54 protein-coding genes and 1 pseudogene are annotated in these 56,407 nt (G+C 62.3%); 27 read left to right on the top strand and 28 right to left on the bottom strand.

What is annotated here, in order from left to right:
- The first annotated feature begins 49 nt into the window (after positions 1-49).
- Positions 50-1,342 carry an MFS transporter gene (locus tag AYJ54_RS42460; protein ID WP_063708432.1) on the top strand — a complete coding sequence of 431 codons (1,293 nt, stop codon included), beginning with the start codon at positions 50-52 and terminating at the stop codon, positions 1,340-1,342.
- A gap of 254 nt (positions 1,343-1,596) precedes the next feature.
- Here AYJ54_RS42460 and AYJ54_RS42455 read toward each other — a convergent pair whose 3' ends face one another.
- A complete protein-coding gene (locus tag AYJ54_RS42455) occupies positions 1,597-2,673 on the bottom strand; it encodes a lactonase family protein (protein ID WP_063708519.1) in 1,077 nt (358 codons plus the stop codon).
- A gap of 302 nt (positions 2,674-2,975) precedes the next feature.
- Between AYJ54_RS42455 and AYJ54_RS42450 the strand changes: the two genes are divergently transcribed.
- The 3 genes from AYJ54_RS42450 to acnA all read left to right on the top strand — a co-directional run bounded on the left by AYJ54_RS42450 (position 2,976) and on the right by acnA (position 7,931).
- A complete protein-coding gene (locus AYJ54_RS42450; RefSeq protein ID WP_063708431.1) occupies positions 2,976-3,857 on the top strand; it encodes a GntR family transcriptional regulator in 882 nt (293 codons plus the stop codon).
- A gap of 126 nt (positions 3,858-3,983) precedes the next feature.
- Positions 3,984-5,303: an MFS transporter gene (locus AYJ54_RS42445; RefSeq protein ID WP_063708430.1), complete on the top strand. Its 1,320-nt coding sequence runs from the start codon at positions 3,984-3,986 to the stop codon at positions 5,301-5,303.
- 21 nt (positions 5,304-5,324) lie between these two features.
- The gene (acnA, locus tag AYJ54_RS42440) at positions 5,325-7,931 is read left to right on the top strand and encodes an aconitate hydratase AcnA (protein ID WP_063708429.1); all 2,607 of its coding nucleotides are present in this window, start codon (positions 5,325-5,327) and stop codon (positions 7,929-7,931) included.
- 485 nt (positions 7,932-8,416) lie between these two features.
- Here the strand turns inward: acnA and chcB2 are convergent, their stop codons facing one another.
- The 5 genes from chcB2 to AYJ54_RS42415 form a co-directional block, all read right to left on the bottom strand.
- Positions 8,417-9,160 (bottom strand): cis-4-hydroxycyclohexanecarboxylate dehydrogenase, encoded by a 744-nt coding sequence (gene chcB2, locus AYJ54_RS42435; RefSeq protein ID WP_063708428.1) that lies wholly within the window; start codon positions 9,158-9,160, stop codon positions 8,417-8,419.
- Between the two features lie 42 nt (positions 9,161-9,202).
- Positions 9,203-9,997 (bottom strand): SDR family NAD(P)-dependent oxidoreductase, encoded by a 795-nt coding sequence (locus tag AYJ54_RS42430; RefSeq protein WP_063708427.1) that lies wholly within the window; start codon positions 9,995-9,997, stop codon positions 9,203-9,205.
- 36 nt (positions 9,998-10,033) lie between these two features.
- Entirely contained in the window at positions 10,034-10,372 is a 339-nt protein-coding gene (locus AYJ54_RS42425) for an NIPSNAP family protein (RefSeq protein WP_063708426.1), read from the bottom strand.
- 27 nt (positions 10,373-10,399) lie between these two features.
- Positions 10,400-11,632 carry an ABC transporter substrate-binding protein gene (locus tag AYJ54_RS42420; RefSeq protein ID WP_063708425.1) on the bottom strand — a complete coding sequence of 411 codons (1,233 nt, stop codon included), beginning with the start codon at positions 11,630-11,632 and terminating at the stop codon, positions 10,400-10,402.
- A 64-nt stretch (positions 11,633-11,696) separates the two neighbouring features.
- A complete protein-coding gene (locus AYJ54_RS42415; protein ID WP_063708518.1) occupies positions 11,697-13,400 on the bottom strand; it encodes an FAD-dependent oxidoreductase in 1,704 nt (567 codons plus the stop codon).
- 181 nt (positions 13,401-13,581) lie between these two features.
- On the opposite strand from AYJ54_RS42415, the gene AYJ54_RS42410 reads away from it, so the two are divergent.
- Positions 13,582-14,511 (top strand): helix-turn-helix domain-containing protein, encoded by a 930-nt coding sequence (locus AYJ54_RS42410; RefSeq protein ID WP_063708424.1) that lies wholly within the window; start codon positions 13,582-13,584, stop codon positions 14,509-14,511.
- Here the strand turns inward: AYJ54_RS42410 and AYJ54_RS42405 are convergent.
- From AYJ54_RS42405 to AYJ54_RS42390, 4 genes are read right to left on the bottom strand one after another with little or no spacing between them, the layout of a single operon-like run.
- Positions 14,495-15,325, bottom strand: a complete 831-nt coding sequence (locus AYJ54_RS42405; RefSeq protein ID WP_063708423.1) for a sugar phosphate isomerase/epimerase family protein — start codon at positions 15,323-15,325, stop codon at positions 14,495-14,497. The two genes, AYJ54_RS42410 and AYJ54_RS42405, sit on opposite strands and share 17 nt — an antisense overlap.
- The gene (locus tag AYJ54_RS42400) at positions 15,322-16,215 is read right to left on the bottom strand and encodes an NAD-dependent epimerase/dehydratase family protein (RefSeq protein WP_063708422.1); all 894 of its coding nucleotides are present in this window, start codon (positions 16,213-16,215) and stop codon (positions 15,322-15,324) included. The genes AYJ54_RS42405 and AYJ54_RS42400 overlap by 4 nt, the downstream gene beginning before the upstream one ends.
- A gap of 21 nt (positions 16,216-16,236) precedes the next feature.
- Positions 16,237-17,103, bottom strand: coding sequence for an IclR family transcriptional regulator (locus tag AYJ54_RS42395; protein WP_136624312.1), 867 nt, complete (start codon positions 17,101-17,103; stop codon positions 16,237-16,239).
- Positions 17,100-18,155: a Gfo/Idh/MocA family protein gene (locus tag AYJ54_RS42390; RefSeq protein ID WP_063708420.1), complete on the bottom strand. Its 1,056-nt coding sequence runs from the start codon at positions 18,153-18,155 to the stop codon at positions 17,100-17,102. The genes AYJ54_RS42395 and AYJ54_RS42390 overlap by 4 nt, the downstream gene beginning before the upstream one ends.
- Before the next feature lie 191 nt (positions 18,156-18,346).
- On the opposite strand from AYJ54_RS42390, the gene AYJ54_RS42385 reads away from it, so the two are divergent.
- The 10 genes from AYJ54_RS42385 (at position 18,347) to AYJ54_RS42345 (ending at position 29,568) form a co-directional block, all read left to right on the top strand.
- Positions 18,347-19,609, top strand: a complete 1,263-nt coding sequence (locus AYJ54_RS42385; RefSeq protein WP_063708419.1) for an ABC transporter substrate-binding protein — start codon at positions 18,347-18,349, stop codon at positions 19,607-19,609.
- 78 nt (positions 19,610-19,687) lie between these two features.
- Positions 19,688-19,849, top strand: a complete 162-nt coding sequence (locus tag AYJ54_RS53625) for an ABC transporter permease subunit (protein ID WP_283808769.1) — start codon at positions 19,688-19,690, stop codon at positions 19,847-19,849.
- Between the two features lie 29 nt (positions 19,850-19,878).
- On the top strand, positions 19,879-20,556 hold the full coding sequence (locus AYJ54_RS42380) for a branched-chain amino acid ABC transporter permease (RefSeq protein ID WP_283808768.1): 678 nt from the start codon (positions 19,879-19,881) through the stop codon (positions 20,554-20,556).
- Entirely contained in the window at positions 20,553-23,084 is a 2,532-nt protein-coding gene (locus AYJ54_RS42375) for a branched-chain amino acid ABC transporter ATP-binding protein/permease (RefSeq protein WP_082906112.1), read from the top strand. Before AYJ54_RS42380 ends, AYJ54_RS42375 begins: the two co-directional genes overlap by 4 nt.
- 17 nt (positions 23,085-23,101) lie before the next feature.
- A complete protein-coding gene (locus AYJ54_RS42370) occupies positions 23,102-23,911 on the top strand; it encodes a shikimate dehydrogenase family protein (RefSeq protein WP_063708417.1) in 810 nt (269 codons plus the stop codon).
- 5 nt (positions 23,912-23,916) lie between these two features.
- Positions 23,917-25,641 carry an FAD-dependent oxidoreductase gene (locus AYJ54_RS42365; protein ID WP_063708517.1) on the top strand — a complete coding sequence of 575 codons (1,725 nt, stop codon included), beginning with the start codon at positions 23,917-23,919 and terminating at the stop codon, positions 25,639-25,641.
- Between the two features lie 22 nt (positions 25,642-25,663).
- Complete coding sequence (locus AYJ54_RS42360; protein ID WP_063708516.1) at positions 25,664-27,391, top strand: FAD-dependent oxidoreductase; 1,728 nt, start codon at positions 25,664-25,666, stop codon at positions 27,389-27,391.
- 17 nt (positions 27,392-27,408) lie between these two features.
- Positions 27,409-28,023 (top strand): NIPSNAP family protein, encoded by a 615-nt coding sequence (locus AYJ54_RS42355; protein ID WP_063708515.1) that lies wholly within the window; start codon positions 27,409-27,411, stop codon positions 28,021-28,023.
- 10 nt (positions 28,024-28,033) lie between these two features.
- Positions 28,034-28,864 carry a sugar phosphate isomerase/epimerase family protein gene (locus AYJ54_RS42350; protein WP_063708416.1) on the top strand — a complete coding sequence of 277 codons (831 nt, stop codon included), beginning with the start codon at positions 28,034-28,036 and terminating at the stop codon, positions 28,862-28,864.
- Positions 28,861-29,568 carry an SDR family oxidoreductase gene (locus AYJ54_RS42345; protein WP_063708415.1) on the top strand — a complete coding sequence of 236 codons (708 nt, stop codon included), beginning with the start codon at positions 28,861-28,863 and terminating at the stop codon, positions 29,566-29,568. The genes AYJ54_RS42350 and AYJ54_RS42345 overlap by 4 nt, the downstream gene beginning before the upstream one ends.
- Positions 29,569-29,975: 407 nt before the next feature.
- Here the strand turns inward: AYJ54_RS42345 and AYJ54_RS42340 are convergent, their stop codons facing one another.
- From AYJ54_RS42340 to AYJ54_RS42320, 5 genes are all read right to left on the bottom strand, one after another.
- Positions 29,976-30,632 carry a hypothetical protein gene (locus AYJ54_RS42340; RefSeq protein ID WP_063708414.1) on the bottom strand — a complete coding sequence of 219 codons (657 nt, stop codon included), beginning with the start codon at positions 30,630-30,632 and terminating at the stop codon, positions 29,976-29,978.
- A 13-nt stretch (positions 30,633-30,645) separates the two neighbouring features.
- Complete coding sequence (locus AYJ54_RS42335; protein ID WP_063708413.1) at positions 30,646-31,140, bottom strand: type II 3-dehydroquinate dehydratase; 495 nt, start codon at positions 31,138-31,140, stop codon at positions 30,646-30,648.
- A gap of 31 nt (positions 31,141-31,171) precedes the next feature.
- Positions 31,172-32,452, bottom strand: a complete 1,281-nt coding sequence (locus AYJ54_RS42330; protein ID WP_063708412.1) for a TRAP transporter large permease — start codon at positions 32,450-32,452, stop codon at positions 31,172-31,174.
- A 55-nt stretch (positions 32,453-32,507) separates the two neighbouring features.
- Positions 32,508-33,017: a TRAP transporter small permease gene (locus tag AYJ54_RS42325; RefSeq protein WP_063708411.1), complete on the bottom strand. Its 510-nt coding sequence runs from the start codon at positions 33,015-33,017 to the stop codon at positions 32,508-32,510.
- 75 nt (positions 33,018-33,092) lie between these two features.
- Positions 33,093-34,112 (bottom strand): TRAP transporter substrate-binding protein, encoded by a 1,020-nt coding sequence (locus AYJ54_RS42320; RefSeq protein ID WP_063708410.1) that lies wholly within the window; start codon positions 34,110-34,112, stop codon positions 33,093-33,095.
- A gap of 225 nt (positions 34,113-34,337) precedes the next feature.
- On the opposite strand from AYJ54_RS42320, the gene AYJ54_RS42315 reads away from it, so the two are divergent.
- From AYJ54_RS42315 to AYJ54_RS42305, 3 genes are read left to right on the top strand one after another with little or no spacing between them, the layout of a single operon-like run.
- A complete protein-coding gene (locus AYJ54_RS42315; RefSeq protein WP_063708409.1) occupies positions 34,338-34,997 on the top strand; it encodes a GntR family transcriptional regulator in 660 nt (219 codons plus the stop codon).
- A 49-nt stretch (positions 34,998-35,046) separates the two neighbouring features.
- Positions 35,047-36,219 (top strand): M24 family metallopeptidase, encoded by a 1,173-nt coding sequence (locus tag AYJ54_RS42310; protein WP_063708408.1) that lies wholly within the window; start codon positions 35,047-35,049, stop codon positions 36,217-36,219.
- Positions 36,216-37,130 (top strand): SMP-30/gluconolactonase/LRE family protein, encoded by a 915-nt coding sequence (locus tag AYJ54_RS42305; RefSeq protein WP_063708407.1) that lies wholly within the window; start codon positions 36,216-36,218, stop codon positions 37,128-37,130. The genes AYJ54_RS42310 and AYJ54_RS42305 overlap by 4 nt, the downstream gene beginning before the upstream one ends.
- Before the next feature lie 841 nt (positions 37,131-37,971).
- Here the strand turns inward: AYJ54_RS42305 and AYJ54_RS48545 are convergent.
- A pseudogene (locus AYJ54_RS48545) lies at positions 37,972-38,079 on the bottom strand (transposase); the annotation flags it as partial.
- A 391-nt stretch (positions 38,080-38,470) separates the two neighbouring features.
- Positions 38,471-39,247, bottom strand: a complete 777-nt coding sequence (locus AYJ54_RS42295; RefSeq protein WP_063708406.1) for an SDR family NAD(P)-dependent oxidoreductase — start codon at positions 39,245-39,247, stop codon at positions 38,471-38,473.
- A gap of 743 nt (positions 39,248-39,990) precedes the next feature.
- Between AYJ54_RS42295 and AYJ54_RS42290 the strand changes: the two genes are divergently transcribed.
- Positions 39,991-40,836 (top strand): efflux RND transporter permease subunit, encoded by an 846-nt coding sequence (locus AYJ54_RS42290; RefSeq protein WP_063708405.1) that lies wholly within the window; start codon positions 39,991-39,993, stop codon positions 40,834-40,836.
- A gap of 363 nt (positions 40,837-41,199) precedes the next feature.
- On the opposite strand, the gene AYJ54_RS42285 is transcribed toward AYJ54_RS42290, so the two are convergent.
- Positions 41,200-41,862 (bottom strand): NADPH-dependent F420 reductase, encoded by a 663-nt coding sequence (locus tag AYJ54_RS42285; protein ID WP_283808767.1) that lies wholly within the window; start codon positions 41,860-41,862, stop codon positions 41,200-41,202.
- Between the two features lie 720 nt (positions 41,863-42,582).
- Between AYJ54_RS42285 and AYJ54_RS42280 the strand changes: the two genes are divergently transcribed.
- On the top strand, positions 42,583-42,804 hold the full coding sequence (locus tag AYJ54_RS42280) for a hypothetical protein (RefSeq protein WP_063708403.1): 222 nt from the start codon (positions 42,583-42,585) through the stop codon (positions 42,802-42,804).
- A 146-nt stretch (positions 42,805-42,950) separates the two neighbouring features.
- Positions 42,951-43,238: a hypothetical protein gene (locus AYJ54_RS42275; RefSeq protein ID WP_430641469.1), complete on the top strand. Its 288-nt coding sequence runs from the start codon at positions 42,951-42,953 to the stop codon at positions 43,236-43,238.
- Between the two features lie 299 nt (positions 43,239-43,537).
- On the opposite strand, the gene AYJ54_RS42270 is transcribed toward AYJ54_RS42275, so the two are convergent.
- From AYJ54_RS42270 to AYJ54_RS42255, 4 genes are all read right to left on the bottom strand, one after another.
- Positions 43,538-44,203: a protein-L-isoaspartate(D-aspartate) O-methyltransferase gene (locus tag AYJ54_RS42270; RefSeq protein ID WP_063708401.1), complete on the bottom strand. Its 666-nt coding sequence runs from the start codon at positions 44,201-44,203 to the stop codon at positions 43,538-43,540.
- Between the two features lie 137 nt (positions 44,204-44,340).
- Entirely contained in the window at positions 44,341-44,553 is a 213-nt protein-coding gene (locus tag AYJ54_RS42265) for a hypothetical protein (RefSeq protein WP_063708400.1), read from the bottom strand.
- A 102-nt stretch (positions 44,554-44,655) separates the two neighbouring features.
- Positions 44,656-44,889, bottom strand: coding sequence for a hypothetical protein (locus AYJ54_RS50305; RefSeq protein WP_136624311.1), 234 nt, complete (start codon positions 44,887-44,889; stop codon positions 44,656-44,658).
- A 243-nt stretch (positions 44,890-45,132) separates the two neighbouring features.
- Positions 45,133-45,966 carry a DUF1194 domain-containing protein gene (locus AYJ54_RS42255; RefSeq protein ID WP_063708514.1) on the bottom strand — a complete coding sequence of 278 codons (834 nt, stop codon included), beginning with the start codon at positions 45,964-45,966 and terminating at the stop codon, positions 45,133-45,135.
- Positions 45,967-46,688: 722 nt separating this feature from the next.
- On the opposite strand from AYJ54_RS42255, the gene AYJ54_RS42250 reads away from it, so the two are divergent.
- Together AYJ54_RS42250 and AYJ54_RS48535 are read left to right on the top strand one after the other, a co-directional pair.
- Positions 46,689-47,381, top strand: a complete 693-nt coding sequence (locus AYJ54_RS42250) for a C13 family peptidase (protein WP_245329297.1) — start codon at positions 46,689-46,691, stop codon at positions 47,379-47,381.
- 106 nt (positions 47,382-47,487) lie between these two features.
- Entirely contained in the window at positions 47,488-48,033 is a 546-nt protein-coding gene (locus AYJ54_RS48535) for a LysR substrate-binding domain-containing protein (protein ID WP_201724329.1), read from the top strand.
- Here the strand turns inward: AYJ54_RS48535 and AYJ54_RS42245 are convergent.
- From AYJ54_RS42245 to AYJ54_RS42225, 5 genes are all read right to left on the bottom strand, one after another.
- Positions 47,987-48,343 (bottom strand): cupin domain-containing protein, encoded by a 357-nt coding sequence (locus AYJ54_RS42245; protein WP_210184087.1) that lies wholly within the window; start codon positions 48,341-48,343, stop codon positions 47,987-47,989. The genes AYJ54_RS48535 and AYJ54_RS42245 overlap by 47 nt on opposite strands.
- Positions 48,344-48,525: 182 nt before the next feature.
- Positions 48,526-48,984, bottom strand: a complete 459-nt coding sequence (locus AYJ54_RS42240; protein WP_063708397.1) for a nuclear transport factor 2 family protein — start codon at positions 48,982-48,984, stop codon at positions 48,526-48,528.
- A gap of 62 nt (positions 48,985-49,046) precedes the next feature.
- Positions 49,047-49,913: an SDR family NAD(P)-dependent oxidoreductase gene (locus tag AYJ54_RS42235; protein WP_063708396.1), complete on the bottom strand. Its 867-nt coding sequence runs from the start codon at positions 49,911-49,913 to the stop codon at positions 49,047-49,049.
- A gap of 215 nt (positions 49,914-50,128) precedes the next feature.
- Entirely contained in the window at positions 50,129-50,533 is a 405-nt protein-coding gene (locus AYJ54_RS42230; protein WP_063708395.1) for a DoxX family protein, read from the bottom strand.
- Between the two features lie 76 nt (positions 50,534-50,609).
- The gene (locus AYJ54_RS42225; RefSeq protein WP_063708394.1) at positions 50,610-51,473 is read right to left on the bottom strand and encodes a pirin family protein; all 864 of its coding nucleotides are present in this window, start codon (positions 51,471-51,473) and stop codon (positions 50,610-50,612) included.
- Between the two features lie 94 nt (positions 51,474-51,567).
- Here AYJ54_RS42225 and AYJ54_RS42220 point away from each other — a divergent pair, with 94 nt between their 5' ends.
- The gene (locus tag AYJ54_RS42220; protein ID WP_063708393.1) at positions 51,568-52,458 is read left to right on the top strand and encodes a LysR family transcriptional regulator; all 891 of its coding nucleotides are present in this window, start codon (positions 51,568-51,570) and stop codon (positions 52,456-52,458) included.
- 247 nt (positions 52,459-52,705) lie between these two features.
- Here the strand turns inward: AYJ54_RS42220 and AYJ54_RS42215 are convergent, their stop codons facing one another.
- On the bottom strand, positions 52,706-53,608 hold the full coding sequence (locus tag AYJ54_RS42215; protein ID WP_063708392.1) for a helix-turn-helix domain-containing protein: 903 nt from the start codon (positions 53,606-53,608) through the stop codon (positions 52,706-52,708).
- Between the two features lie 360 nt (positions 53,609-53,968).
- On the opposite strand from AYJ54_RS42215, the gene AYJ54_RS42210 reads away from it, so the two are divergent.
- The 3 genes from AYJ54_RS42210 to AYJ54_RS48530 all read left to right on the top strand — a co-directional run bounded on the left by AYJ54_RS42210 (position 53,969) and on the right by AYJ54_RS48530 (position 56,394).
- Positions 53,969-54,793 carry an alpha/beta fold hydrolase gene (locus AYJ54_RS42210; RefSeq protein ID WP_063708391.1) on the top strand — a complete coding sequence of 275 codons (825 nt, stop codon included), beginning with the start codon at positions 53,969-53,971 and terminating at the stop codon, positions 54,791-54,793.
- A gap of 105 nt (positions 54,794-54,898) precedes the next feature.
- Positions 54,899-55,579 carry an NmrA family NAD(P)-binding protein gene (locus AYJ54_RS42205; RefSeq protein ID WP_245329296.1) on the top strand — a complete coding sequence of 227 codons (681 nt, stop codon included), beginning with the start codon at positions 54,899-54,901 and terminating at the stop codon, positions 55,577-55,579.
- A gap of 54 nt (positions 55,580-55,633) precedes the next feature.
- A protein-coding gene (locus tag AYJ54_RS48530) for an IS5 family transposase (RefSeq protein ID WP_430641395.1) occupies positions 55,634-56,394 on the top strand; the annotation gives its coding sequence in 2 pieces (ribosomal slippage) (positions 55,634-55,967 and positions 55,967-56,394; 762 coding nt in all).
- Positions 56,395-56,407: the final 13 nt, after the last annotated feature.

Below are 56,407 nucleotides of genomic sequence, written 5' to 3'. Positions count from 1 at the left end.
CAGAATGGGACGCCGCGGCTCCGCGATAGGAATCAGGAGGGGCGCGTTCATGAGTTCGGCCGTAGACGTTTCGCTTCAAGCTGCCGACAGGGAGGCCGAGGTCTTCCGCAAGGTTGCGTTCCGCGTTCTGCCGCTCATGGTGGCTGCGTTCGTCATCAGCTATATCGACCGGACGAACGTCGGCTTCGCAGCCCTGAACATGAACCGCGATATTGGTCTCACCGAGCTTACCTTCGGCTGGGGAGCCGGCATTCTCTTCTTCAGCTATTGCGCATTCGAAGTTCCGAGCAACATCGCCCTTTATCGTTTTGGCGCCAGACGCTGGATCGCCCGCATCATGATCACATGGGGGCTCGTCGCGGCCGCAACCGCATTCGTGGTCGGTCCCTACAGCTTTTATGCGCTGCGATTCCTTCTGGGTGTCGCCGAGGCCGGCTTCACGCCGGGCGTCATGTACTTCTTCGTCGCCTGGTTTCCAGCGCGTTATCGCACGCGTGCGCTGTCGGTGTTCCAGATGTCGGTTCCCCTAGCGTCCTTGGTCAGCGGACCACTGTCCAGCGCGATTCTGCAAATCGAGGGCGTCTGGGGTCTCGCCGGCTGGCAGTGGCTGTTCATCATCGAGGGCCTTCCTGCGGTCGTCATCGGCCTGCTCGTTTTGCGCTATCTGTCGGACACGCCTCAGCAGGCAACCTGGCTGTCCGAGGAGGAGCGCGAGATCGTGGTGAAGGCGATCGAGGCCGAAAAGCGCGAGCGTCCCGTCCACCGGTTGTGGAGCGCGCTTGCCGATCGGCGCGTGCTGATCCTGGCGGGCATCCAATTCGGCTTTACGATTGGATCCTATGCCGTCGGTATCTGGCTTCCGTTGATCCTGAAATCGCACGGACTGTCCAACACGGCCATCGGTTTGGTAGCCGCCCTCCCCTATCTGTTCGGCTGCATCGCCACCATGCTATGGTCCTGGCTGGTGGATAAGACGGGACGTAGAATTCTCAATCTCGCGCTGGCCTGCACCGTCGGTGCCATTGGCCTTTGCATTTCCGTCGTGTTCCAATCGCTCGAGCTCGGCCTTGTCGGTCTCTCTATCGCGCTGGTCGGCATTACCTCCGCGCGCGGCATCTTCTGGTCCATCCCCCCACGGTTCCTGACTGGATTGGGCGCTGCGGGTGGCCTCGCTTTCATCAATTCCATCGGCACGCTCGGTGGCTTCTTCGGGCCGGTCACCATGGGATGGCTGAAGCAGGCAACCGGCTCGTTCCAGGCTGGTCTCGGCGCCATGGCTGGCTTCCTGCTGCTATCAGCATTGCTGACGCAGCTGCTCCAGATGTCTATGCGTCAGGAGTAGTCTCTGAGGAAGGTCAGAAAGCAGACGGTCAGTGTCACCGTATTGCCACCGGCCTTCATGCAGCTTTATTCCGCGAGCATCCGTCACCCGTCACCGGCGATCCGATGCTCCACCTCCTACGATGCTGCGGCGAATTCGCCTTAAGGACGTGCAGTCGACAACGGCATCGGCCGACGTTTAAAACGCCGTAGGTCACGACCGATCCTTTGCCTGATCAGAGGCGTGAAGGAAGGAGCCTGTTTAGCGCCTGCGGATCAGGCCGTCTTGAACAGAATACAGACCGGGCTTCCGACATGGACCACCCGATCCGTTGCGGTGAGGCGACCGCTTGCGGTCTCCCGACTGAAGAGATTGATCGTGTCGGCGTCCTCATTCGCCGCAAACAGGAGGTTGTTCGACGGCGTCAGCGCGAAAAATCGCGGCGTCTTGCCTCCGCTCGGGGTCCAACCGACCTGTGAAAGCCTGCCGGTTACCTGCTCGATCGCGAAAGTCGCAATGCTGTCGTCGCCGCGATTGGAAGTATGGACAAAGCGCCCGTCGGCCGACACAGCGATCTCGCCCGCGCGGCTGTTGCCAGTGAAGACATCGGGCACCGCAGAGACGATTTGAAACGGCGCGAGCGCGCCAGTAGCCGGATCGAAGTGGTAGGCGGTAATAGTCGAGTCGAGCTCGTTGACGACGTAGGCGAGCCTTCCGTCCGGATGGAACGCCACGTGGCGCGGCCCGGCTCCTTCGCGCGCCGGCACTGGCTTGGTGGCCAGGACGAGCTTTCCGTTTTCTGCATCAATCCGGTAGGTGAAGACAAGATCGAGTCCCTTGTCCGGCACCACGATGAATGCCCCCGACGGATCGAACTCGACCTGATGCGGCTTGGCGAACGGTTGCTCCACGCGATGCGGCCCGACCTTGCCTTCCAGCTTGACGAGATCGATCACGGCGCCGAGCGAGCCGTCTTCGTTACGCGGCATCAGCGCGAGCGTGGAGGTGATATGGTTGGCGACGACGAGGAAGCGGTTACTCGGATCGATCGCGAGATGGACCGGATTCTTTCCTTCCGTGCTCCGGCGGTTGATCACGGCAAGCTTGCCGCTGGCATCGTCGATCGTCATCGCTGTGATGTCGCTGAGATCGCCATGCACCGTATAGAGAAAGCGTCGCGTTCGGTCGAAGGCGAGGAACGACGGATTGACGAGATCGCCGAGAAGCTGGACGTGGCGCCAAGCGCCGGTCACATTGTCCATATCGTAAACGTTGAGTCCGTCACCGCGGGCATTGCGCTCCCTTGTGGTGCGCGCGCCGACATAGACGAATGAGCGAGAGCCTTCGGGCATGTTGTCCTCCAAATGGGACGTCTGTATCTGAGACAGCGTCGATGCGCCGGACCACGTAGTCGTTACGGCCCCGGCGGTGATGAAGCCCACGAACATGCGACGCGACAGACCGGCACCATCGCTTGGGAGTGATGTCGCGTCTGCAACAGAAGTCCCGTTCGCCACCGTTCCCCCACATATTGATTTTTATTATTTAAAACACAATTATACTCGAAGGGCAAGAACTGCCGACGCGAAGCGCTTGTGCCGCTCACGCCGGTGCGCGACACCTCCTTAGATCAAGACCAACGCGAGTCGTCCCCATGCCACGTCCCAATCTCGCGACCCAGATGTCCGCGCGGATCATCGACTACATCCGGGCAAACGGCTTGCAGGCCGAGCAGCACCTGCCGAGCCAGGCGCTGGCCGACGCGCTTCGGGTATCGCGCGCGCCGATCAACGCTGCGCTGCAAATCCTCGAAGACATGAATATTGTCCGCTCCGAACCCAATCGCGGCTTCTTCCTGGTGAAGAGCGCCGCCGAGCTTCCCGGCCCGGACGCCGGAGACGCCGAGCCGGAGAGCGAGGACGAATGGTACTTCGCGATCGCCGAGGACCGCCTCGCAGAAAAGCTTCCGGACAAGGTTAGCGAGAACGAGCTGATGCGCCGCTACGGCCTATCGCGGACGCGCCTTCTGAAGATTCTCACCAAAATCGCTGAAGAAGGCTGGATCGAGCGCCTGCCGGGCAACGGCTGGGCGTTCGGCCCGCTGCTCACCTCACGCGAGAGCTATCAGCAGGGCTATCAGCTGCGGGTCGCGCTGGAACCACAAGCCTTGTTGCTGCCGGGCTTCGAGATCGACCGCACGGCGTTCGCGGCCGCGCGCGAGCAGCAGCAATGGCTGCTGGACGGCGGCTACAAGCGGGCGTCGCGCTCAGAGATTTTTGCCGCCAACGCCGAGTTTCACGAGATGCTGGTCGGCTGCGGTCGCAATCCGTTCTTTCTCGATGCGCTGAAGCGCGTGAACCGGCTGCGCCGGTTAGTGGAGTACCGCATCACGGTGGATCGCAGCCGCCTGCCCATCCAGTGCCGCGAGCACATCAACATCCTGACATTGCTGGAAAAAGGCCTGCGCCAGGAGGCCTCTGATTTCCTCCGCGTCCACATCGAGGGCGCCGGCCTGATCAAGGTCCCGAAGGTCTGAGACCGACCTGACATCAAACTTATTGCATTTTACTTTATAAAATGCATATATGCCTGCAAGGCGCCCGCCTGCGGGGAAGGTTGGCGTTGCCCGAAAGCCCCGAGGAAACGCAACCAGGCAACGCCCATGTCCGCCACCGCAGCGACCATCGAGCAATCCACCATGCGCAAGGTGTCCTGGCGCATCGTGCCCTATTGCTTCGGCCTTTACGTCATCTCCTATCTCGATCGCGCCAATATCGGCTACGCCGCGCTTCAGATGAACAAGGAGCTCGCGCTGTCGAGCGAGGCCTTCGGCTTTGCTGCCGGGATCTTCTTCATCGGCTATTTCCTGTTCGAGGTCCCAAGCAATGTCGCGCTCAACAAATACGGCGCACGGATCTGGATCTCGCGCATCCTAATCAGCTGGGGCGTCGTGGCGACCGCGAGCGCCTTCGTGCAGACCGCAATGCAGCTCTATATCCTGCGCTTCCTGCTCGGCGTCGCCGAAGCCGGCTTCTTTCCCGGCATCATCATCTATCTGACCTACTGGTTCCGCGCCAAGGAGCAGGCCACGACGGTGGCGCTGTTCACAGCGGCCATTCCCGTGTCCTATCTGATCGGCGCCCCCTTGAGCACCTGGATCATGGACCACGTCGCCGGCTTCGGCCTCAGCGGCTGGCGCTGGATGCTGCTGCTCGAAGGCGGTCCGGCCATCGTAGCCGGCATCGTCAATTATTTCATTATGACCGACCGCCCCGAGCAGGCGAAATGGCTCACGCAGCAAGAACGCGGCTGGCTCACCGAGGAGCTGCGCAAGGACCACGCCGGCCGGCGCAACGTGCAGCACCTCGGCGTCATCGCCGCGATCACGAACCCGAAAGTCCTGTTCCTGTCGCTGATCTATTTCATCTACCAAGTCGGCAATCTCGGGATCGGAATGTGGATGCCCCAGATCATCAAGGGCCTCTCCTCCTCGCTGACGAATTTCGAGATCGGCCTCGTCGCGATGCTTCCTTACGCGTTCGCCACACTGGTGATGGTGCTATGGTCGCGCAACTCCGACCGTACCGGCGAGCGGCAGAAGCATTCAGCCATCCCGCTGCTCTGGGGCGCCGTTGCGCTCGGGCTCACCGGCCTCATGGTGCAGCCGGCGATTGCGATGACGCTGATCTCGTTGTCGCTGGCCGGCATCTACGCTTTCAAATCGCCGTTCTGGTCGCTGCCCGGCCTGTTCCTGACGCGCTCGACCGCGGCGGTGTCGATTGCGGCCATCAACTCGATCGGCAATCTCGGCGGCTTCGCCGGCCCCTACGCAATCGGCGCCATCAAGGACTGGACCGGCAGCACCTATGGCGGCCTGCTGTTCCTCAGCGGATTGCTGTTCGCGGCATTCCTGATGACCTGGTTCGCCCGAATGGAGAACGCGGACGATGCGCAGACAGAGACCGCCGAGCAACACGCCTGATCGGGTAGGCAGGATCGAGAAATGACTGACTTCGCAACGCTTGCCAGCGGATCGCAGACCTATCGCATCGCCGACATCGCGGCCACGGCGGGCGATGACCTCCCTCGCCTACCCGTGATTCTTCGCATCCTGCTCGAAAACGTGCTGCGCATCGGCGGCACGGATCGCGACGCCTCGGTTGCGGCCATCCTCGGCTGGCTCGCCGATGGACGCAGTGACAGCGAAATCGCGTTCCAGCCTTCGCGCGTTCTCATGCACGACACGACCTGCGGCCCGGCGCTGGTCGATATCGCGGGCTTGCGCGCCTCGCTCGCTGAAGCCGGCGGCGATCCGAACCGCCTTAGTCCGGTCCTGCCGGTCGACGTCTCGACAGACCACTCGCTCGGCGTCGATGTGTTTGCGCAACCTGACGCGATGGCGCGCAACATGGCACATGAGCTCACGCGCAATGGCGAGCGCTACCGCTTCATGAAATGGGCGAGCCAGGCACTTGACGGTGTGCGCGTGCACCCGCCCGGCACCGGCATTATGCACACGCTGAATCTCGAGCGGCTTGCAAGCGTCGTGACCACGCTCGGCCGTGCCGGCGAGAATTGGGCCGCGCCCGACACCCTGATCGGCACGGACAGTCACACCCCCATGATCAACGGGATCGGCGTGCTCGCCTGGGGCGTCGGCGGGCTGGAAGCCGAAAGCGTGATGTTCGGCATGCCCGTGACACTGCGCGTGCCTGATGTCGTCGGCGTTCGCTTGACGGGGCGACTATGCGAGGGCGTGCTCGCAACCGATCTGGCGCTGACCGTCACCGAGCGCCTGCGCGGAATCGATCTCGCGGACCGCTTCGTTGAATTCTTCGGGCCAGGCGTGTCGTCGCTCTCGGCCGGCGATCGGGCCGTCGTCGCCAACATGACACCAGAGTTCGGCGCCAACTCCGGCTACTTCCCGATCGACAGCCGCACGCTCGACTATCTCGGAGAAACCGGCCGCTCGCGCGAGCAGATCGCGCTGGTCGAGGCCTATGCGCGGCGCCAGAAACTCTGGTTCGATCCGGCGGCTGAGCCGCGCTACACCGAGACCATCAGCATTGATCTCGATGCGGTCGAGGTCAGCCTCGCCGGCCCGCGCCGTCCGCAGGACCGGATTGCGGCCGGTAAGACCGCCGAGGCGCTATCGCTGCATCCTTCCGCTGCAAACGTCGAGACGGATCGCGCAAATCCGCCGGCCGACGGCGCAGTCGCGATCGCCGCGGTCACGAGCTGCACCAACACCTCCGACCCAAGGCTGCTGATCGCCGCGGGACTTCTTGCCCGCAAGGCGCGGCAGCTCGGCCTCAAGCCACCCACCTGGGTGAAGACCTCGCTCGCGCCAGGCTCGCCGACGGCGGAACGTTACCTGCGGCGCTCGGGCCTGCTCGACGATCTCGAGGCGCTCGGCTTCGGCATCGTCGGCTATGGCTGCACGACCTGTATCGGCAATTCCGGGCCGCTGGCGCCACGCATGGCCAGTGCACTTGCCGAGATGAAAATGGCACCCGTCGCCGTGCTCTCAGGCAATCGCAATTTCCCCGGCCGCGTGCATTCGCAGATCGAGCTTGCCTTTCTCGCCTCTCCACCGCTCGTCGTTGCCTTCGCACTTGCAGGCGACGTCGCGCGCGACATCCTGCGCGAGCCGATCGCGCGCAATGCAGCCGGCATCGAGGTGCACCTCGCCGATCTCTGGCCGACCGGCCGCGAGATCGATGCGGCCCTGGCGCTCGCGCGTAAGGCGAGCGATTACGGCCGTGCCTATGGTGCCGCCGAAGCAAGCACCGACTGGGCCGCGTTCGAGGCACCAAGCACGGCGCTGTTTCCCTGGGATGACGCCTCAACCTATATCCGTCGTCCGCCCTTTGCGAGTTTCGGCGAGGGCACGCGCCTAGGATGTTATGCCGCAACACCGTTACTGGTGCTCGGCGACGACATCACGACCGACCACATCTCGCCTGCGGGCGCGATTGCGGCCAATGGCGAAGCTGCGCGCTATCTTGTTGGGCATGGCGAGGATCCGCACGATCTCAACGTCTTCGCGTCCCGCCGTGGCAACTGGGAGGTGATGCTGCGCGGGCTCTTCACCAACAAAAGCGTGCGCAATTTGCTCGCGCCCGACCTGCCACCGGGCCACACCATCCTCGCAGGCTCTGGCGAACGGCTCTCACTGCGGCTTGCTGCTGCGCACTATGCGAAGCAGCAGCGCCCAGTCGTCATCTTGGCCGGCGAGCGCTATGGCATGGGCTCGTCACGCGACTGGGCGGCGAAGGGCGTTGCGCTGCTTGGTGCGCGCGCCGTGCTCGCGACGAGCTTCGAGCGGATCCACCGATCTAATTTGATCGGCATGGGCGTCCTTCCCTTACGGCTTCCGACTGATCGTCGGATTCCGACTCTCGGGCTGCTGTCGGACGACATTATCCATGTCACTGCTCCACCAGAGGCGATTGCACCACGCGCAGCAGTTGATATTCGCATTCTGCGCCATGATAGAGAACTCTGCGCATTTGAGGCGACCGCGGCAATCGAAACTAACCTGGAATGTGACACGCTACGAGCCGGCGGCATCTTGCCATTTATTCTCCAGCGCATGTTGTGCGGTTGAATCCACGCAAGACGGACGTACTCGGCAAAAGCGTTTCGAGAAGATTGAGGCCACTCCCGTAGCGCAGATACCGGAAGGCCAAGGCAACTTGCAAGCCTGGACGGTCACCTCGGTAGTCTGACCGCTGAACCAACCCCTTATGAGGAGGTCCGCGACTTCTTTCATTTCGTCGACAACTACATTCACGACCTCGATGTTTCAGCCGCGACGCTCACGCAAGACCTCGACATTCCCAACACCGACGCCAGCTTGGCACTCGCAAAATACTACGCGGCTCGGCGCGACATAAAGATTTGCAGAACGGATTCCCGGTGACATAGATTTTTCTTGATCTCCCGGTGCACACGTCGTGCACACGCTACCTTCTAACCAATTGAAAGATTTTAACTCTCGCTCCAATCCATCATGGACCAATTTGAGCCAATTTGGGCCAGCAAGAACCAGAGGGAGCAGACGTCGTCCATTCTGTGGCGCAAATGAACAAACTAGATCGCCGTGTAGCCCCCGTCGGCATTGATGCATGCACCGGTGATAATCGAAGCCTTATCACTTGCGAGAAAGGCAACGACCTCTGCGATCTCGTCGGGGCGGGCCAGTCTTCCGACCGGCTGACGCACCAGCATCGCTTCGCGGGTCGCCTCGGGAAGCTTGGCCAGGAGCGGCGTATCGACGTAGCCCGGCGAAACGCAATTGGCCCGGATGCCGCGTTGCGCGTAGGTCAGCGCGACGGAACGGGTGAGATTGACGACGGCAGCCTTCGCCGCCGAATAGGCATTGCTGTTCTCCTGGCCAACATGGGCGAGGATCGAGGCCATGTTAACGATCGCCCCACCGCCCGTTGCCAGCATCGCGCCGGCGGCGAACTTGTTGCAGAGCGCGACGCCGGTGAGATCGACATCGATCACGCGGCGCCAATCGGCAAGATCGAGCTCGTGGATCGGCGACTTGCGCTCGGGAATGCCGGCATTGGCGACGAGAATGTCGAGCCGGCCGAAGCGGGCCACTGCGACCTGCATCAGAGCTGCCACCTCGGCCTCATCGGTGACGTCGACTCGTTGAAATGCCGCCTCAAAGCCGCCGGCAGCAAGCTCGGCCGCAAGCTCCGCGCCGCTTTCGGCGAGATCGCCGATCACGATCTTCGCCCCCTCGACAACGAACAGGCGCGCGATCGCCGCGCCAATCCCGGAGGCGCCGCCGGTGACGACCGCAATCTTTCCTTCCAGCAGCATTGCACCGCTCCCTAGATTCGCAACCTTGCCTCTGCGCGAAATTCAGTTGTCCTCGAAGCCCGGACGCGGAACGATGCCCATGATGGTCCTGGTAAAGCCGCCATCAACGATGATCTCCTCACCGGTGACGTAGCTTGCTCGTTCGCTCGCAAGGAACACCACAGCATCGGCAATGTCGTCGGGCCGCCCGATCCGCCGCGCTGGCACGAGCCTTTGCCGCGCCGCCTCGACGCCCGGCGTCTGATAGATGGCTTCGGTCATTGGCGTGCGGATCATGCCCGGACTGACGACGTTGCTGCGCACGCCGCGCGGCCCCCATTCCGTTGCAAGTTGACGGGAGAGCATGACGACGCCCGCTTTGCTGACGCTGTAGGCGCCACTGTGACCCTGCGGAAACGAGGCCGCGATCGAGGCCACGTGAACGATGGCGCCCGCCTGCCGCGCCAGCATCGGTTCGCCAAACGCCCGTGCGCAACGCAGATAGCCGGTCAGATTGAGCGATAGAACTCTGTCCCAATCCGTCATGCTCACAGTATCGAGACCACCTGATAGCATCGTACCGGCATTGTTGACGAGAATGTCGGCAGGACCGACCTCGATCCTCACCTGCCCGGCGGCGCGCGCGACACCGTCATCGCTGTCGACATCGCACACGAAGAACTCTGCGCGTCCGCCAACCGCACGAATTTCCGCCGCTACAGATGCACCCGCCTCGTCGCGGTCGAGCACCACCACATTCGCGCCCACAGCCGCAAGGCTGAGCGCGATTCCCCGCCCGATGCCGGCACCGCCGCCCGTGACGACCGCGACCTTTGCGGTGAGATCGATCCATGTCATGCGAAGATCCTGGAGTTGAGAGAGGTCGCTTGCTCGTCAGGCGGGCACGCCGACGAGCGACGGCAGTTCAATCCTGCGGATCAGCCGGTTCTCCTGGGCGGTGATGAGATGTTCGGATGCCTTCAGATAGGCCGGCCAGTCCGGATCCTTGTCGCGCGCGGCATGACGGCGCTCGAACTCGCCCATGTCGGGGAAGCCCCAGAGATGCACGATCTGGTTCAACGGTCCGACCGCGCTCGTAAACATTCCGAGTGGCCGACCCAGATAGCGGAGCTGCACTGGCATCGCGAGCCGGTCGAACACATCGATGAACTCCGCCATCTTCCGCAGGCGGATGGTGTAGACGCGCAGGTCGACGATGGCCTGTTCGGTCATGAGATAATCTCCCTGGACCTGGTGCGCTTAGCTGCGCACCAGACCACAACTGCCTTCGTCGAGCGGCCGGAACGCTTCCGCTGCGCTCAGCGTCGAGACGAGCTTGTAGACGTCGCCGGTCAGCTTGCTCTCCTCGGGCTTCTTCACCTCGAACAGGTAGGCTGGGTGGATCTTGCGTCCGTCGGCACGGATCATACCCTGACCGAAACAATCATCCTCTGTCGGCATCTTCTTCATCAGCTCGACCACCTCACGCCCGTTCCGCTTGGCGCGATCGACGCCGAGCTCCTTGACCGCCTTGAGGTAATGCAGCACGCAGGCGTAGTCGCCCGCCTGACTCATGTTGGGATAGACATTGGCCGCAAGGCGCGGCTTCACCCGGTTCATGAAGGCGCGCGTTCGCTCGTTGAGGTCCCAGTAGAAGGTCTCGGTCAGCGAAAGGCCTTTTGCCGTTGGGAGGCCCATGCCGATAACGTCGGTGACATAGCCGACCAAGGCCGCCATGCGCGTGCCGCCACGGTCCAGGCCGAACTCCTGGGCCTGTTTCAGGCAGTTGATCAACTCGTTACCGGAATTTGCGAAAGCAATAACGTTCGCTCCGCTCGACTGCGCCTGGAGCAGGAACGAGGAGAAGTCCGAGGTTGAGCCGAAGGGGTAACGCACCGAACCGAGCACCTGACCGCCGGCCGCCTTGACGAATTTCGCAGCATCCGCCTCGGCGGCGTGCCCGAAGGCGTAGTCAGCGGTCAGAAAGAACCATTTGGCACCACCGGTGCGCACCAGCGAGGTCGCCGTCGAATGCGCAAGGCACCAGGAGTCCCACGACCAATGCACGAGGTTCGAGCTACAGCTCTTGCCGGTGAGGTCCGAAGAGCCCGCCGTGGTGATCAACGCGACCTTGTTCTTGTCCTCGATCAGGTATTTCGCGCCGAGCGCGATCGAGCTGTTGCCGACATTCTCGATGACGTCGACGCCGTCCTGATCGAACCATTTGCGGATGATCGCGAGCCCAACGTCAGCCTTGTTCTGATGATCGGCAACCAGGATCTCCACCTTGATGGATGGATTGGCATCCATGAATTCCGCCGCCGCCTGCTGCGCGCACGCGACGGTCGTCGGTCCCGACACGTCACGATAGATGCCCGACATATCGGTGATTACGCCAATCCGGATGGTCTTGTCAGACTGTGCCCGAGCGAGGTGCGGCGCCAGCGTTGCCGCAAGACCAGCACCAACGAAACTGCGACGCGTGATACTCATCTGGCTTCTCCCTCACCTGCCCCCGCGTTGCTGGGTGGGCTGTTGTTGATCCGAGTGAACGATCTCAGGCTTGCTGGCGCGCGAGATGGCGGCCGGTGATGTAGCCGAAGGTCATGATCGGCCCGAGCGTGATGCCGGCACCGGGATAGTTGCCGCCCATGATCGAAGCGCGATCATTGCCGACGGCGTACAGTCCCGGTATGGCGGCGCCGTCACGGAGCAGCACGCGGCCGACGACGTCGGTGGTCAATCCATCGAACGTGCCGAGGTCGCCCATGATGATCTTCAGCGCGTAATACGGCCCGCCTCCGATCGGAGCGACATTCGGATTTGGCTTGTGCTCGGCGTCCCCGAGGTAGCGGTTGAAGGCAGTGCTGCCGCGCTTGAACTCGCGGTCGATGCCGTGAACTGCGCTCTCATTGTACGCGCGCACCGTCTTCTCCAGGCCGTCGGCATCGATGCCGGATGCCCCGGCAAGCTCGCGCAGGGTTGCGCCGCGCTTCAGATAGCCGTTGCGCACGAAGATCCCGACCGGCACCGGCGCAGGCTTGGCGTAGCCGAGGCCGTACTTCCGGATCGTCGCGTGATCGCAGATCAACCACGCCGCCGTCTCCTTGCTGCCGGCGCCGTCGGCGATCATGGCCGCGCCGACGTCGTGATAGGATTCGGACTCGTTGGTGAAGCGGCGTCCTTGCCGATTGACCGCGACGACGCCGGGTTTGTAGCGATCGACGAGATGAGGAAAGACGCCGGTGCGTTCACCCAAACGAACACGCGACACCGGCATCCAGGCCGCCGCGTTGGTGAAGCGGATATCGCAGGTACCGCCGACCTGCTCTGCCATGCGAATGCCGTCACCCGTATTGGCCGCAGGCGTCGGCGACAGATGTTCCCCACCCCTCGCGAGGTGAGGATAGGCGCGGGCGATGCGCACGGCATCGTGCGGGAAGCCGCCGCTCGCCAGGACCACGGCACGGCGTGCCATGATCCGGTACTCGCCCTTTGCGTCGCTCACGACCGCTCCGGCAACAGTGCCGTTCCCGCCGATCAGCCGCTGCGCCGGTGTGTTCGTGAGCAGCGGAATCCGCAGGTCCAATGCGGTCTTCGCAAGACGCGCCACGAGCGCGTTGCCGCTCGTGATCTTGACGCCGCGACGATACAGCAGGAGGTCCTTGAGGTGGCTGGCAAGCCGCTTCGCGACATAGATCGCGGAGGTCAGCGACCTCGTCACGCGGAAGAAATGCTTCAGCTCGTCGTTGGACGAGTTGAACATCATCCCGATGAAGGTGATGGTCTCGAGCGGCGGCCGCAACCGCCTGATGTCCTCACCCAGCGCACGGGCATCGTAAGGCGCCGCCGTGACCGAGCGGCCGAGCTTCGCGCCGCCTTCGACATCCGGGTGATAGTCGGGATAGGCGGAGAGAATGAACTTCGCCTCGGTCTCCTTCTCGAAGAAGTCGAGCATTCGCGGACCGGCGTCGAGGAAGGCATCGATCGCGGCATCGTCGAAGTGATTGCCGGTCTCATGCTTGAGATAGGTGCGCGCGGCTTCTCGGCTGTCGGTCACGCCGGCATCGCGAGCATGCCGGTTGCCGGGGATCCAGAGCACGCCGCCGGAGAAGGCGGTCGTGCCGCCGAAATACTGATCCTTCTCGATGATGATCACATCGAGCCCGGCCTTCCGGGCGGTGATCGCGGTGGACAATCCGCCGGCGCCCGATCCCACGACCAGCACGTCGCACGACAGATCACGCTCCCGTTGCGGCATTTGCGTTCCCTCCGGCGGCATCCCCGACCGTTGCTTATTGCGAACGTGCCGATGCACCGGCTCTGAATAGGCGCGGCAGCATGCTCCGCCAATGGACGAAACTCCTTTCGTATTGTACTTTTCGTAAGTACGGCGCAGCGAACGGCAATCGCGGGGAGACGCCGCCGAGGGAACCGCCGGCATGATCCCGCACTATTTTCTCTACGATGAGGCCGCGCCGAAGGTCGAACCGTCATTCCTCCATATCGAGCCGATCCCGGTGCGCAGTGGCCGACACAATTGGACAATTCGGACGCATACACATCCCGACCATCACCAGATCCTTGTCATCAGCAAGGGCGGTGGCGCGATCGAGGTCGAGGGCGAGAGCTGGGAATTGGAGCCACCGGCATTGGTAGTCATTCCGGCGCTCACGATCCACGCCATTCGCTTCAAGCCCGGCACCGACGGCCATGTCATCACCGTGGCGCCGCCCTTCCTGCAATCCGCACTCGACGATGATCCCGAACTCGTCGACGGCTTTCACGTCCCGGCCCGCTTTCTTCGGCATCAGATCGGCGATGATATCGACCTCGTCGGCCTGTTCGCTTCGCTCGAACATGAATTCGTCTGGTCCGCACCAAGCCGGCGCGCCGCCATCAAGGCCTATCTGCAAGTGCTCGCGGTCGCAGTGCGCCGGCTGCTCGAGCAGGAGCGCGCCCGCCCGGTTGCCTTCGCGCGTGATGCGGATACGGTGATGCGCTTTCGCGAGTTGGTCGAGAAGCATTATCGCGACCACCGGCCGCTCGATGTCTACGCGCGCAAACTGGGCGTGACGACGGCGCGCCTCAATGCATGTTGCCGAGTCACGACCGGCAAGTCTTCGCTGGAGCTCATCAATGACCGGCTGCTCACCGAGGCCAAGCGCTACCTGCTCTATTCGGACATGACCGTGAACGAGATCGGGGCCGCGCTCGGCTACGAGGACCCGGCCTATTTCAACCGGTTCTTCTCGCGCAATGTCGGGATGCCACCCGGCCGCTTTCGTGAGAACCTGGTGCCAGCCGCGACCCGCGCCGCCCGCCACAGCATCTCCGCACCATCGACCGGAGCGGTCAAGAGCCGAGCGTAAAGGCCAGCCCCTGCTCTTTCAGACTGGCAGCGCCCGCGTCGAGATCGACCAGTGGCCGTTCCGACAGGATCTCGAGGACGATCTTGCCCCCGTAGCTCCGCTGCCTCAACAGCGCAGCAATGGCCGCAAAGTCGATCTCGCCGGTGCCGATCGGATCGTGCCGCCACTGCCCGTTCGGGCCGTCGGAGAGATGAACGATACCGAGGCGCGGCCACAGGCTCGTCAGACCCTCGACCGGATCTTCACCAATCGCAAATGCGTTGGCGACGTCATAGATCACCGGCATGTCGCCATAGCCTTCGGCATCGAGGAAACGGATGATATCGCTCGCGCTAGCCAGAAGCCCCTGCGGGTGGTTTTCGAGAATGATCGGAACGCCGGCGCGCTGTGCCTTGTCATGGATGCGGGCGAAGGCCGCACAAAAGCTCGTCATCAGGCGATCGTTCGCCTTTGCCAGCAACGCATGCCGCCGTCCGGAGCCGACACAGATCCAGCGCGCGCCAAGCTCGGCGGCGCGATCGATTGCAGACATATAGGCTTTGACGGCGAAATCGACCACATCGGCCGACGGGCTCGCAAGATTGATGTCGCTGCTGGCGAGATCGAGCGCCAGCAAGGACAAGCCGTAGCGCTCGATGAGCGCGCCGATCCGCCGCGTGCGTACGGCGTCCTGTCGCCAGGGATCGAAATGCGGCGGCGTCGCCATCAGTTGAACGGTGCGATAGCCAGCAGTGGCGAGTTGCTCGACGGCTTCCTCCGCGACGCAATCCCAGGCGAAGCCGAACGTATGAGCACCAAGCACCGGGATCGTCATGGCTTTTCCCGATAAAGCTCGATCGTGCGGCGAATGCCGTCCCGCAGTGACGTCGCAGGCAGGTGCGGAAACACGCGCCGCAGATCGCCCTCCCCGATGTCCTCGGCAAAAGGAAGCTCGGGTCCGTCGATGCCAATCTTCGCATCCGGGACCACGGTTCTCACGGCGGCAACGACGTCGTCGTTCGACACCACCTCGCCAGGCAGGTTGAAGACATGCGCGCCATCGGGTTCGCGCAGCAGCGCCGCCTCGTAGGCGGCGACCACATCGTCGACAAACACAAGGCCCGCGGTGCTGGAATATGGGATCACGTAGCTCTCTCCCCGCGCGGCCGCGCGACAGGCGAGCGAAGGCCCTGCGGTCGACCCGGTCTCGCGGCCAAAGCCATAGACGATGTAGGGCCGGAAACCGACGCTGGCGATGCCGTGATCCTCCCAATAGGCGCGCGCACTGCCCTCGCAAGCCAGCTTGAAGGTGCCGTAATGCGTGATCGGATGCGGCGTCGTGGCATCGTCAGGACCGTAGACGCCGGCGCTGCTCGTGAACACGATGCGCCGGATGCCCAGCGCCTGTGCCGCATTGAAGACATTCAGCGTTCCGACCAGATTGATCATCGCGCCGCGCGCGGGATCGGCCTTGCACGCCGGCGTCAGGACGCCGGCCAGATGAATGATTGCGTCGCAGCCCTCGGCAGCAGCGCGCACCGCGTTCGCATCGGCGATATCGCCGAGGCGCCAATCCACCGCCGCGGCGGCGCTCCCCACGATTTTATTGAATAGCGCCGTACACTCGACCGGCTCGAAGACGCGAAGCTGATGCCCACCATCGGCCAGACAACGCGCCAGCCATGCACCAATGAAGCCACCACCGCCCGTGATCAAAATCCGCATCGTACTCAGGACTCGCATTGCTCAGGATGCATTCGTGTCGAAGAAGCTGCCGTGAGGCCGCCCGCCCTGAAGGCCAGGCGAGGCGAGCGTCGCCATCGAAAGCTCCTGCGCGGTCTGCACCAGCGCCGGCGCCAGCTCGAGCATTCGCTCTTCGGAGAGGCGAATATGCGGACCGGCGATGACGACGGCACCGGTCACCTCCTTGGTCTTGGGATGGCGGATCGGAGCAGCGGTCGCGTTCATCCAGGGCGTATAGGTCTGCAGGCAGAGGCTGACTCCCCGCTTGCGGGTCTGACGCAGATACTTCTGCAGTGCCGGCCAGCTTTCCGGCGCGCGCGGGCCGTAGTCCTTGCGCAATCCGTAGCCCTGCTTTTCGACGAGTGCGCGCGCGTCATCGTCGGAAAGACAGGATAGCCAGGCGTGACCGCTCGCCGAGCAGGACAGGCGGCCGACCTGCCCCATGTCCGGGTCGTAGCGCAGGCCGGCGGGCGAGCCTTGCGCCTTGGCGACCCAGACGAGCTCGCGCCCGTCGATCATGGCAAGGCGCACCAGTTCGCCACTCTCCCGCGCCAGACGATCGAGCAGCGGCTGGGCGAAATCGGTGATGCCGCTGCCAGCGAGGAAAGTGAAGGCAAGCGATGCGATCTTGGCGGTGAGCTGATAGGCGCCCTGCTCGCGCTCCTGCTTGACGTAGCCGTGCTCGATCAGGCTTGTCAGTACGCGATGCGTGGCGCTGCGCGGGATGTGCAGGGAGTCGGCAATCTCGAACAGCAGCATGCCGTGGGCGTTGGTCGCGAGCAGCTCAAGCACGCCGAGGGTGCGCTCCAAAAGGCCGCTCGGCGCGTCGCCGGACTCCGGGTTCTTCAGCATCAGGGCGTCCTGATTCACAATTCCATCTCCTGATCAGGGCGCACTATCTGGCCGGTTTTGGCGGCTTTGTGAACAGCCATTGTGGCCCGCAGCGTCAGCGCGCCGTCGCGCGCGGTAATCAGCGGCCGTTCCTCGCCGCGAACCACCCGCGCCAGATGGTCGAGCTGGGCTCGGTAGGGATCGCCACGTTCGAACCTCACGCTGTCACGCCTGATCGGGGCGAACCAGCTCTTGCCCGAAGCATAGTGCCAATGGTCGAGCGTCGGCAGCGCCAGCGAGCCTTCGCTGCCACTCAGGAAATGCGTCTGCACCGCGACGGGCTGTGGCGGATAATTCGGACTCTCGCCGCTTGCAAGGTCCCAGCTCCAGGGCGTGGCCGCGGTGTCGCTGAGGTTCAGCGTCACCAGCGCGCCATTGGCGAGGCGCAACAGGACGGCGGCACTGTCCTCGACGTCAAAGCCGCGGACCGCGTTCGACGCGATTGCCTGAACCGATACGATCTCGCCGCAGAGATGACGGATCAGGTCGATCTCGTGAATGAGGTTGATAAGCACAGGCCCGCCGCCGGGCTCGCGCCGCCATGCCATCTCGAAATAGTCGGCGGGCTTGTAGAAGGTATAGAGCACGGTCGCGTTGGTCAGACGGCCGAGCGCACCCTCGGCGATCATCGCGCGCGCCCGGCGGATGATCGGATTGTGCCGCCGATGATGCCCGACCAGGACGGGAAGGTTTGCGCGCTCGGACGCGACCGCGATTGCGGCCGCATCCTCAAGCGTACTTGCGATCGGCTTCTCGACCAGCGGCACGATGCCGCGCTCGATACAGGCGATTGCGAGCTCGCGATGCGTCGCATTCGGCGTGGCGATGACCGCCGCCTGCGGCTTCACTTCACGCAACAGATCGTGCGGGTCCGCGTACCAGGGCACGCCGAGGCCCTCCGCATAAGCTCTTCCCGCAGCTGAAGGTTCGGCAATTGCTGCGAGCGCGCAGGAGTCCAGACGGCGCATGGTTTCGACATGGGCCCGCCCGATCGCGCCAGCGCCGAACACTGCCACCGCGACCTTCGTCATCCCACGCTCCTCCCATCAACCGGCATTGCTTCGGAACGGCTTCTAGCACGCGCCTTCCAAAATTGGAATTGGATTCCAATTTTCAATTTTAGATATTGGAATCCAATTCCAGTCATGTTAGGGCCTCCGGCAAGAGCCGCATGTACGGCCGACCGGCAATGACTGGTTTTTGGGAAAGGGGAGGATCGAAAATGACCGAACAGAAGAAAGCGCTCGCAACGACAGGCTTACGCATCGGCCGGCGCGGATTGCTGCTGGGCGCCACATCGCTCGCCGCATCGCGCCTCGGCATGCCCTATATCGGCAACGCCGCCGCCGCCGAACCGATCAAGATCGGCATGATCTGGGCCAAGACCGGATCGATCGTCGATCAGGCGGAATATCTCGCCCAGGGCGGCATGCTCGCGCTGGAACAACGCAACAACACGCTTCTGGGACGGCCCGCGGAGATCGTCTGGCTGGATGAACCCAATCCGCAGGGCGCGCAGCAGAGCGCGGAGCGCCTCGTCGGCGAGCAGAAGGTCGTCGGAATGGTCGGCGGTGCGCTGTCGTCGTTCGCGCTTGCGATCTCGTCGGTCGCCAAGAAGGCCAAGATCCCCTACGTCGCGGCGAATGCGGCCACCGGCGATCTGACCGGCAAATCCTGCAACAAATACACCTTCCGCCTCCAGCCGCCGGTTGACGTGCACGCGCGCATTCTTGCGCCCTATTGCGCGTCGATCGGCAAGAAGTGGTACCTGCTGACCGCGTCCTACGCATTCGGCCAGGACATCAAGCGCGCCTTCACCGACTACATCACCGCCAATGGCGGCACGGTCGTCGGCGCCGACGAAGTCCCGGTCGGAACGCCGGATTATTCGTCGTTCATCCTGAAGATCCGCGCCGCCAAGCCCGATGTCGTGATCGGCGGCATTGCCGCCAGCGACCTCACCACCTTCCTCAAGCAGTGGAGCGAGCTCGGCATGAAGGGCAAGATTCCCTTCGCCGAGATTTCGGTCGGCAACACCGATCTGTGGGGTGTCGGCCCCGAGGCCGCCGACGGCCTCTACACCATCACCTGGTGGTACAGGAATCCGAACAATTCGCCCGAGGAACAGGCTATGGCGGCGGCTTACGAGAAGAAATACAGCCGGCCGGCCGCCGACAAGGCCTGGATGGGCTGGCTCGGCATGAAGAGCCTGCTCGACTCCATCGAGGTGGCGAAATCGACCGAGCCCGGCGCCATCGTCCAGGCGCTCGAGAGCTGGAAGTATCGACGCGGCGACATGGACATCGGCTACCGCGACTTCGACCATCAGATGACGAGCCGGCTCCTCGTTGCGGGCATCCACCCGAAGATCACCGACAAGTGGGACTATTTCGACGTCAAGGCCGAACTGCCGAAGACGCCGGACGACATCGCCAAGGCCTTCGGCGCGCAGGCCGACAGCGCCTGCAAGATGGACACGCTCTGACGTCGTTTCAAAGCGTCGCACGATGTCACGGCCGATGGCCGCGGCATCGTGCGACGTGCCCTAACAACGGATGACGCCATGCTCGATATGATCCTGTCGCAGGCCGTCAATGGCCTGGTGCTGGGCTTCCTCTATGTGCTGATCGCGATCGGCCTGTCGATCATCTTCGGGATGCTCGGCATCGTCAATTTTGCCCATGGCGCCTTCTTCGCGATCGGAGCCTATCTCGCTATGCCCTGAACAAGGAATTCGGCTGGTGGGCCGCGCTCGTGGCTCCCCTGCTGACCGGCCTGATCGGCGTGGTCGTCGAGATGGTCCTGATCCGGCATCTCTACGGCAACGAGCCGCTGCTCGGACTGATCCTGACCTTCGCCCTCGCGCTGTTGGCAGAGGCCGTGCTGCGGCTGATCTTCGGCGGCGCGCCGGTGCCGTTTGCCGCGCCAAAATTCCTCGCGGGCTTCGTCGAATATGGCCCGATCCTGATCACCAAGTACCGGATGTTCGTGCTGGCCACGACGGTCCTCGTGCTCGTGCTGTTCTGGGCGTTTCTCGCCTACACGCCCTATGGTCGGATCATCCGCGCCGGATCGCGCGATCCCGAGATGGTCGGCCTGCTCGGCATCAACCTGCCGATCGTCTTCACCGGGGTGTTCAGCATCGGCTGCCTGCTCGCCGGCCTCGGCGGATTGCTGGCGGCGCCGCTCTGGACCATCACGCCGTCGATGGCCGCCGGCGCCATCATGCCCGCCTTCGTCATCGTGACCATCGGCGGTCTCGGCTCCTTCCTCGGCGCCATCGTGGCTGGCCTCCTGGTCGGCATAACCACGGCCATGACCATTCAGTTCCAACCGGAATGGTCGGGAGCCGCCATGTACATTCTGATGGCCGCCATTCTCCTCATCCGCCCGCGCGGGCTGTTCGGTGAACGCTGGGAGAGGTTCGAGTGACACATCTTTCTGCGCTACGTCATCCGGCGGTCGTCGCCGCCCTCGTCTTTGCCGCACTGACCGCGCTCTGGTCGCAGCTCGGCTCGCCGATCTCGCTGATCACGCAGATCGCGATCTACACGCTCTATGGCGCCGGCGTGAACCTGCTCGTCGGCTACACCGGTCTCGTTCCGTTCGGTGCGTCGGTGTTCTTCGGCTGCGCGAGCTATGCGGCCGCCTTCTTCATCCTCGGACGCTACGGCAACGACCTCGTCTCGCTGCTGTTCGCGACGGCATTCTCTGCCGTGCTCGCGCTCGCGATCGGAGCCATTATCCTTCGCCGCAAAGGCCTGTATTTCTCGCTGCTCACCCTCGCCTTCTCCCAGATCGCGTTCGAGATTGCGTTCAAATGGACGGCCGTGACCGGCGGCGAGAACGGACTGCAGAGCGTCCACCGCACGAGTTTCACCAGCGCGTGGTCGTTTCATATCTTCGTGGTGGCGGTCACCGTGGCCTGCATATGGCTGCTGTGGCGGATTGCGCATTCCCCCTTCGGCCGCGTCCTGCAGGCGATAAGAGACAATGAACAGCGCGCGAGCAGTCTCGGTTATGATGTCCACCGCTTCCGTCACAGTGCATTGATCCTGACCGGCACCTTCGTCGGCCTCGGCGGCGCGTTGCTGACCCTGATGCTGGAAGGCGTTTACGCCAACAATCTGAGCTGGCAACACGCCGGCGATTCCCTGCTGATGACCGTCCTCGGCGGCGTTCACCACGCCCTTGGGCCGCTCTGGGGAGCCATTGCATTCATTCTGCTCGAGGACCGCCTGTCGGCCATCACCGAGAACTGGTGGCTGGTCTTCGCGCCGATCCTGATGCTGTTCGCACTGACCTCCCCGGAAGGCATGCAGGGCCTCTGGCAGCGGCTGCTCGGCCGGCAGCGCTGGACACTCGTCCGCCCCGATATCCCGCCGCGTCCTGCCGTGATCGCCCCGTTTGCGAGCAGCGCCGCCGGGTTTGAGCGCGGCAAGCTGTTGCTCCAGACGCTCAGGCTGAGCAAGAATTTCGGCAGCCTCGTGACAGCCAAGAGCATCGACCTCGAGGTCCGCTGTGGTGTGCTTCACAGCATCATCGGACCGAACGGCGCCGGCAAGACCACGTTCTTCAACATGCTGTCTGGCGCGCTGAAGCCCAGCGGCGGACGCATCGTGTTCGACGGCACGGAGGTGACCCAGTTGCCGATGCATGCGCGGGCCCGCCTCGGCATCGGCCGCTCGTTCCAGATCCTGTCGGTCTTTCCGAACCTGACCGTCTTCGAGAACGTCCGCGTGGCGGTGCAGGCCCAGCGCAAGGGATCGGGCCGGTTGCTCACCGATGCCTATGCCCTGGATGCGATCAACGCCCGGACATGGTCGATCCTCGATGCCGTCGGCCTTGCCGACGTCGCGGCCGAACAATGCGTCAATCTTCCGCACGGCGCGAAACGGCTGCTCGAGATCGGAATCACGCTTGCGATCGATTCCAAGCTGCTGCTGCTCGACGAGCCGCTGGCGGGGCTTGCGGAAGCCGACCGTGTCATCGTTGCCGACCTGATCAAGAAGCTCGCGCAGACCCACGGCGTGCTGCTGATCGAGCATGACATCGACCGCGTGCTCGCGATCTCCGACCGCATCTCGGTGCTTCACCAGGGACGCATGATCGCCGACGGAAAGCCCTCGGAGGTTGCCGCCAATCCCGACGTGATTGCGGCCTATCTCGGCGCCGCCAAGGACGGTGCGCAGGCTCCGCCTGCGGCGATCGAGCGCATCGCCCATGCCCGCGCCGCGGTCCTGCTCGAGGCCAATCGCGTCTCCGCGGGCTACGGCGGCAGCACGGTGCTCGAATCCGTAGACCTCACCGTGCACGCCGGCGAAGCCGTCGCCCTGCTCGGCCGCAACGGCGTCGGCAAGACGACGCTGCTGCGCAGCCTCTGCGGGACGCTCACCATCAGCAACGGCGATATTGTCTTCGAAGGCAGGCCGATTGCACGCCTCAAGCCCTATGAGATCAACCGGCTCGGCATCTCCCTGGTGCCAGAGGGACGCAGGCTGTTCCCCAACCTGACCGTCACCGAAAACCTGCAGCTCGCCGCGCGTCCAGGCGGCCTCGCACTGAATGCGGTGTTCGAGCTGTTCCCGCGCCTGCGTGAACGTCGTTCCGCCAAGGCCGAAAGTCTGTCAGGCGGCGAACGCCAGATGGTCGCAATCGCGCGTGCGCTCATGGTTCCGAGCAGGCTGATCCTGCTCGACGAGCCCTTCGAGGGCCTTGCGCCAGCCGTGGTCAAGGAGGTCATGGACGCCCTCATCAAGCTGCGCGGCGAGGTCGCCATGGTCATTGTCGAGCACCATGCAGAGCTCGTCCTTCCCATCGTCGATCGGGCCTATGTCCTGGTGAATGGCCAGATCGCCTTCAGCGGTGACGCGACGATCCTCGAACGCGATCACGAATTGCAGGCCCGGCTGCTTGGCGTCGTCCAGACCGAAGCGGCTCAGGCCCGCGGAGCGGCTTAACAACAAGAGAAAAAAAGATGATCAGCCTGAACCTGACCGGGGCAACCCGCCTCAACATCATTGTCGGTGATCCCATCGCACAGGTGAAGTCGCCCGGCGGCGTCACCAAGGCCTTCGTCGATCGGGGTTACGACGGAATTCTGGTCCCCGTGCAGGTCGACAGCGCCCATCTGAACGGCCTCCTGACGGCGGCAACGGAGATCCGCAATCTCGACGGCATCATCGTGACGGTCCCGCACAAATTCGCCTGCTTCGAATTCTGCGCCAGCTCCACCGAACGATCCCGCCTGCTCGGATCCGTCAACATCATGCGCCGGCGGCCCGAAGGCGGCTGGGACGGTGACATCGTCGACGGGCTCGGCTTCGTCGGCGCGGTGCTCGCCAATGGCGGCGATCCCACCCGCAAGCGCGCCCTTCTCGTCGGCGCCGGCGGCGCGGGTTCGGCGATCGCCATGGCCCTGGTCGAGGCCGGCGTTCGCTCGCTCGCAATTCACGACAACGACGTCGCCCGCCGCGATCAGCTGATCGCGAAGCTGACGACCCTGCGCCGGGCCGAGATCCATGCCGGCTCTGCAGATCCATCCAATTTCGATCTGGTCGCCAACGCAACTCCGCTTGGCATGAAGGCTGGCGATCCGCTTCCGGTCGACGTGTCGAAGCTCAAGCCCGGGACGTTCGTCGGCTGCGTCATCACCAGCCCCGCGGTCTCCCCGCTCGTCGAGGCGGCGCGACTCCTGGGGTGCCCGACCTCGACCGGCACCGACATGTACAATGCGCTGCAAAGCTCCATGATCGACTTCCTGCTTGTACGCGACGGATCGAGGTGAGCGCCATGTTCAAGACCATCGACGCAATTTCACCCGACGCGCGCTACGACCTCATCGTGATCGGCTCCGGAGCCGCCGGCATGGCCGCCGCACTGTTCGCAGCGATCGAGGGCCGCAAGGTCCTCGTGGTCGAGCGCACCGAATATGTCGGCGGCACCAGCGCGATGTCGGCAGCGACCACCTGGATGCCGAACTCGCACCATTCCAAAACCGTCAATCCCGACGACAGCCGGGAGAAGGTCCGCAAGTTCCTCGACGGCGTGGTCGGCAACCATTCGCCCGCGACGATGCGCGAGGCATTCCTGGACAGCGCGCCGGAGGCGGTCGCAACGCTCGAGGCCAACAGCGAAGTCAAGTTCCGCCCCTATGCGACCCATCCCGATTACGAGCAGCAGTTCGAGGGCGCGACCATGCGCGGCCGCGCACTGGAGCCGGTCCCGTATGACGGCCGCGGCCTCGGCGCCGATCTCGACAAGATTCGCCCGCCGATTCCGGAGTTCACGATTTTCGGCGGCATGATGGTCGATCGCACCGACATCGGTCATCTCCTCGCCATCCGGAAGTCGGCGCGCTCCTTTGTCCACGCGGCCAGTATTTTGGCACACTACGCCGGTGACAGGCTGAAGGGTCGGCGCGGATCGCGACTGGTGATGGGCAACGCGTTGATCGGCCGCTTCCTGGCGTCGCTGAACGCCCGCGGTGTGGACATTGTGCTCCGTACCGAAGTGCAGGACCTCGTAACCGAGAACGGCGCCGTCACCGGCGCAAAGCTCAGCTCGGGCACCACAACGCGGCAGGTCGCGGCGACCCGCGGCGTCGTGCTGGCCGCCGGCGGTTTCAACAGGCATCCGCAGCGACGCGGCGAATTGCTGCCGCAGGGCGAGAGCCACAGCCCTTCGGCACCGGGACACACCGGCGCCATGCAGGACATCGCGTTGCGACTTGGCGCACGCCTCGGCGAAGGCAATCTCGACAGCGCGTTCTGGGCTCCGGTCTCGATCCGGCGCCGCTCCGACGGCAGCACCGCGAGCTTTCCGCATTTCGTAATGGACCGAAGCAAGCCCGGCACCGTCTGTGTCGACCAGACCGGACGGCGCTTCGTCAACGAATCCGTCTCCTATCATCTGTTCGGGCGCGCGATGTTCGAGCACAACAAGACCGTGCCTTGCATTCCTTGCTTCATCATCACCGACGCGGTCGGCTTGAAGAAATATGGCCTCGGCATGGTGCGCATGGGGACCGGCAACCTCGCTCCCTATCTCGCCGACGGCTACCTGACCGAGGGCGCGACGATTGCGGAACTCGCCGGCAAGATCGGCGTGCCCGTGGCCAACCTCGAAAACACCATCGCCGCGATGAACCGCTATGCCGCAAGCGGCAAGGATGACGAATTTGGCCGCGGCACCACGCCCTATCACCGGGTCAACGGCGACGCCACAGTCGGCCCCAATCCGACGCTGGGCCCGATCGCGGCTGCGCCCTACTACGCGGTGCGACTCTATCCCGGCGATATCGGTGCTGCGACCGGGCTTGTCATCGACGAGTGGGCGCAAGTGACGCGGGCCGACGGCCGGCCGATCACGGGCCTCTATGCGTGCGGCAACGAGGCGAACTCCATCATGGGCGGGACCTATCCCGGACCGGGCATCACCATTGGCCCGGCTATCACCTTCGCCTACCGTGCCGTGCGCCATGCTCTCGGCGAGGCACATGCGCGCAACGCCGCGTAGGCAGGCCGAGAGACAGACCTTCATGGACAACGGTCAACGCCTCGACTGCGATCTGCTCGTTATCGGTTCGGGCGCTGGAGGCCTGTCCACGGCTGTCACCGCCGCCGTGCTCGGCCTCGACGTCGTGGTGGTCGAGAAAGAGGCGCAGCTCGGCGGCACCACCGCCTGGTCCGGCGGCTGGATGTGGATTCCGCGTAACCCGCTCGCGCAAGGAGCCGGCATCGTCGAGCCCCAAGACCAGCCGAAGCTCTATCTGAGCAACGAGCTGGCCGAGGGATATGACCAGACCCGCATCGAAATGTTTCTCGATCAGGGCCCGCGCATGGTCGATTTCTTCAGTAGCGAGACGCAGCTCGCCTTCATCGAAGGCAATGCCATCCCGGATTTTCACGGCAAGACACCGGGCGCCGCAACCGGCGGACGCTCGGTGTGCGCCGCGCCGTTCGACGGCCGCGCGCTCGGACCGCGCATTCGGGATCTCAAGCCGCCACTCGCAGAGACTTCGCCCTTTGGCATGGGGATCGCCTCGGGCGCGGACCTGCGGCACTTCCTCAACTCTCATTCGTCGCTGACCTCGTTCCTGCACGTCGCACGCCGCCTTGCCCGTCACCTGCTCGACGTGCTGCGCTTCGGTCGCGGCATGCATCTGGTCAATGGCAATGCGCTGATCGCGCGACTGGTGAAGTCCGCCGACGATCTCGGCGTCAGGATCATGACGGCAGCTCCGGCGCAGACGCTGCTGTCCGAAGGGCCTCGCATCGCCGGCGCCCGCATCATCCATGACGGCGCACCGCTCGACATCCGCGCCCGGCGCGGCGTCGTCCTCGCCTGCGGCGGCTTCCCGCATGACACCGCACGAAAGGCGGCTCTGTTTCCGCATGCGCCGACCGGGCGCGAACACTGGTCGGCGGCGCCGGAGAGCAACACCGGTGATGGCATCCACCTTGGCGAGACCGCCGGCGGACGAACGCGAACCGACCTGTCCGATAACGGCGCCTGGGCGCCGGTGTCGCTGGTGCCGCATCGCGACGGTTCGGTCGGCCACTTCCCGCATCTGATCGAGCGCGCCAAGCCAGGACTGATAATGGTGCGAGACGACGGAACGCGCTTTGCCAACGAGGCCGATTCCTATCACGACGTGATGAAGGCGCTGTTTGCCGCCACGCCTGCGGGCCGGCCGGCGGAGGCCTGGGCCATCTGCGACGCGAAATTCCTCAGGCGCTATGGGCTCGGCCGCGTCCGCCCGATGCCGTTCCCAATCATGCCCTGGCTGCGCAACGGCTACCTGAAGCGCGGCGCGAGCATCGAGGCGCTTGCCAGCGCCTGTGGCATCTCCGCTTCCGGATTGCGCGCGACGATCGAGCGCTATAACGGCTTTGCCGCGCGCGGCGAGGATCCCGCCTTCGGCCGCGGCGACACGCTTTATAATCGCGTGCAGGGCGACATGGCGCATCAGCCGAACCCGTGTGTCGCGCCGATCGAAGCCGGTCCGTTCTACGCCGTGAAGATCGTTGCCGGCAGCCTCGGCACGTTCGCCGGCCTCGACACGGACGAGCACGCCCGGGTGCTCGATGCCGAACACAAGCCGATCGACGGCCTCTATGCCGTCGGCAATGACATGGCGAGCATCATGGCCGGCCGCTACCCCTCCGGCGGCATCACGCTCGGTCCGGCCATGACGTTCGGCTACATCGCCGCTCATCACGCCAGTGGAATTCCGCTCAGGAACAACAGGTCGGCAGCCGCATGACCGCAAGGAGAGACAACATGCTCTACGAGATCGCGACGCTGACGGTGAAGCTCGGAACCGCGGCAAAGGCCGTGGCCGGAATTGGCGAGTATGTCGGAGCATCGGAGGCCAAAGGCTCGCTGCTCGGCTGCTGGGCCAGCGAGATCAGCGACCTCAATCAGCTCCTGGTGCTACGCTCCTTTGCAGATCACGAGGCCTGGCGCAGCGAGCGCGAACGCGCACTGCGCACGCCCAATCCCTTCAACGCGGGCGATGCCATCACCCAGCTGAATTTCGACACCTATGCACCGTTTCCGTTCTTGCCGCCGGTCGCGCCGGGCAGGTACGGCAACGTCTATGAAATCCGTACCTACCGGCTCAAGCATGGCGGTGTCGCACCGACGATCGCGGCGTGGGAAGCGGCGATACCGGAGCGCGTCAAGCTGTCGCCGCTGTCGATCGCCATGTATTCGCTCGACGGACCGCCGCGCTTTACCCATATCTGGCCGTTCGCGAGCCTCGATTCGCGCGCCGCAGTGCGCGCCGAGTCTGTCGCCAAGGGTGTCTGGCCGCCGAAGGGCGGGCCCGACTGGCTGACCGGCGACATGCGCTCGATCGTGGCGCTGCCGACCGCCATCTCGCCTCTGGCCTGAGGCGATCGCCATGACGCGCGTTTATTCGCTCGCCTATCTCACGTCGGTACCGCTGGCGCCGCCCGACGCAGTGGTGCTGGCCAAGAAGCTCGGTTACCAGGCGATCGGCGTTCGCATCGCACCCGCGGCGCCCAGCGGCGATTTCTCGCCGCTCGCGACCGACGCCGCGATGCTGCGCGAGACCATCCGCCGGATCGACGACACCGGCGTGCCCGTGTTCGACGTCGAGATCGCGCGGCTCGGCGCGGATTTCAAGGCCGACCAGTTTGCCTCGTTCCTCGAGACCGCCGGCAGGCTGAAGGCGCGCGCCATTCTGGTCGCCGGTGACGATCCGGACGAAGCGCGCCTGACGGAATCGTTCGCTGCGTTCTGCCGCGCCGCGGCGCCCTATGGCCTCACCGCCGATCTCGAATTCATGCCGTGGACCGCGGTGAAGAACGCAAAGGCTGCGCTCCGCATCGTGACCAATGCCGGTGAGCCGAACGGCCGCATTTTGGTCGACTCGCTGCACGCCGCACGCTCGGCGACTTCGCTTGACGAGATCGCAAGCCTGCCGCGGCAGCTCCTCAGCTATGCCCAGCTCTGCGACGCTCCGGCCGGCATTCCCGCAACCAATGACGAGCTGATCCACACCGCGCGATGCGCCCGGCTCTTGCCGGGAGACGGTGCCATCGATCTGCGCGGATTGGTCCGCGCATTACCCGGCGATCTGCCGCTGAGCCTTGAAATCCCGAACGACGAATGGCTGCCAAAGCTTGGCGCGGAGGAATGGGGCCGCCGTGCGCTTGCTGCGGCTCGCCGGATCGTAGCCGAGGCCGCGGAAGGAAGGGTTACAGCATGACCGGACTCGATTTCGCAGGACGCATCGCCGTCGTCGCAGGCGGCTGCGGCGGCATCGGCCAGGCGGTGCGTGCACGGCTCATCTCTGCCGGCGCGACCGTGATCGTCTGGGACTTGGCGGAGGGCGCGGACTCCCGCATTGATCTCACCAGCGAAGCGGCCGTCAACAAGGCGATGGCGGTGCTCATCGGGCGCTTCGGTCAGATCGACGTGCTGGTCAATGCCGCAGGCATCACCGGACCGACCGTCAACATCGAGCACTACGGCCTCGCCGACTGGCGGCGCGTGCTCGACGTCAACCTCACCAGCACCTTCCTCTGCTGCAAGGCCGCCGTGCCGCCGATGCGGCAACGAAACGCCGGGCGCATCGTCAACCTGGCCTCGATCGCCGGCAAGGAAGGCAATGCCGGCATGACCGGTTACTCCGCGGCCAAGGCCGCCGTGATCGCGCTCACGAAATCACTCGGCAAGGAGCTGGCGGGCACGGAGATTCGCGTAAACGCGGTTGCACCAGCCGTGATCGCCACCGAGCTCGTCAAGCAGATGTCGGATGAAGCGTACCGCAATGTGCTGGCAAAGATCCCGCTTGGTCGCGCCGGGCGGCCGGAAGAGGTCGCCGCACTGGTCGCCTGGCTCGCCTCCGATGAATGTTCGTTCTCGACCGGCGCGGTGTTTGACCTGTCTGGTGGGCGGGCAACATATTAAGCGAAGGATCACCGAGAGGAGATGCCGCCGTTTCTTCCTTGGTGTGCATCGCCCCACGCCCAGGAGCGATCGATTTGCAGCATCGTGGAAGGTCCGGATCGTAGGCCGTGACGAGAATGTTCTTCGCGCCGAGGCGCGCCCGTCTCGAAGGAGGGAGTGAAGGAAGCGACGTCCGTCTCCGGCCCGAACGCAACGACCTCGAGATCGGCGACGGTTACCCCAGTCGACCGCAGCCGCTGCAGCGTCTCCCGAGAGAGCGGCGCATCGTCCGGCGATAGGCAACCCGCCAGGCGTTGTGGGCAACAGTCTCAGTCCGACCTTTTCGTAGCCACGGCGGGCGGCCGGCTCGATCATCTCGGGCGGCGCAAACTCGAGCAGGGTCAGGGTGGCGAGGGAGAAATTTGCCATCAGCCGAAATCCGCGACGCGAGCGTCGAGCGCGAACATGCCCTGGTAGACTTCCGGCTCGCTCGCCCGGCTCAGGACCTCAGGTGCAATCACGCGCGCCTGGCTCAAGGCGCCCTGCAGCGAGGTCGCGTCGAGCGCCTCGATCAGCAGAAGCCCGCCGAAAAAGCCCTCCTCCTTCCGCATGCCCTTCTCGGCCGTCCGCACCGATGTCCGCGCCTCGTCGGTCGTGCCGATCTGCACGGCGGCGACCCCGTCGCACGCAACGAGCGCCTCAGCTAGTTTTCGCGGGACTGCCGGCAAGTTTTCGATCCGCAGCGCCATGATCGTGGCCCCCTCGCCCCGTCCGGCCCGCGCGACCATGAGGCCCCCGCCCCGTATGAAGTTGCCGAGCTTTGGCATGATGCGCTGCGACCACGGCGTCGGCGCGTTGAGGCGCGCCAGATAGGCCTCGCCATCGAGAACCTCAGGCGCTTCCAGCTCGTACAGGATGAAGAAGCGGTTGATGTCGTCCCTCGCCGCGCGGAACACACGAGATGCCAGGAAGCCGCGGGTCGTCACGCGCTCCGTGGTGTGCTCTCGCGTCAGCCAGTGCTGGTAATCGGTCAGATCGTGCGCCTCGACGTCGCTCCAGATGGCGAGAAATCCAGCTCCGCGCATGTCGCTCTCCTCCTTACGCCTTGCCGACGGCGGCAAGCCCGTGAAGGGCCGGCGGGATGGTCTCAGGCAATTGTCCAAGCCGTTGAACGGCCGCCAGGATCGCGGCGATGTAGCCGTAAGGACCCAGGCCGCAAATGACCGACGTACAGGCGCTCGACGTGATCGAGTGGCGGTGACGCTCGTCGCGCGCATGGATGTTCGAGATATGCACCTCGATCTTCACGCCCTCGAAGATCTTCAGCGCATCGATCAGCGCGATCGAGGTGAAGGAATAGGCCGCCGGATTCATGATGATCGCATCCGCCTTGCCGTGGGCGGACTGGATCAGATTGACGAGCTCACCCTCCATGTTGGTCTGATGGAACGAGATCGAGATGCCGAGCTGGTCGGCCAGGACCTGGCAGCTGTCCTCGATCTGCTTCAGCGTCGTCGAGCCGTAGATGTGCGGCTCCCGGATCCCGAGAAAGTTGAGATTCGGTCCATTGAGGATCATGATTTTAGCGGCCATTTTTCGCCTCTCCTTTGTCAACGCTACTCGGCTAGCCGCCGAACCATCTCGCCGGGATCGTCACCAGTCCGGGAAATAGCACCATCGCGAACAGGACGATCAGTTGCGCGATCATGAAGGGCCAGACGCCCTTGATGATGTCCTCCATGCTGATCCTGGAGACGCCGCAGACGACGTTGAGCACAATGCCGACCGGTGGTGTGATCAGGCCGATGGAATTGTTGATGATGAACAGCACACCGAAATAAACGGGGTCGATATGCGCGGCCTTGATGATCGGCATCAGGATCGGCGTCAGGATCAGGATCGTCGGCGTCATGTCGAGCGCCGTCCCCACGATCACCACGACGACCATGATCGCGAGCATCAGGATCGTGTTGTTGCCCATGAAAGGCTTCAGGAGATCGACGACCTGAGCGGAGATTTCGGACACCGTGATGAGCCAGGACGATACCAGCGCCGCGGCGACGAGGAACATGACGACGCTTGTCGTCACTGCAGACGACACCACGACTGCATACAGTTCCGACCATTTCAGTTCGCGATAGATGCAGGTCGCGACGAACAGCGAATAGACGGCGACAACGACGCCGGCCTCGGTGGGTGTGAAGATGCCGAAGCGCAGACCCACGATGATGATCCCGGGCAGCATCAGCGCCCAGAAACCATCGATGACGGCGAACAGGACTGTACGCAGCGAGGCCTTCGGCGGTGGCTTCAGGTCTTCCTTGCGCACGACCCAGTACCAGGCGGCGCAGAGACCCAATCCAAGCAGCAGACCCGGTACGATGCCGGCGAGAAACAGTTTCGAGATCGATACGTTGGCGGCGACGCCGAAGATCACGAAGCCGATGCTGGGCGGAATGACTGGACCGATGACACCGCCGGCAGCGACCAGGCCCGCTGCGTAGGTCTTCTTGTGTCCCGCTGCTACCATCATCGGCACCAGCAGCGCTGCGAGCGCGGCAGCGTCAGCCGCTGCGGACCCGGACAGCGACGACAGGATACAAGCTGCCATGATCGTGACGTAGCCCAGACCGCCGCGGAAATGCCCGACAGCAACGAGGGCGACATTGACGATGCGCTTGGCCAGCCCTCCCTTGTTCATGATCTCGCCGGCGAGCATGAAGAAGGGAATGGCCATCAGCGGAAAGCTGTCCGCGCCGTTGATGACGTTCTGCGCCACGATCTGGGAGTCGAACATGTCGATCGTGCTCATCAGGGCGACGCCGCAGATGAGGAGCGCAAAGGCGATCGGCATGCCCAGCGCCATGGCGCCGAGCAACGAGAAGGTGAAGACGGCGATCGTCATGGCATGATCCAGGTGACGCGAAGGGGATGAGCAGGCACGAGGGCGATGGAAGACGTCATTGCTCCTCCGACTCCCGGACGGCCACCATCTCCTCCTCGCTCGCCTGCCCGCTGATCACCCGGTACAGGTCGTATAGAAGGATGACTGCGGTCGACACGCCGAAGATCACGCCCACCGCGTAGAAGATGCCCATCGAAAGACCGGTGGCCGGCGCGCGATCATCCAGGTTGATGATGGTCTGGCGCCAGCTGCCGGAGAGCAGCAGCCAGTCGGCAAACAGCATCAGGCAGTAGTTGAGGACGAAGCAGATGCGCTTGCCGGAGGCCGGCAACTTGCGGATCAAGGTGTCGACGCCGAGATGGGCGTGCTCGCGCATCGCGACGATCGCGCCGAGGAACGTCAGCCAGACCAGCAGCCAGCGCGACAGCTCCTCGGAAATCGTGATGCCGGAGTTGAAACCGTAACGCAGCACGACGTTGCCGAAGACCAGGACCACCATGACCGCAAGGCAGGCGGCGATGACGGCCTTCAGGAACATGCAATAGAGGTCGAGAGCTCGCGCCATGCGTGACGTCCAGGCAATGAGGGGTGTGAGCCGGCCAATGGCCGGCTCCGCCGCTTGTGTAATGGAGGGGAGCGACTACTTCACTTCCTTGCGGATGCGCTCGACTTCGTCGTTGAAGAGCTTCACCGTATCGGCACGAAGATTGGCCGAGATCTTGTCCGCCACCGGTTGCGCTGTCTTGCGCATGCGGTCGGTCTGTTCCGGAGCGATCGCGTTGTACTGCATGCCCTTGGCCTGCAATTCTGCCAGCGCCTTTTCGGTCTGCAGGCGCGTCTGCTCCTTCTGATAGCCGCGACTCTCTTCATAGGCCTCGTGCATCAGGCGCTGCTCGGTCGGCGACAGCTTGTCCCAGAAGGACTTGCTCACCAGAATGATGTTCAGGGTGAAGGTGTGGTTGGTGGCGGAAACGTATTTCTGCACCTCGTAGAATTTGTTCGAGAGAATGACCGTGTAGGGATTCTCCTGACCGTCGACGGTGCGGGTCTCCAGCGCCGAATACAGCTCACCGAAGGCCATTGGGACCGGATTGGCCTTAAAGGCCCCGAAGGTTTCGAGATAGACCGGGTTCGGAATCACACGGAGCTTGAGGCCGCTGAAATCCTCGAGCTTGGTGATCGGGCGGGTACTGTTGGTGACGTTGCGGAAGCCCAGGCCCCAATATCCCAGGCCGACGAGCCCCTTCGATGGCAACGTATCGAGCATCGCCTTGCCGAATTTGCCGGTCGCTAGAGCATCGGCCTGCTCGGTCGTGTTGAAGAGGAACGGGAAATCGACCAGGCCGAACTCCGGAACGACCGTTGCGAGCGATGTCGTTGAGGCCGACAGCATCTCCTGCGTGCCGCCGCGCAGCGCGGACTGCTGCTGCAATTCGTTGCCGAGCTGTGAGGCTGCGAACTCGCGGACCTTCATCTTGCCCCCGCTCCTCGCCAGCAGGATCTCGGCGAACTTCTGCACGCCAAAGCTGACGGGGTGATCGGTGTTGTTCAGGTGGCCCCACCTGATCGTCCGCTCCTGAATGTCATCGGCGGCGGACGCGCCAACCGTCAGCGCCACGCAGATCGCCGTCGCAGACAGCGCCTGTACCAACAAGCTCATCGATTCCTCCCTGTTCGCCCGGGCACGGACGGCGGCTTAAGCCATCATTTTCCGCACCCTCCGTTTATTTACACATCATACATATAATTCCACAACCGACAATCTTACATTTATATGATATTTTTGTAGACGTCAGATGTCGGAAGTCTGCTATATTGCTGGCAACATTGATGGTTCGGCCGCTCGCGGGGCGGCCGGCGATCCGGACAGGCGGGATCAGAAGGCATGACGGCACTTGAGGAACGGCCTTTGTCGGCGGGCGACAGCGGCTATCAGCGCATCCGGTCCGACATCATTTTCGGCGTGCTCACGCCATCCGGGCGTCTCAAGCTCGATGCGATGAAGGAGGACTATGGCGTCAGCATCTCGACGCTGCGTGAGATCCTCAATCGCCTGACGTCAGAGGGCTTCGTCGTCGCCGAAGGCCAGCGCGGCTTCGAGGTGGCGCCGATCTCGATCCAGAACCTGCGCGAGCTCGCTGACCTCCGCATCCTGCTCGAGCATCACGCGATGGCCGAGTCGTTCCGTGCCGGCGATGTCGAGTGGGAAGGCCGCGTGGTGTCCGCGCATCACAAGCTGGCGGCGACCGAACGCACCGTCCTCAAGGAGGGCGACGATCCCGAGCTGCGCAAGCGCTATGACGGCGAATTCCACCAGGCGCTGATCTCGAGCTGCGGGTCGCGCGAGTTGATGCATACCCACGCGATCGTGTTCGACAAATACTTCCGCTATGCGCTGCGTTATCGGGGCACGGAGACGATCAACCAGCACAAGGCCCTGCTGGAATGCGCGCTGAAGCGGGACATCAAGAACGCCAGGATCGTGCTGAGCGACCACATCAATGGCTGCGTCGCGCATGCGCTGTCCTCCTGGAAGGGCAGTTGACCACCCTCGCCTGCCAGGAGATCAAGTCGTCGACGAAGAAGAACGATCAATGCGCTCGGACATTCCATTCTCCGCGGCCAAGCTTGACGGCTTGCTCGATGATTTCGGCATCGACGTCCTGGTCGTCACCTCGAAACACAACATGCAGTACCTGCTCGGCGGGTACTATCACTTCCAGTTCGATTACATGGAAGCCATCGGCATCAGCCGGTATCTGCCCGTCTTCGTCTATGTGAAGGCCGCGCCGGACAAGTCCGCCTACATCGCCAACCGGAACGAGCGGGACAGCGTCCAGAACAGAACCAGCGCCGGATATTGGATGCCGCCGGTCGTGTTCGGATCGTCAACCTCGGTCGAGGCGATGACGCTCGCCCTCAAGCATGTGAAGTCCGTCGCGGCGCCTGCGCTTCGTGTCGGGGCCGAAATGTCGTTCCTGCCGGCCGATGCAGCGGACGTGCTGCGCAAGGAGCTTCCGAATTGCCAGCTCGTCGAGGCAATGCGCCCGCTCGAGAAGCTGCGATCGATCAAGAGCCCGGCTGAGCTGGAGGTCCTCCGTGAGGCGTCCGAACGCGTGGTCGCGTCCATGATGGATACGGTCAGCCGCACCCGCACCGGACACAGCAAGCGTGAGATCATTGCGCATCTGCGGCAGGCCGAACTGTCCCGCGACATGATCTTCGAATACGCGCTCGTGACGATGGGAACTAGTCTCAACCGGGCTCCGTCCGAGCAACGTCTTGAGCCCGGCGATATCGTCTCGCTGGATTCCGGCGGGAACTACCGGGGTTACATCGGCGATCTCTGCCGGATGGCCGTACATGGGGCGCCGGACGGCGAACTCGTCGATCTGCTCGGGGAAGTCGACCTGATCCAGCAGGCGGCACGTGCGCCGATACGGGCAGGACTCACCGGCAGTGAAATTTACGCTGCCGCGAACGAAGCGCTCGCGCGGTCTCCTCATGGCAAGCAGATGCACTTCGTCGCCCACGGCATGGGCATTGTCAGCCACGAAGCGCCGCGCCTGACAGCGAACGGTCCCATTCCCTATCCCGCCGACGACGCCAATGCGCCGCTCGAGGCCGGCATGATCATCTCGATCGAAACCACGCTTCCCCACGCGCGACGAGGTTTCATCAAGCTCGAGGATACGATCGCCGTGACCCCGGACGGCTATCGGGCCTTCGGCGATGGTGCGCGCGGCTGGAACCGAATTCCGTCATGACCGCGGATTCGATTCCTCCCCGCCGAGTCGAGACGGCGGTCGCCAGCACGGATATTCTTGGCGAGACGCCATTGTGGTGCGACCGGTCCCGCAAGCTGTGGTGGATCGACATCGATGGCAGGCTTCATCAATCCTTCGATCCCGCGACGGGCGCCCATCACGTAACCTCTTACGATTGCCAATTTCTCGGCAGCCAGGCCTTGACGACGGACGGTTCGCATCTGCTTGCGCGAAATCTGACCCTCCACCATCGCTCAACTGGCCGCGATCCCTCGGATCAGGTCATCGAAGTCGAAAGCGGCCTGGACAACCGGCTCAACGACGGCCGCGTGGATGCCCGCGGCCGCCTGTGGATCGGCACCATGGACAACCAGTTGCATCGTCCGAACGGCGCGCTGTATCGCGTGACCGGGGACGGTCAGGTGGCGCGCATCTTCAGCGACGTCATCGTGACGAACGGGATTGCGTTCTCACCTGATAATCGCACGCTCTATTTCACGGACACACGGCGATACTGCACCTGGATGTTCGACTTCGACCTCGACGACGGCGTGATCAGCAACAGGCGCGTGTTTGCGGATTATAGCGCATCCAAGGAAAGACCTGACGGCGCGTGCGTCGACGTCGACGGTGGGCTATGGACCGCGTTTTTCTCGGGCGGCCGGGTAGTGCGTTATCGGCCTGACGGGACGATCGACACGGTCATTCCGCTGCCCGTGACCAATCCGACGTGCCTGTCCTTCGGGGGAAGCGATCTCAAAACGCTGTTCGTGACGGCTAGGAAGTTCCTGGATGAGCAGCAATTGAGCATCGAGCCTCAGGCCGGTCATCTCCTTGCCATTCAAGGGGTCGCGCAGGGGCTTGCGGAACACCGATTCTTGTCAGCTCATTCTGACTTGCCGCCCTGCTGATGCCTGCCGTTCGCCCTTCGGCGACGTCAGCCCCAGGCAGAATGTCTGCTTCGCGCCGAGCGCGGCCCAAGCCCTCGATATCGGCGTTATCATGGGCATTGCCAATCATTGTGTTCGCACCGGCTCGAGGAATGCGCCAGAGACGAGGCCCCGCCGAACACTAAAGCGCTTTGTCAGGACCTACCTGACTCTCGAACTTTCTTGGTCGCACGTAGCTCTATCGAGGGCACTCACAATGCATGCTCAAGCTTTCTCTATGGAGATTTTCGTGTATCTCCCGGTGCACACGTTGTGCACACAGCGCCTCCTAACTACTTGAAAACCTTCAATTCTCGCTCCAATCCGTCATGGGCGCCGTAGAAAACTTCCACCTCAAGCCATTCATTTCATTGATCTATTTTGTCGCCACTCGATCATTTATGTGACTGGACGGACTGAGAAATTTGGTTCGACCAAGCTTTCGCAGATTGCTCCTTCTAGGATCATATAGGTCAGGATTGGAAGCGAAAATCGGGCTTTCGGATTCTCGGTGCACACGTCCTGCACACAAGGACGCGCGTGCACACGACGCCCGCAGCACGTGCATCGGTCCTGGTACACTCCAAACGCGGGTTGAGCATTGCTCAGGCTCTACGTGAACTGTTGGTTGCTGACAGCATCGGATTCTTGAGCGTGGCTCCGGGTCGCGCGAGAGCGTACCGCTTTTCCCCACACCGGCGGACTTGCGCTCCGGATCACTTAACTCGCAGTTGCTCTTGGTGTGCTCTTACGAGCTCATGCATGCCGTTAAATCTGAAGTCAACGTGAGGCATCTCGCCCGGGTTCATGGTCGCGCCAAATCCCTGTTGTCGAAGGCGATCAAGCGGCGGTTGGCGATGGCGGCGCGATGGGTGTAACGCGACAGATGGGCCAGCACCGCCTCGGGCCCGCCGAATGGCCGCTTTGAGTAGAACCCACCTGCCGAAGCAGTGGCGTGCGGATCCGGCTGGAGCCTACTGAGGAGGAGATCCGGCGTCTGATCGCGCTCGTCGACCGCGAGCCAGACAGGTCTACCAGGTCCGGACACCGCACCTTGAAGATCGAGTACGTTCACAGCGAGATCGCGCGGATGCGCGGACAGCTCCGTGCGCAGGAGCGCGAGATCGGTATGTTGAAACGCGGCGGTATCGCGACTGCGTCTGCCGAGCTGCTTCTCGCGCGCATGCGGCGAAGATGGACGATCTGTGCCGCGAGCGCAGGGCCCTACTGGAGGCTAACACTATAGTTGCCCGACAGTCTTGACGGATAGTTGGTGCCCGTTCCGTCTAGGATTCTTCCTTGGCGACCGCGAGGGCTCGGCCTTAGCTGTGCCCGATGTAATCCATTCTTCCACCATCCACTACTAACATCTGGGCCGTTACCCAACCCGCTTCCGGAGCGGCAAGGAAAGTCACGGCGTTAGCGATATCCGCGGGCTGCCCGATGCGCCGCATCATTGTCCGCTCGGCAAGATTTTTCTCGATCGCCTCCCACTCGTCGGCGCTGCGCTTTCCCTGCGTCATATCGGTGCGGACGAATCCTGGCGCCACCGCGTTTACGGTGATCCCATCACCGCCGAGCTCCATCGCGAAGCGACGCGTCAATATCGCAGCCTCCGCTTTTGTCGCGGCGTAGAACGCATTGCCGGGCAGCGCCGTTCCGATCGCGGCTATAGAGGCCACATTGACTATCCGGCCATAGCGGCGAGTGCGCATGCCTGCCATCGCAGCGCGGGTCGCGTGAATAATGCCGTCCGCGTTGACGCGACGCATGCGATCGAACTGTTCGTAATCGAACGTGTCGAGCGTTGCCTGATGGGACACTCCGGCGTTGTTGACTAGTATGGTCACCGGGCCAAGCTGCGTCTCGGCCTGCTCGATCATCACCTGGACCGCGCGAAAGTCCGCAACGTCCGCACCGGCCGCTATAGCGCGCCCGCCTTTGCCCTCAATTTCGGACGCGACCTGCTCGGCCGCGTCCGCGCGCGCCGCATAGTTGACGCACACGGCGGCACCCCGCTTGGCCAGAAGAAGCGCGATCGCTCGGCCAATGCCACGCGCGCCGCCCGTCACCACCGCCACCTGGTTGCTCCATGTCATTACCGTTCTCCCGCTCGCGATACCCGCAGCTTCTTCGGAATATCGGCCGCAACTAGTGCCGCAGCAAGTTGTTCCCAGACATTTCCGCGTTCGGGAATGCATCAAGAGAATGTTGGCCCGCCCCTCCTTCCTAGCTACGCGCTCGGTTGCCCCCGAACCACGATCTCGTAACCCGGCTTGATCGGCTTGTTCGGAGCAAAGAGTGGGTTCGCGAACAGATTGACGCAGAGCACGACAATGCAGCTCCCCAAAATCGCTCGCACGATCCTGTTCAGCTCAAAAGAACCCATTGCGGTCGATGCTGATGCGGATCAGGCAACCTCCTGCCCTGCGCTCTCACTGCCGTTCACCGTTCAATCTATGCCCGGCGGCTTTGCAGCGTGGGGCGCCCCGGTGTTCCGGGTGCCCAACCATCCTACGGTCATCAATGGATCCCGGCTACGAACTCCGCCCCCCCGCATCGCGACGATTTGTTGGGTAGTTCCCGCCGTGAAGCACGGTGTCGGAACCGTGGCATTCAATAGTCTTTTCGAGATCAGTCCTGGAACTGCGTCCCGGAAAATCGGTGGGATCCTTCAACCGGGGCGAAGCGCGCCGCGAGCGCCACAACTGATGGTCAACGGCAATGAAAAAGGCCGTTCCTTCCAAAAGCCAGAAATCCCGGATGCTTCGACGCATGGCCATCATGCTGGCCGCTGTCGGCGTGGTTTTTTGCGGCCGTGTTCGGGTTTGAAGCTTTCAGGTTGGCGGTCGGTTTCTCGATCAACCTCTTGACGCTGCTGGCGCTTGTGCTCGTGGTCGATGATGCCATCATCGTCGTCGAGAATGTCAACCGTCACCTTGAGGCAGGCAACGCGCCGGTCATTGCGGCGATCGAGGCGGCGCGAGAACTCGGCCGTCCGATCGCCATGACGGTTGTCCTTGTCGCGGTCTATGTCCCGATCGCGTTCCAGGGCGGCTTGACTGGGGCGCTGTTCACGGAATTCACCCTGGTGGGAACAGTGACGATATCGGCGATTGTCGCGCTGACGCTGTCGCCAATGATGAGCTCCCGTCTGCTCAAGCCGCATGGCGCGACGCACGGTTGGCAGGCACGGTTCACCGCCCTCATTGATCGCTGTTTTGAGGCGCTACGTCGCCTCTATCTGAGCTCGCTGCGCGGCAGCCTCGAGTATCTACCCATAACCTGCGTCTTCGCACTGCTCGTGCTGTCCAGCATCTACTTGCTTTATGCAGACGCCAAGAGCGAACTGGCTCCGCAGGAAGACCAGGGGGGCGTGATTACGACATCCACGTTGGCGCCGGACGCGACCTTAGAGCAAAAGGTGTTGTATGCGCGGCAGGTCTTCCAGATCATGAAGAAATATCCAGAGACCGACCACGTCTTCCAGACCAACTCGCCTGCGCGCGTGGTCGCGGGCATGGTGCTGAAGCCGTGGGACGAACGCACAAGGACGAGCAACCAGCTGCGGACTTTCGCTCGGCACGTTGTTCACCCTTTTCGAGGTACCGGCCATTTATCTCCTGATCGCGACCGATCATTCCCGCCAGGTAGCGCAGGACGCATCACAGCTTGCGCGGTCAGATGATGCGGCGAGGACAGTCTGAGCGCACTCCTGCTGTGGCCGATCAGGCGTGCTCCTCGGAAAGGTCCCGGTTGGTGTAGTCCGGCAACATCGCGATTGAAACGATGCTGACGATCGCGCAGAACAGAATGTACGATGCGATCGCATAGTCCGATGTTGTCCGCGTGGGGTCCGAACGCCGATCGGCGTCCTAAGAGTTTGATTGACTTCGCATCTCAGGGGTCAATGTTGGGCGCTGATTCACACTGAACATCTTTCGCCATACGCTGAAAGGTTACGGCAAGCCGGGCTTGCCTGAAGATTGTAGCAAGGTCGAGCGCGAGTTCTGCCGATTGACCCCAAGCGGTCAGGATAAGAACGGTGGGCTCACTTCCGGTCCACGGCAGCGAATGCCCAGGTCCGACCTCTCCCCCGCAGTAGCGCCTGGTTGATCCAGACCATTCCGAAGGGCTCGAGGAGACGCGACTTCCTAATGTCGCCGGCGTCGAGCGGCTCGAAACCTAAATCGGTCAACATAGTCGCGACTATAGCCTTCGCCTGTGTATCATCGCTGGCCATGAACATGACGGGCCTGTGCGGCATGCTGACATTGTTGGCCATAATCTCCGCGCCGACCTGATTAAGCGTTTTCACCACGCGCGCGCCCGGCAGCCAGTTGGCCACGATCTCGCCGCCGCTGGTCGTATGGCCGAGCGTGAGTTCGAGAACGCCACCAATCATCCCAAGTGGATTCATGCAGTCGATGACGATCTTGCCAGAAAGATCGCCGAGAGCCTTGATGGCTGCTTCGGCAACGTTCCACGGAACCGCGAGAACGACCAATTCAGCGGACTTGGCAGCCTCGGCCGGTGACGCAAGCTCTGCGCCTACGTCGGCAGCGAGATCTTGCGTGGCCTTATTGGTGATATCGCGCGCCCCAAGAACAACCGTATGCGAAGACTTTTTAAGCCCTCGGGCGAGTGCGCTACCGACGTTGCCGGTCCCGATAATCGCTATTTTCATAGCACGATACTCCCTTCGTGGTACCAATTAAACAAACGAGACGGAGGATAATTCCGCCAAGTGTGGTCGCGCCCTGAACGGCGCGGATGGCAAATACAGGAAGGCAGCTTCTGGTTCCTCACGTCGATGTTGGCACGTCTGCCTTTACGCCGCTCTTTGGGGTTGGACGGACATGATCACTTTTTGAGTGTACTTGCCCTAATATCCGAGGTGGTCGGCTCGGCTGCGACACCACGACGGCGGAGATCTCTTCAAGTAGCGCCGCGTGGTGTTCTCAGGGTATGCGGTCGACACTCATCCGCGGTCGCCCGGGGCCGAAGCCGGCCTGGCGTCCGTGAAGCCTACCTCTCGCTCCCGCCGAAAAAGGCGCCCTCGCTGCTAGTTTCATTGGCCGACAAGGTCGATAACGCCGAGGCGATCCTGAACGACTACCGCAATATCGGCGAGGATCTTTCGGACCGCGTCACGGGCGGGAGTGAAGGAACAGTCCGGTATTGCCGCTGGGCTGAGCGAGGTTCTTAGCGCGGCCTTGCCGGTGCTCTGGCGCAGCAGCTTGCCTTCACAATTTCTTGCTTTTCTGCGGACAGCACTTAGGACTGTCTCAGGCCGCTACGGCAAAGATACGCAGGCGCTGCGCCTTGGCCGCCATCTTCTTCGCGACGGACTCTTCTTCTCTTGCAACTCCACGCCGTCGGTTGGATACTGGGATCGAGGTCCTTGGCTATCAGCAATCCGAGGAGGGCGATCATGGCAATCCAGATCGTGATGGACCGCACGGGCGACAGCCGTCACCCTTTCGACCCGGACGACGCGCGAGAACTGGCGAAGGCGGAACAGCGGTTCTACGAACTGACGAACGCCGGCTTCACCGCCGCGGTCCGCACCGGTCCAGGTCAGGTCTCCCAGATCCGGTCATTTGACCCGAACGCGGAACAGACCGTGTTCTTTCCCAGGCTGGTCGGCGGCTGATAGGCTGCGCCATGTGGCGCCTTACGCCATCTCGCCCGGGTGAACGCTCGCGCATGAGAGCGATAAGGGCCCTTTACGTCAGACACGGCGCCGAGAGAACTCCGGAAGGCCGGTCGCTCGGGCTTTTGCGTCACTGGCTGTCGCCGATGCAACAGGCGCAGTTCGCGGAAAAGGGGTACTTCGAAGTCGTCGGCGGCGACACGGGCAGGCAGTACAGGATCTATCCGGGCGCCATGACGAATGTCTGCGAACTGGACGAAAAGGGCCGCCCGAAGGTCGGGTTGTGTTTCCTGCCGCTGGGCGAGCTGCCGATCGGAGACGTCATGCTCTCCCAGAAGATCGCGCTGGAAAGCTGCGAAACTGGCGCGCTCGCGGTGGCCAGAAGGTTCGCTCCGACCGGTTACTCGTTCCGGCGAAGCCGGCTTCTTGGCTGAGCCACGAAAGCGGTCCGATTGGCAACACAGGCACTATTCGCCTGATGCGGACTACGCTCTCTGAGGTCATTACTTGACGCAAGCTAGTCAGCCCGGAGGCAAACCGGAAGAAATCCGCGGCGCAGTTAAACTGGTCGGCGCTTTTGACCGCGGACCTGAGGCTTCTCGTGCCTTTCAAGATCAGAGGCCGCGGTCGGAGTGCACGTCGCGCGACACCTCGCGGGTCGCGAGGCGACCGCGGCTGATGCTCTCGATCATTGTGCGTTACGGACGCATCACGGGGCTCATTACAAGCCGGATCAAGTCCCTTCAAGTTGAGAGAATCGGACGGACAGAGTCTCTTTCGTCGTCACTCTGCCGTTGGCGTGCTTCTCGGCCAGAATGAGCTTCTGCGCATCGGGCAGACCGGCCGGTATCACCATTTTACCACCCGCTTTCAATTGGTGGATCAGCAGAGGAGGAATGAGATCGGGAGCGGCCGTCACGATCACCTTGTCAAAAGGCGCGTGCTCTGGCCAACCGTGATAGCCATTCGCAATCTTGAGTTCGACATTGCTGCAGCGCTGCTGCCGGAGCCGTTGTTTCGCCTTCTGGCCGAGCTCTTCGATGATTTCAACGGAGTATACTTTGCGGGCGAGCTGCGCGAGGACAGCGGCCTGATAGCCAAGACCGGTACCGATTTCGAGCACGCTGTCTTGGGGCTTGATGTCGAGCAGATCGGTCATCAGCGCGACGATAAATGGCTGCGAGATGGTCTTTTCAAAGCCGATTGGAAGTGGAATATTGGCATACGCGTAGGGCTGAAGTTCGATTGGCACAAACTCATGCCGCGGCACCTTGCCCATAGCCCTCATCACGCGGTCGTCGAGAGCACTCTTGCCGATGGTGCCACGCAACGCAAAAGCGCAGGCGGCGATGACCGCGAGCATATCTTCACGCAGGGCCTCAAGGTCTTCTGCTCGCATTGGCACCTTTCACGGGCGCACGATCGCAAAGTGTGCCCGACCTGATGTTCGTGGCGGTTTGCCGCGGATCGCATCGGCATTGCGGGGAACGAAATCAGCGAAAGCTCGATAGTCCACCTCAAAGAAACGATGAGACCTCAACGGCGAGCAGCACGCGGCAATAACCACCCCATGATCTTCTCATAGGGGCCGCGACGACTGTGGACCAAAGCACTCATGTTCTCCTGCGCCGCGGCTTTCGCAAACACAGATATCTCCGCCATAGACTGTCGTTTGTCCGCCGGAAGCTTCATCCATTGCCGAATTATCTTTCGGCGTGCGTCGCGCTGCTTCTTAACAACGTCAGGCATCTGCAGGACTCCCTCGCCAAGTGTTTCTGGATATCAGTATCAGGATGCCTTTTGCGTTCCTTCACTCGCTTCCTGCATGGTTCCGACAATCAGGGCCCAAGCTCACGCGCTCTTCACGAGCCCGTCCGTGTCGGCAAACAACCTGCTAGCCAGCAAAATAGCGGCGCGTAGATGTTCGCGGGCCTTGTCATAGGCGATCATCGCCGCATGTGTATTGGCAGAGGGAGAAGAAGCTGCAGCCGTGATGATTCGTTGCGCCCGCTGGTAGGTGCTGATAATCCGACCGCGCAATTGGGACTTCGCTGTTCCGACAGATGCAGCGGGATCCGAAGTCATCGTTGCCTTCCTCCCTTTTGCGACCATGCGCGGAAAGCACCGCCGGCGAACCAAGTACATGCCGGGATCGACTGCCATTTGCAGCGGAGATGTTTGGTCTCCCGCTGCCTGATAGTCAGCAGGAGTCATCAATCAATGGGCGATCGTTGGGGATCTCCCGCTCAAAAATGGTCGCCGGTTCCTGGCAGATCAAGTCCGACCGCCGCAAAAATGTTCCAGCGCTTTTGCGCTGTGCTGCTTCCTCTAGCGTCCCCAACGATCCTGCCAAGTCTTCTCGCCGATCAGGCAACTAACACGAGGCTGCTTTTCGGCGATCGGAACAACCCGATATTCGGGGGGCCTTCCCGCGACCTCCAGCAGAAGCTTGGTGCGGATTGCCTCCTTGAAGTTTTCGCGATCCTTGATCGTCACGACGAAGGAGCCCGGCCCACCGATGACGCAATCCTCATAGTACCAATCGAGGTTTTCGATATCCATCGTCGAATAGGATGGCTCCTTCACCATAATCGGCAGACCATTGATGATAATGCCCTTCGCAAGCGCTTCGTCGCGGACTGGAGTGACCGTTGGGCCGTTGTTATTCGGGCCGTCCCCGGAAATGTCGATCACCCGCCGGAATCCCCGATATGGGTCCTCATCGAACAGCGGCATCGCGAACAGGATGGCGCCTGAGATTGATGTACGCGACCCCCGACGTACTGGCGCCTTCATGATTTCGTTGGCGACCGCGTCCGCCGTCTCAGGACCGTCGATCACGCGCCATGGAATGATGATCCTCTGATCGCTGGATGCGGACCATTCAAAATAAGTCACCGAAATCCTGGCATTGGGACCAGCTCTCAGGGCCTGCAGAAATTCCTTCGAGACGATGGCCTGGGCGTAACCCTCGCGTTGGACCGCGAGTTCGTCGAGGTCCATGGAGTAGGAGACATCAACGGCAATGACCAGCTCGACATCGACCGTGGGCGAAGTTTGCGTCCTTTCCGGTCGCTGACCAGGAGCGGCCAAACCCACCACATGGCTGCTTGCGAGCAAGCCCGCTATCAACATGGCTCCGATCGAGATAGACCGTCGCATGCCGGACCTCCGCATCTCGGATCCGATGCTGACATGCAAATTGTGTCCAGCAAAGTGCGAACGCTTTTTCCTGCCGTTCACGTTACCAGAACAGGTCGTACTCTTGGCGAATTGGGCGGCGTCGTTCCCCCCGGTGAGAGATGTTGTCTTGCAGGGTAACACTCGCTACAGGTCCGACCCAGCTCGAACTCTGAGCGTTCGGTCCTGCGATGATGCACCGCAAACCCTTCCTCCTTGCCCGACTGGACCTGGCAGGCGATCGGCATTCTCGCCTTGAATGCTGAAAGGCGAGGAAACTAGCCTGAGTTGCTTACGTCAAAAGACGGAATGCACGTGCGGTCAAAGGCGTATCTGCGGATGTTCTTGCGCCTACGCGCGCTTCGCGCCTTGACGCTTTCAGAAGATGCCGGCTCGCAAGACGCCTCGCCATTGCTTATCCGCATTGCGGTGGTGCTTGCTTTGCTGTTCGCCATGCTGGAAGTGGACCGCAACAGCGCCCAGCTCCGGCCGCTAGGCCTGATATGTGATACTTATTCGGCCGATCCTATTTCCGTTCCTGCTTGGGGCATGATGAGAGGGGCCGTCCCGAGCAATGGAAAGTCACCGCGGTTCCGCTATTTCTGTTTTGCATCCCTATGCTGTAGCGGTAATCACGAACGAGGTTCGCCATGACATTCAAGTCTTGCAGCAGGCGGCTCGGCGCGCTGCTCATTGCTTTTGTTTTGACCGTCGCGCCGTTGGTTTCGTCGGTGCGCGCCGTTGAGGACGCTCGCGGGGTGGGCGTGGTGTCCTTCGGCCTTTTCGGCGATCAGGACGTGTTTAGAAGCGAGGCGACCGGCGCAGCCCAGGTCGTAGTGGACCGCTTCGGGACTGGCCCGATCGACGTGCGGTACAATTCCAAGAAAGGCGGAGGTGCGACGATCGAAGCCCTCGCCAGGTCGTTGCAAGTTGCAGACCATGGGTTGGACGCGGAGAACGACGTTCTGTTTTTGATTCTCACCTCGCACGGCTCCCGCGCCGGCCTTGCCATCAAGGCGGGACGGCTCACGCAAACGCTCACGCCATCTCGTCTCGCCGACATGCTGGCAAGGACGGGCGTGCGACACAAGGTGGTGGTCATCTCGGCCTGCTATTCCGGCGTCTTTGTCCCCCGTCTCGCGAACCCCGATCTGCTGGTCATCACTGCGGCCGACGCCGACCATCCATCGTTCGGCTGCCGGGACAAGGCCAAGTGGACCTATTTCGGCGATGCCTTTTTCAACATCGCACTCCGGCAAGCTAAGAGCCTGAAGGACGCCTTTGCCGTTGCGCGCGAGCTCGTCTACAGGCGAGAATTGCGCGAGCATTTCGAGCCGTCGAATCCCCTAATGGCAGGCGGTGCAAACGTACAGCCGTTGCTCATTCCGCGTCGTTGAGCGACGCTGGCGTGCCCAAACCCTCGTCCTGATGATCTATTGACCGAATAAAGCCGCATACTGAAGCCGCGAAGTCCTGGGTGCGTGGTGTGCGCCGGACCACTCCTTGGCGGCACGGAAAGTCCTGCGCTGGGATGATCTGCGTGATATCGCGCTCGTGGCCGCAAGCCGGGACCACGAAATCAGCGTCGCGCAGATGCGCAGCTCCAGTCCGGAAGCAAAAGCGATTGCGCCGGCTCAAATCGTCGACAACATCACCACAGCACATGGAATAGCCGCGCATGGCCTCGCGGCAACGCCCGCTCCGGCCTATGTTGCGGTCGTCGCGCGCCCGCTCGGCCTTACGATGCGCCGGATCACGAAGCCGGAAACTGTCCGGGAGGTTTGTCTCTATCGACCGGCGCGGCGTTCCATTCCGCCTGCAGCCGAGGCTTTTGGCGAGTTTCTTGTTCAGTGGGATCCGACAATGGAATGCGAAAGCCGGCCACTCGTCGCACAGAAGCCGACGTCCAAACCGCAAGCTTCGGAGGTCATAAGTCCGCTCCACAGGCCCTCCCAACGCGAGATCAGCCCGGCGCAGTCATACCTCCCCCTGGGTTCTGTCTTCATGTCGAAAGCTGAAGAGCCTCGAGCGCGGATCGTAGAATTGTAATTTCTCTTCTCCGCTCTCTACGTCCGTACCGTCTTCCAGGGCGCATCGCTGGCGGCATCGACCACCTCATATCCGTTAGGCCCGACGCAGGTCCGAGAATTGCGATGATCTTCGCAGGCTGGTCACCGGCATTGAACGAGGCGTGCACGACGTCGGCCGGAATGAAGGCGGAGTCACCAGGGCTGAGGATACGCTTTTCGCGATCGATCCATTGCTCGACCGTTCCGGCAACAACGAGCACCACCTCTTCCTGATTGGGGTGCTTGTGGAAATTGTGTCCTTTGCCCGAATCGAAATTGACCTCGCTCACGGTGAGTAGCCTGGCGCCCGTGTTGAGCGGAACGCTGAGCCGCCTAGACGTGCCGAAGTCGTTGATGTTGAGCTGGGTCTCGTTCGCGATAATGAACTTTCCAGGCATCGGCTTCCTCTCTGCATTTATTCGTTTATTCCATAAGCGTGCGCGCGTCGTTGCTCGTGCCCACGCTGGTCGTTTCAGAACATCCCGTTTGAGTTTGCAGCGGGTACATTCGGTGCATACCAATTGGCCGCGCTCTTTGGAGTGCCCACGACCTGCAACACGTCCCAATGCTCGATGGCCTTTCCATCGGCGTCCATCCTGAAGATATCGACCCCCGCGATCCCCGTGTCTTCCGGATCATCATTGAACAGATTGAGAAAATTCACGTGTGACCACACGTAATCGCCAACGGCTATGATCTTGTGGACGTCGACCCGGGCTCGCGCACGATCCTTAATAATTTGACCGAAGAACTTGCCGAGGGCGTCTGCGCCGTCCGGAATGAGCGGATTATGCTGGATGTAAGCAGACGCCATGAACCTTGCCGCCGCTTCCTCCGGGCTCCTTTTATTGATCATCAGATCATACATTCCGAGGATATTATCTTTGTTCCTGATAGCGCGGGCATCTCTGGGATCGACGAGAACAAGCACGGCTTAGCTCCTCTCTTTCAGGTTTCCGTCATGCTGGCCGCAATATCGCTCCGGCGAACGGGTCAATGCTGCAGTCCAACGATTTGAAGGCGACGCGCGTCCTGCTCCGCGTCGGAATGTTCTCGGATGAAGCGCAGTATTTCTTCGGCATCTTGGCCCACGCCAGCCTTGCTCGGCGCGGGCACTTGCTCAGCGATCTCAATGACGCGCCTTGCCGCCGCGACTGATTCCAGCCCACTCTCCTGCATGCTGTTCAGCTTTTCCGTAAACGTGCCGAAAGTTGGCCCGTACAACCGCTGCTGCTCGGGAGTCATGCTGTCGGCGATGCGCTTGAGCGCAGCCGCGGTTTTGGCCGGCCCGCCAGTCTTCATGTTGCCGGCCGCGGCGATCACGACGTCGATACCGAACGACTTGAGCTCGGCGCGATAAACGGCGGCAAACGCCTCCATGGCAGCTTTCGATGCGCCGGATGGTCCATTGAAAGGCAATGGCAGACTGGCTGTCCAGGTGCTGACCTGGACGACACGGCCGCGTGTCTTCCGCAAGGCCGGCAGAAACGCATTGATAACCGAGAGAGCTCCGAAGACGTTGACGTCGAACTCGCGACGAATAGCGCCAAGTGGCAACACCTCCAGCGGCCCTGGCGTCAAGATACCGGCGTTGTTGATCAGCAGATCGAGCCCTTCTGTTCGGCTATCGACCTCGCGAGCCCAGTCGTTGACGGCGACTTCGTCCGTCATATCGCAGACTGTCAGACTGACGGTACCGTTAGAAGCTTGCTTGAGATCGGCGACTTCTTCCGACGAAAGGGCCGTTCCAAACACACGGTAGTTTATCGCGGCAAGCCCCAGCGCAATGTCGCGACCCAGGCCGCTGCCGGCTCCGGTCACTGCGGCTGAACCTTTGCTTTGGACAGATGCACTAGACATGAGAAATTCTCCTCACCAGAACAACGACTGTATGGGCTACACGTCGCTCTACCGTTGCGAGCCGCGGCGCGAAACGCGAAGGCGATATCCTTCTCCACTTGGCGGTAGTCGCATTTTGTGAGCGTCGTCTTGCCCAGACCGGCACACCGCCGCGGGGTGCGGGCTTCGCCCATCCTTTTGGATGAGCGCCACGCTCCGTGGCCGATCGAGCAGGTTCACGCCGGGACGGCGACAGACTTGCGCCGGTTGTCGAGGCTGAACGCGCCCGCGCCAAATGCGGCAACCTGCAGAAGACCGCCCGTGATCGCGAGGTTCTTCAGGAAGTGGATCATCTGGTTCTGATCAGCCATGTTGTTGTGAAACAAGACGGCTGCGGCAAGCGTGAAAATCGCCAAGGCTGCCGCCGTCAGGCGGGTTTGAAACCCAACCAGCAAAGCCAGCCCACCGATCACCTCGACGATGACAGCGACAGCGAAAGCGCCAGGAGCAAATGGCGCACCGGCGGACTGGATGTAGGCGATCGTGTTGGCTGGTGCAGCGATCTTCGACAGACCGGACATGACGAAGATGAGCGCTATCAGCAGCCGGCCGAGTGCGGGAATGTACGTAGACGTAGACATGGAAGAACTCCTTGGGTTTTGCGATAGATGGATTGATGGCCTTTTCCGACGGTAAAGATGTGCGCGATGGGGCATGTCAGATCTGTCCCATCCGGCCCGCGTGATAGTCGCGAACCGCGCGTTCGAGTTCGGCAATGGTGTTCATGACGAAGGGACCGTGGCGGACAATAGGCGCATCGAGCGGATCTCCGCCGACCAGCAGCAGCTCACTGGTCTCCTCCACCACGACATGGAGCGTGTCGCCGGAGGTAAGCCGGGCAAGCTGCCCCGGCTCGACCGCCTGTCCTGCCACCGCAGCCTTGCCCGTCATTACGTAGAGTGCGAGTTCACGCGCGTTCGCGACATCCAAACTAATTGCGCCGCTCGACGGCAGACTGGCGTGAACCACGAAGGGTTCTCCGGAGGTCCGGACAGGACCTGTAATGTCACCGACCCGCCCTGCAACGAGGCGGACCGTCCCGCCCTTCTGCGGCAGCAAGGGAATTTCCTGCGCTTTCACATGCCGATAGGAAGGCTCCGCATGCTTCGCGCCTTTCGGCATGTTGATCCACAACTGGACTCCGTGCAGATGTCCGCCTGAACGAGCAAAACCCTCGTCCGGAGCTTCATCGTGAACGACGCCGCGCCCCGCGCGCATCCATTGCACCTCGCCGGGCTCCATCGCGCTGACGTTACCAAGGCTGTCTTTGTGGACCGAGCGCCCCTCGAGCAGCAGGGTCAGCGTTTCGATGCCGGCGTGAGGATGTGCTGAGGCCCCCTTCGCTTCGCCGGGCCGCACCTCGATCGGACCGAAATGGTCAAGAAAGATGAAGGGGCCGATGGCTTCAAAGGCCGATGATGGGATGGCGCGTCGAACCTCGAAGCCATCTCCTTCAAGGGTATGGAAGGCGGCATCGATCGCCGCGATTTTGCGCTCGTGAGCAAGAGTAACGGTATTCATGGGCGGTCTCGCTTGATTTCTGGCCCAGCGATACCCCTCTTTCACATTTCAGAAAATGCGGATAGTTTTGAATACTCTATTCAGGATTTTGGAAATGAAGGTTGGCACTCCGACGCTCGATCAACTGCAGATCCTCGCCACGGTCGTGGAGTGCGGCAGCTTCGCAGCGGCCGGGCGCCGCCTGAACCGCGCCACCTCCGCGATCGCCTACGGGATCGACAATCTCGAAGGGCAGCTCCGCGTCGCTGTGTTTGACCGCTCGGGAACGAAGAAGCCTGAATTGACCGAGGAAGGCCGCGCGCTGCTCGCCCACGCACGCGCAGTTCTTCAGGGCGTGGAGAAGATGCGCGCCAAGGCCGCGAGCCTGCGCGAGGGCGAGGAAGCCGAGGTGTCGCTTGTTACCGACGTGATGCTCCCGACGGCCCGCCTCGTCGATGCTCTGCAAGGATTCCAGATTGCGTATCCGACCGTTCAGTTGCGATTGCATGTAGAGGCGCTCGGTGCGGTGACCCAGCTCGTAGCCGACAGTACCGCGCGATTGGGGATCAACTGCGCAATGCATCCGCTTCCCGATGACATGGAGAGGCAGCTGATCGGGCATGTCAGCCTGATCCCGGTGGCGTCGCCTTCGCATCCGCTGGCACGCGCACGGCGGCATTCGCCAAGTGATCTGCGGGAACACATCCAGCTCGTTCTGAGCGATCGCTCGCCACTCACGAGAGGCCAGGATTTCGGTGTCTTCAGCAACAAGACATGGCGGCTTGCGGATCTCGGCGTGAAGCATGCATTGTTGCTGGCCGCTGTAGGCTGGGGCTTGATGCCTGAATTCATGGTCCGCAGCGATCTGGAGGCAGGACGGCTGGTCGAATTGGATATACCGGGCTCGAGGGATGCACTGTATCCATTACAGGCCATTTGGCGCGTGCAATCGCCGCCGGGTCCAGCGACCCAATGGCTGATCGATCGATTGGCACGCCAGGTTTGAGGCGAAGTGCCTCATTGGCACAAGAAGGTCAGCTCTCAGGAGCAACAAACACTCACCGGCCTCGCAGCGAGAGCAACTCGCGCTAGCGGGCTCCGATCGCTTCCGTCAGGAGAACAAGATCGCAAACGATCGTAGTTTCGCGTAGGAAATCGTAGCCCGTGGTGCGGGGGGCGCTACGGCGTTTCCCTACACCCGACCAACTTGTGCTGCCTTCTTCGATCATCCGCATGAGCGGGGAATCAAAGCGCTATCGGGCATGTTGCTGGCGGCGCCATTGGGCCGGGCTAATACCCTCTTGTCTAACGAAGTGGCGGCCGAGATGGCTTTGATCGACAAAGCCGCACATGAGCGCAATCTGAGCCAGATTTTCTGTGGTTTTGGCCATTAGGGATTTCGCATGCTCGATCCGCCTCTTTGTTATCCATTGGTGAGGCGTCATGCCGAACGAAATACGAAAGGCGCGAGCGAAATAACTCGCCGATATGCCGCATTCCTGGCTTAGCATCGCGATTGAGGGATCGTTTGGCAAATTGGCCTCAATCAAGTCGGAAGATCGGCGGATCTGCCATGGTGCCAATCCGCCTGTTCGGCCCGCCCTGCTCCGAATGCCGCCATACGTGTACGCAACGTGATCATGCAAGGCTAGCGCGATATACTCTACAAACGCCGTGGTCACTTGCGCCGGATTGAGAATGGCAGGCAGTATTGTGAGCGCCAAGCGATAAAGCAGTACATCCTCTTGGCCGAGATACTTGGTGCGAAGACCACCGACACGGGGGAGACCCTTCTCATAAGCCATGTAGTCGATGGCGGTTTGTGGCAGGTGAACACGCACGCTGTCGTAAGTCGTATCCAGGCTAACTTCGTTTCTGGATGTCAGATCGAATAGATAAGCCTTTCCCGGGTCCTGGACGACCGACTGACGCTTACCGTCGATGGAGACGATCGGATATCTTGCAGGCATCAATGGGATATTGAAAACGAAAGCTTCCTCGCGGGCGGACGGGGTGGATAGGCCAGGCTGCGGCTCCAGGCTCTTGAAGTGCGAGAAAGCGATTTCCGACGTGCCCGCAATTCGAGCGGCAATGGTTGGAGCCGGCGGAATTTTGAATCCGTTGCCGATAGCGAAGGAAACACGGTCGGCGAGCACGCGAACTCCTTATCCGGTCTGGCTACTTTTCGAACCTCGCGGCCCGTTCTCACATTCCCACGCTCGAGGACATGCGAAAGATCTACAAGATGTCAGATGACGGCGGTTGGAAGATACCAACTTGGACGGCTTCGTACCAGACCTCACTCCACGGCAAGCCTACCATTCGCATACGACCCAGGCACCGGTCGCGGAACGTCAAGGTTCAAACAGCCCGGCCATGCGGCTATAGCCGCTGCCGTCAGCTTGCAGGTCTCCAATAACAAATTCACCGGAGACGTCATCGGGCTGGTCCAAGAGGCTAGGTGAAATAGACGGCCAGACCGGCGCGCCCTTTTTATCAACGGAGCGGAGACAGACATGGGCAACCTGACCTTGAGGGACGGCATTGAACTCTTCTTCAAGGATTGGGGATCGGGCCAACCAATCGTGTTTCATCACGGCTGGCCACTTTCCGCGGATGACTGGGACGCACAGATGCTCTTTTTTCGTGCAAAGGGCTATCGCGTGATTGCTCATGATCGCCGTGGACACGGGCGTTCGACACAGACGGACAGCGGCAACGACATGGACACGTATGCCGCCGATGTCGCTGAACTAACAGCGACGCTTGATCTCCACGGGGCGATCCATGTCGGACACTCCACAGGCGGCGGGGAGTTGGCCCGGTATGTTGCCCGCCACGGCAACGGACGCGTCGCGAAGGCTGTGCTGGTTGGTGCAGTTCCTCCGATCATGCTGAAGAGCGATAACAATCCAGGCGGCCTTCCGCTGGCAGTGTTCGACGGTTTACGCGCTGCGCTGGCCGCTAACCGCGCCCAATTCTACCGCGATCTGCCGAGTGGCCCATTCTACGGCTTCAACCGTCCGGGCGCAGAGCTTATCAGCGGCGTTGTCGACAATTGGTGGCGCCAAGGGATGATGGGCGGAGCGAAGGCGCACTATGACTGTATCAAGGCTTTCTCCGAGACGGACTTCACGTCGGATCTCAAGGAAATCGACGTCCCGACCCTGGTGTTACACGGCGACGACGATCAGATCGTGCCATACCAGGATTCCGCGCTGCTATCAGTCAAGCTCCTGCGGCATGGCCGCCTGAAGGTATATCCCGGCCATTCGCACGGCATGTTGACCGTAAATGCCGACGAACTGAATGCCGATATCTTGGCGTTTGTCCAAGAATAGTTTGCTCGCCGGCTTTCAGAAGAACGCCCCTTGCATATAGGAGCATATGCCCCTATCTGGGTTGATATAAGGGCATATGCTCTTAAATGGCGAAGGAGCGAGAGGATGAGCGAAACAAGCATTCTGGTCAGCGGTGCGACCGGACGTACCGGAGGTGCCGCCGTCGACGAGCTACTTAAGATGGGTCAACCCGTGCGGGCTTATGTGCGTGCGGATGAAAAGCGAGCGGCTGCCCTGAGGCGGCGCGGGGTCGATATCGCGGTCGGCGATTTCACCGACATCGATGACATTCGCAGGGCGATGGAAGGCATCCGATCGGCTTATTTCCTTCATCCGATCGCGCCGGGAATCATCGGCGCTGCCGCTTATTTCGCCCAGGCCGCGAAGGAAGCGGGCGTCTCGGCGATCGTCAACATGTCGCAGATTTCAGCGCGCCGGGAGTCGGCGAGCCATGCCGCGCAGGACCACTGGGTTTCCGAGCGGGTCTTTGATTGGTCAGGCGTTCCGACGACGCATCTGCGTCCTACTTTCTTCGCCGATTGGCTCGTCTACCCGCATTTTTCCAAAGAAATCTGGGCCAAGAAGAAGATCGAATTCCCGTTTGGCGATGGACGCCACGCACCGATCGCCAGCGATGACCAAGGACGTGTGATCGCTCATCTCCTGGCCAAGCCGCAAGGCCACGAAGGCAAAATCTACTCGCTCCATGGTCCGGTCGAGATGAATCATAGCGAGATCGCCGCCGCCATGAGCGAAGCGCTCGGCACTAGGGTCTGTACTCAATAAGGATTCCCGTCTGGGCTGAGTTGTGATTCAAGCTTCCCAAGCGAAGGGGGCTTGATGGGGAAGCAACTGTACTGGCTGAGCGAGTCGGAGTGGAAGCGGATCGAACCGCTGTTGCCACGTGGGCGACGCGGGGCGCACCGCGTGGATGATCGGCGCGTAATCAGCGGGATCATGCACATGCTGCGATCGGGCGCACGCTGGCGGGACTGTCCGCCAGACTACGGGCCGTACACGACGATTTACAACCGCTTCAACCGCTGGAGCCGGCAAGGCGTGTGGAGCAATATTTTCTACGCGTTGACCGGCTCAACTGGCCGGGTCGGGACAATGTCCATCGACGCGACCCACATTAAAGCCCACCGCTCGGCGGCGGGCGCAAAAGGGGGGACTTCCAGCAGGCGGTCGGCCGCTCGCGCGGCGGGCGCACCACCAAAATCCACGCGCTAACCGAGGATCACGGACGTCCGATCGCCTTCTTGCTTACCCCTGGCAATTGCCACGATCTCGTGGCCGCGCGCGATCTGTTACCAGCCGTGCCTCCAGCCCGACGCTTACTGGCCGACAGAGCCTACGATGCCAACAGCCTGCGTGTTTGGTTGGCGGATCGCGGAACAAAAGCGGTGATCCCGCCTAACCCAACCCGCAAACATCCTCACCGATATGACGCCAAAGCCTATAAGAGCCGTAACCTTATCGAGCGCATGTTCTGCCGCCTCAAGGATTTCAGACGCATCGCGACCCGCTATGACAAGCGAGCCGACAACTTCCTATCCGCCATCCACTTGGCAGCCGCACTCACCTGGTGGATTAATTGAGTCCGGACCCTAG

Origin of the sequence: Bradyrhizobium centrolobii (genome assembly GCF_001641635.1) — a bacterium.
GTDB classification, from domain to species: Bacteria; Pseudomonadota; Alphaproteobacteria; order Rhizobiales; family Xanthobacteraceae; genus Bradyrhizobium; species Bradyrhizobium centrolobii.
The sequence above is the reverse complement of the archived record's forward strand: the minus strand, read 5'-3'. Positions and strand labels throughout refer to the sequence as shown.

What these genes read in the sequence shown, in the direction of transcription:
- AYJ54_RS42350 (WP_063708416.1), top strand. Translation starts at nt 28,034, where the DNA reads ATGACGCGCGTTTATTCGCTCGCCTATCTCACGTCGGTACCGCTGGCG.
- AYJ54_RS42295 (WP_063708406.1), bottom strand. Translation starts at nt 39,247, where the DNA reads ATGACATGGAGCAACCAGGTGGCGGTGGTGACGGGCGGCGCGCGTGGC.
- AYJ54_RS42430 (WP_063708427.1), bottom strand. Translation starts at nt 9,997, where the DNA reads ATGACATGGATCGATCTCACCGCAAAGGTCGCGGTCGTCACGGGCGGC.
- AYJ54_RS42305 (WP_063708407.1), top strand. Translation starts at nt 36,216, where the DNA reads ATGACCGCGGATTCGATTCCTCCCCGCCGAGTCGAGACGGCGGTCGCC.
- AYJ54_RS42455 (WP_063708519.1), bottom strand. Translation starts at nt 2,673, where the DNA reads ATGCCCGAAGGCTCTCGCTCATTCGTCTATGTCGGCGCGCGCACCACA.
- AYJ54_RS42330 (WP_063708412.1), bottom strand. Translation starts at nt 32,452, where the DNA reads ATGACGATCGCCGTCTTCACCTTCTCGTTGCTCGGCGCCATGGCGCTG.
- AYJ54_RS42315 (WP_063708409.1), top strand. Translation starts at nt 34,338, where the DNA reads ATGACGGCACTTGAGGAACGGCCTTTGTCGGCGGGCGACAGCGGCTAT.
- AYJ54_RS42415 (WP_063708518.1), bottom strand. Translation starts at nt 13,400, where the DNA reads ATGCCGCAACGGGAGCGTGATCTGTCGTGCGACGTGCTGGTCGTGGGA.
- AYJ54_RS42365 (WP_063708517.1), top strand. Translation starts at nt 23,917, where the DNA reads ATGTTCAAGACCATCGACGCAATTTCACCCGACGCGCGCTACGACCTC.
- AYJ54_RS42425 (WP_063708426.1), bottom strand. Translation starts at nt 10,372, where the DNA reads ATGACCGAACAGGCCATCGTCGACCTGCGCGTCTACACCATCCGCCTG.
- AYJ54_RS42280 (WP_063708403.1), top strand. Translation starts at nt 42,583, where the DNA reads ATGGCAATCCAGATCGTGATGGACCGCACGGGCGACAGCCGTCACCCT.
- AYJ54_RS53625 (WP_283808769.1), top strand. Translation starts at nt 19,688, where the DNA reads ATGCTCGATATGATCCTGTCGCAGGCCGTCAATGGCCTGGTGCTGGGC.
- AYJ54_RS42360 (WP_063708516.1), top strand. Translation starts at nt 25,664, where the DNA reads ATGGACAACGGTCAACGCCTCGACTGCGATCTGCTCGTTATCGGTTCG.
- AYJ54_RS42400 (WP_063708422.1), bottom strand. Translation starts at nt 16,215, where the DNA reads ATGCGGATTTTGATCACGGGCGGTGGTGGCTTCATTGGTGCATGGCTG.
- AYJ54_RS42405 (WP_063708423.1), bottom strand. Translation starts at nt 15,325, where the DNA reads ATGACGATCCCGGTGCTTGGTGCTCATACGTTCGGCTTCGCCTGGGAT.
- AYJ54_RS42225 (WP_063708394.1), bottom strand. Translation starts at nt 51,473, where the DNA reads ATGAATACCGTTACTCTTGCTCACGAGCGCAAAATCGCGGCGATCGAT.
- acnA (WP_063708429.1), top strand. Translation starts at nt 5,325, where the DNA reads ATGACTGACTTCGCAACGCTTGCCAGCGGATCGCAGACCTATCGCATC.
- AYJ54_RS42275 (WP_430641469.1), top strand. Translation starts at nt 42,951, where the DNA reads ATGCAACAGGCGCAGTTCGCGGAAAAGGGGTACTTCGAAGTCGTCGGC.
- AYJ54_RS42265 (WP_063708400.1), bottom strand. Translation starts at nt 44,553, where the DNA reads ATGCCTGACGTTGTTAAGAAGCAGCGCGACGCACGCCGAAAGATAATT.
- AYJ54_RS42270 (WP_063708401.1), bottom strand. Translation starts at nt 44,203, where the DNA reads ATGCGAGCAGAAGACCTTGAGGCCCTGCGTGAAGATATGCTCGCGGTC.
- AYJ54_RS42235 (WP_063708396.1), bottom strand. Translation starts at nt 49,913, where the DNA reads ATGTCTAGTGCATCTGTCCAAAGCAAAGGTTCAGCCGCAGTGACCGGA.
- AYJ54_RS42355 (WP_063708515.1), top strand. Translation starts at nt 27,409, where the DNA reads ATGCTCTACGAGATCGCGACGCTGACGGTGAAGCTCGGAACCGCGGCA.
- AYJ54_RS42445 (WP_063708430.1), top strand. Translation starts at nt 3,984, where the DNA reads ATGTCCGCCACCGCAGCGACCATCGAGCAATCCACCATGCGCAAGGTG.
- AYJ54_RS42390 (WP_063708420.1), bottom strand. Translation starts at nt 18,155, where the DNA reads ATGACGAAGGTCGCGGTGGCAGTGTTCGGCGCTGGCGCGATCGGGCGG.
- AYJ54_RS42345 (WP_063708415.1), top strand. Translation starts at nt 28,861, where the DNA reads ATGACCGGACTCGATTTCGCAGGACGCATCGCCGTCGTCGCAGGCGGC.
- AYJ54_RS42410 (WP_063708424.1), top strand. Translation starts at nt 13,582, where the DNA reads ATGATCCCGCACTATTTTCTCTACGATGAGGCCGCGCCGAAGGTCGAA.
- AYJ54_RS42460 (WP_063708432.1), top strand. Translation starts at nt 50, where the DNA reads ATGAGTTCGGCCGTAGACGTTTCGCTTCAAGCTGCCGACAGGGAGGCC.
- AYJ54_RS42230 (WP_063708395.1), bottom strand. Translation starts at nt 50,533, where the DNA reads ATGTCTACGTCTACGTACATTCCCGCACTCGGCCGGCTGCTGATAGCG.
- AYJ54_RS50305 (WP_136624311.1), bottom strand. Translation starts at nt 44,889, where the DNA reads ATGACTTCGGATCCCGCTGCATCTGTCGGAACAGCGAAGTCCCAATTG.
- AYJ54_RS42340 (WP_063708414.1), bottom strand. Translation starts at nt 30,632, where the DNA reads ATGCGCGGAGCTGGATTTCTCGCCATCTGGAGCGACGTCGAGGCGCAC.
- AYJ54_RS42385 (WP_063708419.1), top strand. Translation starts at nt 18,347, where the DNA reads ATGACCGAACAGAAGAAAGCGCTCGCAACGACAGGCTTACGCATCGGC.
- AYJ54_RS42325 (WP_063708411.1), bottom strand. Translation starts at nt 33,017, where the DNA reads ATGGCGCGAGCTCTCGACCTCTATTGCATGTTCCTGAAGGCCGTCATC.
- AYJ54_RS42210 (WP_063708391.1), top strand. Translation starts at nt 53,969, where the DNA reads ATGGGCAACCTGACCTTGAGGGACGGCATTGAACTCTTCTTCAAGGAT.
- chcB2 (WP_063708428.1), bottom strand. Translation starts at nt 9,160, where the DNA reads ATGCTGCTGGAAGGAAAGATTGCGGTCGTCACCGGCGGCGCCTCCGGG.
- AYJ54_RS42220 (WP_063708393.1), top strand. Translation starts at nt 51,568, where the DNA reads ATGAAGGTTGGCACTCCGACGCTCGATCAACTGCAGATCCTCGCCACG.
- AYJ54_RS42255 (WP_063708514.1), bottom strand. Translation starts at nt 45,966, where the DNA reads ATGCGACGGTCTATCTCGATCGGAGCCATGTTGATAGCGGGCTTGCTC.
- AYJ54_RS42450 (WP_063708431.1), top strand. Translation starts at nt 2,976, where the DNA reads ATGCCACGTCCCAATCTCGCGACCCAGATGTCCGCGCGGATCATCGAC.
- AYJ54_RS42310 (WP_063708408.1), top strand. Translation starts at nt 35,047, where the DNA reads ATGCGCTCGGACATTCCATTCTCCGCGGCCAAGCTTGACGGCTTGCTC.
- AYJ54_RS42320 (WP_063708410.1), bottom strand. Translation starts at nt 34,112, where the DNA reads ATGAGCTTGTTGGTACAGGCGCTGTCTGCGACGGCGATCTGCGTGGCG.
- AYJ54_RS42420 (WP_063708425.1), bottom strand. Translation starts at nt 11,632, where the DNA reads ATGAGTATCACGCGTCGCAGTTTCGTTGGTGCTGGTCTTGCGGCAACG.
- AYJ54_RS42335 (WP_063708413.1), bottom strand. Translation starts at nt 31,140, where the DNA reads ATGGCCGCTAAAATCATGATCCTCAATGGACCGAATCTCAACTTTCTC.
- AYJ54_RS42205 (WP_245329296.1), top strand. Translation starts at nt 54,899, where the DNA reads ATGAGCGAAACAAGCATTCTGGTCAGCGGTGCGACCGGACGTACCGGA.
- AYJ54_RS42370 (WP_063708417.1), top strand. Translation starts at nt 23,102, where the DNA reads ATGATCAGCCTGAACCTGACCGGGGCAACCCGCCTCAACATCATTGTC.